The following is a 53,890-nucleotide window of genomic DNA, read 5'->3' as shown; positions in this document are numbered from 1 at the left end:
GCCGCGGCTGCGCAGGACGGGCCGGGTCCCCGTGAGGTGCCCGGACGGCAGGCGGCTGATCCAGGTGTGCCGGGGGTGCCGGGGGATGTTCTCGCACCGGAGCCGGGTGGGTCGGCTGGCGTGCCCGGGGAGGGGTGGAGGGGGCTGGAGGTGGCGCCGCGGGGGGCGGTACGCGCGGCCGATTGCGTGCGCAGGGTCCGGCTGGCCGACGTTCCGGGTGGGGAGTGGGCGGCGGTGGTGGCCGAGCAGGCCGAGCGGTCCCGGGCCGAGCTTGATCCGGCGGCCGGGGTGATGGTGCGGGTGGTGTGGGTGGATGCCGGTGCGGGGGCATCGGGGCGGCTGGTGGTGACGGTGCACCATCTGGCGGTCGACGCGGTGTCGTGGCGGATCGTGTTGCCGGATCTGTTTGCCGCATGGGACGCGCTGGCGCGAGGGGTCGTGCCGGAGCTCGGCCGGGTTGGTACGTCGTTTCGCACCTGGGCGCGTCGTCTCCGGGAGGAGGCGGGAGAGCGGGCCGGGGAACTGGAGGTTTGGGCCGGGATCCTGGACGGGCCCGATCCGTGTATCGGCCGCAGGCCCCTCGACCCGACCGTCGACACCTTCGGCACTCAGGGGCATCTCACCCTCGAACTGCCCTCGGAGATCACAGAACCGCTGCTCACCCGGCTCCCGGCGGCGTTCCACGGCCGGGTCAACGACGTGCTGCTCGCCGGGCTCGCCCTGGCAATGGCCCGGTGGAGCGGTCAGGACTCGGTTCTGATCGACCTGGAGGGGCACGGCAGGGAAGAGATCTTCCCCGGGGTGGACCTGTCCAGGACCGTGGGCTGGTTCACGACCATGTATCCGGTCCGGCTGAACCCCGGCCAGGCGGACTGGGCCGACCTCCAGGGCCCCACGGCGGCACGGGCGATCAAGCGGGTCAAGGAACAACTTCGTGCGATCCCTGACAACGGCATCGGCTACGGCCTGCTCCGCTACCTCAACCCGGACACCGCGGCAGAGCTGAGCCGTTACCCGGTGCCTGAGCTGGCCTTCAACTACCTTGGCCGGATCGAGGCGGCCACGGGGGCCGACTGGTCCCCGGCGCCCGAATTCGAGGCGGTGGGTGGTGGTCACTCGGCTGATCTCGCGCTCCCGCACGCGCTGGAGGTCAACGCCGTCACCCGTGATCTGCCCAGTGGGCCGCGACTGCGCGCCACCTGGTCGTGGGCGCGAGACCTGTTGTCCGAAGATCGGGTCAGGGAGCTGGCCGAGCTGTGGTTCGCCGCCCTCACCGGCCTGTCTCGGCACACCGGCGGCGGCCTTACCCCCTCGGACCTGCTGGTTCCCATCAGCCAGGAAGAGATCGACGCGTTCGCGGCGGAACTCGACGCGGAGTGGAGCGCCCGATGAGTCAGCTTGAGGACATTCTGCCGCTGTCGCCGCTGCAGCACGGGCTGTTCTTCCACGCCCTCTTCGACGAGGCTGCGCCCGATGTCTATACGGCTCAGCTGGTGTTGGATCTGGCCGGTCCGTTGGATGTGGCCCGGTTGAGGGTGGCCGCGGGGCGGTTGCTGGGCCGTCATGCGAATTTGCGGGTGTCGTTTCGGCAGCGGGCCGATGGTGAGCCGGTGCAGCTGGTGCATCGCCGGGTGGAGGTTTCCTGGCGGGAGGTCGCCTCGGCCGATCCGGACGAGGTGGCGGCCGAGGAGCGGGCGCGCCGGTTCGATCTGGCGGTGCCGCCGTTGATGCGGTTCGTTGTCGTACGGCTGGCGCCGGATTGGCATCGGTTGATCCTCACCAACCATCACATCCTGCTCGACGGCTGGTCCACCCCTCTCCTCGTCACCGAACTGTTCGCGCTCTACCTGGGAGCGGAGGTACCGCCCGCCCCGCCGTACAAGGGGTATTTGGCGTGGTTGGCGGGTCAGGATCGGGTTGGGGCCGGTCGGGTGTGGGGGCGGGCGCTGGAGGGGGTGGCCGGGCCCACGCTGGTCGCTCCTGATCTGGCGGGCCGCCCGCCGGTCGACCCCGGCCGCGTCCGTGCCCACCTCAGCGAGGACCTCACCGGCCGCCTCACCGCCGTCCTGCGCGCCCGGTCGCTCACCCTCAACACGGTGATCCAGGGATCGTGGGCCCTGCTGCTCGGCCTGCTCACCGGCCGGGACGACGTCGTCTTCGGCGGTACCGTCTCGGGCCGCCCGCCGGAGCTTCCCGGTGTCGAGCGCATGATCGGCCTGTTCATCAACACCCTTCCGGTCCGGGTGCGGCTCGACCCGGCCGAGACCCTGGCAGGCTTGCTGGAACGCCTCCAGTCCGAGCAGTCGGACCTGCTCGCCTACCATCACCTCGGTCTCGCCGAGATCCAGCGCCTGGCGGGCCTGGGCCGGTTGTTCGACACCATGACCGTCCTGGAGAACTACCCCCTCGACAGCACCGCCCTGAACGACTCCGCCCTCGGGGCCGGTGCGCCGGAGAGCCTGCGGCTCGCCGGCGCCACGGGCACCGACGCCACCCACTACCCGCTCGCCCTGGCCGTCGTCCCCGGCAAGCGGCTCTCCCTGCGACTGGACCACCGTCCCGACATCATCCCCCGCGCCGACGCCATCGGGCTTCTCAACCGGCTGACGCGCCTGCTCAAGGCCGTCGCCGCCGATCCCGGCCGGCCGCTCGCCCGGCTCGATCTCCTCTCCGACGACGAGCGCGGACGGATTCTCCATGACTGGAACGACTCGGCGGAAGTCTCCCCGGCCGCGGCGATCTCCTCCGCCTCCGCCGCCTTCTCCACCGCGACGATCGCCACCGCCTTCGCCGAGCAGGTGGAACGGACCCCGGACGCCGAGGCCGTCGTCAGCGGTGCGACCCGCCTCACTTACGCGGAGCTGAACGGGCGGGCCAACCGGCTGGCGCACCGGCTGATCGAACTGGGCGTCCGGCCCGAGACGCCCGTCGCCGTCCTGCTCGAACGATCGCCCGATGTGGTCGTGGCGACCCTGGCGATAGCCAAGGCCGGGGGCGCCTACGTCCCGGTTCACCACAGCTACCCGGCCGGCCGGATGAGCTGGGTGCTGGCCGACACCGGCGCACCCGTCCTGATCACCGACCGCGCTCCCGGATTCGAGCACGACGCCGCGGTGGTCCGGGTGGATGAAGACGGGCAGGTTCCGGTGCCTGCGCACGAGGTGGGATTCGTGCCGCAGTACGACCCGCGCGTGACGGCCCACACCGACCAGCTCGCCTACGTGATCTACACCTCGGGTTCCACGGGCAGGCCCAAGGGCGTCGCCGTACGTCACCGTGACGTCCTGGCCCTGGCCGCGGACCGCCGATGGGCCGAGGGCCACCGGCGCGTGCTGATGCACTCGCCGCACGCCTTCGACGCCTCCACCTACGAGATCTGGGTACCGCTGCTGAACGGCGGCACGGTCGTCGTCGCGCCGCCCGGCGACCTCGACCCCGGCACGATCGGCGATCTCGTCGCCGAGCACCGCCTGACCGCGATGTTCATCACGACCGCCCTGTTCAACGTGGTCGCGGAGGACGCTCCGGGCACGTTCGCTGGCCTTGACGAGGTTCTCACCGGTGGTGAGGCGGCCTCGCCCGAGGCCATGCGCCGGGTCCGGGAAGCCTGCCCGGACACGTCGCTCGGTCATGTCTACGGGCCCACCGAGACCACGACCTACGCCACCTACCACCGGGTCTCCCATGCCGGCTCGGGCGCGCCCCCCATCGGCCGGGCGATGGACGGCATGCGGGCGTACGTGCTGGACGGCTTCCTGCGGCCGGTTCCCCCCGGGGTCCCGGGGGAGCTGTATCTCGCGGGCGCCGGCCTGGCCCGCGGCTACCTGGGCCGCCCCGGGCTGACCGCGGAACGGTTCGTCGCCTGCCCGTACGGCGGGCGGATGTATCGGACCGGCGACCTGGTCAGATGGTCGGCCGAGGGAGAGCTGGAGTATCTGGGCCGGGTCGACCTCCAGGTCAAGATCCGCGGGTTCCGGATCGAGCTGGGCGAGATCGAGGCGACGCTGTCCCGCCATCCCGGAGTCGCCCAGGCGTCGGTGGTCGCCCGCGACCACCGGCTGGTCGCCTACGTGGTCGGTACGGCCACGCCGGAGGAACTGAGAGAGCTGGCGGCCGAGACCATGCCCGAGTACATGGTGCCGTCCGTGGTGGTGCCGCTGGAGGCGTTGCCGCTCACCCCGAACGGAAAGGTGGACCGCGCGGCCCTCCCGGAGCCGGACGTCGTGGTGTCCGGCCGTGACCCCCGCACCCCCGCCGAAGAGCTCCTCTGCCGCCTGTTCGCCCAGGTGCTCGGTCTGGAACGGGTCGGCGCCGACGACGGCTTCTTCGACCTGGGCGGGGACAGCATCAGCGTGATCCGCCTGGTCTCCCTGGCCAGGCAGGAGGGACTGACGATCACCCCGCGTGAGGTGTTCGCGCGCCAGACGGCCGAGGCGCTGGCCGGAGGCGTGGACGCGCGGTCGCGGCCGGACTCGGAAACCGGGGGCGATTCGGAAGCCGGAGGCCTGGAGGTGCTGCTCCCGCTGCGCGCCACGGGTTCCCGACTGCCGCTGTTCTGCGTGCACCCCGGGGCCGGGCTCGGCTGGTCCTACCACGGCCTGCTCCGCCACCTCGGCTCCGACCAGCCGATCTACGCCCTCCAGGCCCGGGTTCTCTCCGAGCCGGACTACACGGCCCCGTCGATCGAGGCCATGGCCCTGGACTACCTCGACCGCCTGCGAGAGGTCCAGCCGAGCGGGCCGTACCGGCTGGCGGGCTGGTCCATGGGAGGCCTGATCGCTCACGCGATGGCCGTCGAGCTGCGCGAGCGGGGTGAGGAGGTCGGGCTGCTGGCGCTGCTCGACGCCTACCCGGGCCAGCAGATCAACCCGGACGAGCGTGACGTGCTGATGGAGCTGCTGTCCGCCATCGACTACGAGGGACCGGGAGAGGTCGGGGACGTGGTGGAGTTCCTCCGCCGTCAGGGAGGCCCGTACGCGGCACTCGACGAACAGACATTGCTCGCGGTCTACCGTAACTACCGCAACGGCGTGAAGATCTCCGAGGAGTACGCGCCCCGGCGGTTCGACGGGGACGCGCTCTTCGTCACCGCCGTCCACGGCAGGGAGGAGGGCAGTCCCACCGTCGCCGACTGGAAGCCGTACATCGGTGGAACCATCGACACCCATGAGGTCGCCTGCGATCACGCTAGCCTGTTGAACGCGGGGCCGATCACCGAGATCGCCGCACTGCTCCGAAAGGAACTGTCTTGACCAATCCGTTCGAGAATCCCGACGGCACCTACCTGGCGTTGGTCAACGATGAGGGCCAGTACTCCCTGTGGCCTTCCTGGTCTGAGATCCCGGCGGGCTGGACCGTCGCGTTCGGTGAGGACACCCGGCAGGCCTGCCTGGACCACATCGAGGCGAACTGGACCGACATGCGCCCGAACAGCCTGATCAGGGCCATGGGCCAATGATCTAGACGCTCGGAGGGCCGGAGACCGCTCAGAGGATGAGCGCGAAGCAGTCCGGCTTGTAGTCCCCGGGCAGCGGCCCGGGGACCTGGAGCGCCTTGTTGACGTAGGAGAGCATCACCGGGTCCAGCGTCTCCAGGTTGTGCCCGATCCCTCCCTCGATGAGTCCTTTGAGTGGGCAGTCGTCCTGGAGCATCCGGTTGGCGACCTGGTCGGGCGGTCCCTCGATGAAGGTCGAGGCCGCCTGCTGCTCGGCCTTCAGGCCGAGGGCGGTGTAGCTGACCCCGGGTTCGACCATGGAGGAGTCGTTGAGCTTCCTCATCAGCGGCGAGTCCGACCGGAGCTCGTCGCAGACCGTCTCCCACCCGCAGCTCTTGCGCAGCTCCCCGGTCAGTTTGTGGTGCGGGGAGCCCAGCGTGATCAGCTCCGACACCTTGTCCGCCCCGCCCTGGAGCCGCATGTACGCCCGCGGGACGATCCCGCCCAGGCTGTGCCCGACGATCGCCGCCTTCTCCGCCCCGGTCGCCTGCAGGACCCCCTCGACGAAGATCCCCAGCGTCTGGGCCGAATCCTCGACCGAGTTGCTCCATCCGTAGTCGAGCGCGAAGACGCAGTATCCCTGCTTGCTCAGATACGGCGCGGCCACCGCCCAGGTCACCGCCCCGTTGCTCTTGGCGCCGTGAACCAGGATCACCGGGTACGGCGAGCTTTCGCGGGGCCGGCAGCCGAAGTCGTTGGCGTCCGGCAGCCCTTCGGAGGCCATCCGCTTGGCCTGGGCGACCAGGTCCACCTTCGGCGCCTCGGGTGTCACGGTCCTGTTCACCAGCGTGTCGGCGGCGAACGTGAGAACCGCGAACCCGGCCACGGCACACAGGACGATCACGACGATGTGGCCAAGGCGGAGCTGACCCACTCGATCTCTCCTCCGAAAAGGACGCGGAAGCTCTCCTCCGGAAAGGATCCGGAGGTTAGAGCCTTTCCCGCCGTCGCGTCCCGGAGCTATGGCCTGCCCGCGCCGGTTGCCCCATCGAAGTTGGCACCCGTGCAACAACTTCTCTCCGGGCTCCGGCGACTCTTCGTCCACCGGTGCGGAAGTTCGGTGCCCGGGTCGGTGAGTTCTGTCGAAGAACGGCTTCGCCTTGGGCAAGGAGTGCCCATGAGCTGGGGCGGAGGGACGGTTAGCGTCACCCTGTGGGTGAACGAGTACTGATCGCGCTCGGCGGCAACGCGATGACGGCCGCCGACGGGAGCGCGTCGCCGGATGACCAGCGTCGCGCGGTCGAAGGTGCCATGCGCCATGTCACCGCACTGATCACGGCCGGCCACCAGGTGACCCTCACCCACGGCAACGGCCCCCAGGTCGGCAACCTGCTGCTGAAGAACCAGATCGCCGCCGACGTCGTGCCCCCGGTGCCGCTTGACTGGTGTGGCGCGCAGACCCAGGCCACGATCGGCGCGCTGGTTCTCAACGCGCTCGAGGGCCGCGCCGCGGTCGTGGTGACCCGGACGCTCGTCGACCCGGGCGATCCGGCCTTTCAGGACCCGGTCAAGCCGATCGGCCGCTATTTCACCGAGGAACAGGCCGGGCACTTCGAGAAGCTCGGCCAGACGTGGCGCCGGTTCGACCGGGGCTGGCGGCGGGTGGTGGCATCCCCCGAGCCGCTGGAGATCCTCGACGCGCCCGCGGTGGAGGCCCTGGTGGCCGCCGGGTTCACCGTCGTGGCCGCGGGCGGAGGGGGAGTGCCCGTGGCCCGGGACGACGCCGGGCGGCTGGTGGGCGTCGAGGCCGTGATCGACAAGGACCTGGCCGCCGCGATGCTGGCGCGCGCCGTGAACGCCACGGTTCTGGTGATCGCCACCGATGTCCCCCAGGCTGTCGTGGGATTCGGTACGGCCGACGCCCGGCCGATCGGTTCGATCACCGCGGCCGAACTGCGCGTGTTGCAGGCGGCCGGGCACTTCGCCGGAGGCAGCATGGGTCCGAAGGTCGAAGCCGTGCTGCGCTTCGTCGAGCAGGGCGGTGACCGGGCGGTGATCACCTCTCTTGAGGACATCGGAGCGGCGGTCAACGGAGCGGCCGGCACCGTGGTGCACAGGTGAACATGACCCGATTGGGACTATTGAAAGGTGACAGGAATGCCGGAACCGATTGAAGTGCGCAAAGTGGCCATCGAGAGCGTGACGGACGCCTCCGGGCTGACCAAGCTCATCGATGACGGGGTGATCGAGGCGCACCGGGTGCTCGCGGTGATCGGCAAGACCGAGGGCAACGGCGGGGTGAACGACTACACCCGCATCCTGGCCGACCGGGCCTTCCGCGAGGTGCTCGCCGCCAAGGGGCACCCGTCCCCCGAAAGCGTCCCGCTGGTGTGGTCCGGTGGCACCGACGGCGTGCTCAGCCCGCACGCCACGATCTTTGCCACCACCGCGAACGCCGAGCCGAGCGCCGAGCCGCGCCTCAGCGTCGGCGTCGCGATGAGCGACGTCATCCTTCCCGAGGACATCGGCCGTCCCGCCATGGTCGAGAAGGTCGCCGCCGGCGTGCGCGAGGCCATGAAGATCGCCGGGATCGACGACCCCGCCGACGTCCATTACGTCCAGACCAAGACGCCCCTGCTGACCCTGGCCACCATCAACGACGCCAAATCCCGCGGCAAGGACGTGATCACCGAGGACACCGGCCCGTCCATGGACATCTCCAACTCCACCACCGCGCTCGGCATCGCGGTCGCGCTGGGTGAGATCGAGATGCCCACGGCCGAGCAGATCCACCGGGACCTGTCGCTCTACTCCTCCGTCGCCTCCTGCTCCTCGGGCGTCGAGCTGGACCGCGCCCAGATCGTGGTCGTCGGCAACGTCCGCGGCATCGGCGGCCGTTACCGGATCGGCCACTCGGTCATGAAGGACGCGCTGGACGCCGACGGCATCTGGGAGGCGATCCGCTCCAGCGGCATCGACCTGCCCGAGCGTCCCCACCCCTCCGACCTGGGTGACAGGCTGGTCAACGTCTTCATGAAGTGCGAAGCCGACCCGTCGGGCATGGTCCGGGGCCGCAGGAACATCATGCTCGACGACTCCGACGTGCACTGGCACCGCCAGATCAAGGCCACCGTCGGCGGCGTCGCGGCCAGCGTCACCGGCGACCCCGCCGTCTTCGTCTCGGTCGCCGCGGTCCACCAGGGGCCGAGCGGCGGCGGCCCGGTGGCCGCCATCGCCGACCTCGGCTGATCCGCCCCTCGCGGTACGGCCGGTCCTGCCCGGCCGTACCGCCTCGGGGTGTACGGGCGGCCCGGGTGGTCTGCCTGCTTCGGGCCCTCCCTTCCCGGCGGTCTCCGGCTCCCGCCGGTTTCCCGGGGTTTCCGGCCCTGGCCGTTCCCGGCCTTCGCCGGTCGCGGGTAGGCTCCCAATTCGTGCCGAGCATTCCCCAGCCCCTGGTTCCCGACGACGACGGCAGCACCGACGTCTCCGTGTCGTCCGCTCTCGCGGCCTTTGCGGCCGGTACGGCTGACGCGGGCGCGGTGATGACCGCGCTGGGCGGTGCCCGGCTGCTCGTCCCGGTGGTGGCTCTGCTGACGGAGTCCGAGGTCGGAGAGCACGGGCTGCGGCAGGAGAAGGAGAGCGAGATGGCTCTCCCGAAGCTCGTCGGTAAGGACGGGCGCGAGGCGGTGCTCGCCTTCACCGGGGTCGAGTCGCTGAAACTCTGGCGCCCCGACGCCCGGCCCATCCAGGCCACGACTCCCCAGGTCTGTCAGGCGGCGGTGCACGAGAACGCCGCCGCGGTGGTGGTCGACGTGGCGGGCCCGGTGTCTTTCGTCATCGAGGGAAGCATCCTGCAGGCGTTCGCCGCGGTCGAGTCGGGCACCATCGACCAGCTGGGGCCCCAGGTCACCGTGGCGCGGATGGAAGAAGCCGCCCCGGAACCCAGGCGCCGCCGGTTCGGCTGGCCGCTGCGCCGGCGCGGCTGACCGCCCGGCCCGGCCGGGCACGCGCGGCGGCTGATCAAAAATCTGGGCGGAGGCTCCCGGTTCCACCACGGGGAGGAAACCGATGAGGTAGGACCGTAGGCGACCGAGGGCTCGCCGCCTGCCACCCCCATGCCCCGGAGGCCACATGCAGGACCGTTCGGCGTTTCACCCCCGCCCCGGCGCACGGGGCGTCCACGCCGTAGGCGTCCGGTGAGCCACCTGCCGGTCATCGTGGCTCTCGGCGGCCTGGTGGCCGGGCTCTGGATGCGGGTCCTGGTGGTCCGCCACTCGGTGGCCGAAGGAGAGCCCCTCCGGTGTGACTGCGCGAGATGCGGCGCCCCGCTGCCCTCCGGCAGGCGCCTCGCGCGGGTGCGCCCGGCCACCGCGAAGCCCAGGGAGCCCGAGGTACGGATCGGCCTGTCGCCTGCCGCGAAGTCCAGGGAGCTCGCAAAGCGGATCGGCCCTTCGCCTGCCGCGAAGCGCCGGGAACCCGAGGTGTGGATCGGCCCGTTGTCCCCGGCAGGGCGCCGGGAACCCTGGACCTGGATCCGCGCCCTGCCCGCCGCGCGCTGCCCGGGGTGTCATGGGCGGGTCGGACCGCCGCCGCTGGCTGTGGAGATCGTTACCGCCCTGGCGCTGGCCGCGCTCGTCCTGTGTGCCGTGCCGTCCACCTGGCCGGGTGCCGTCACGGCGGGGCGGTGGGCGGGGCGGGCCGTGGAGGCCGGGCCGACGGGCGAGCTGGCCGCCTACGGGTGGCTGGCGGTGGTCGCCGCCGCGCTGGTCTTCGTCGACGCCGCCGTTCACCGCCTGCCCGACGAGCTGACCCTCGCCGCCTACCTCGGGACCGCCGTCCTGCTCACGGCGGCGGCCCTGCTCGAAGGCCGGTTCGACGACCTGGTCAGGGCCGGGCTGGGCGGGCTTGCCCTGGCGTTCTTCTACCTGGTGCTGTTTCTGATCAATCCGGCGGGCATGGGACTCGGCGACGTCAAACTCGCGGCGAGCCTCGGCACCGCCCTCGGATGGCTGGGCTGGGATGTGCTGGTCGCCGGGGCTTTCCTCGGCTTTCTCGCGGGCGGTCTCTACGGGGTCGTGTTGATGGTCCTGCGCCGTGCGGGCCGCAAGAGCGAGATCCCCTTCGGTCCCTTCATGGTCGCCGGAGCCTTCGCGGCCATCCTCACCGGTCTCTGACCGCCCGTGAAGAGCGCTCGGCGGTTCCCCGCTCGCCGTTCGGCTCGCTGTTCGAGAAGTTCGTCCAGGATCTGGGAAGGCTCTATGAGGGCTGCACTGACGAGCAGCTCAAGGTCATCCTCGACCTTCTGTGCAAATCAGCCGAGATGAAGCGCGACGCCACCGCCGAACTCACCGGCTGGCGTCTCACCTGGTGAGCTGGGGCCATTCCAGTGGGCGGCACGTGGAAGACTTGTCACCATGTTGCGCTGGTTGACCGCTGGAGAGTCCCACGGCCCTGAGCTCGTTGCGATCTTGGAAGGCCTGCCCGCCGGAGTGGAGGTGACCACGGCGGAGCTGGACGAGGCCCTGCGCCGTCGTCGTCTCGGCTACGGCCGTGGCGCCCGGATGAAGTTCGAGCAGGACGTGGTAAACGTCGTTGGCGGCGTGCGGCACGGACGCACGCTCGGCAGCCCCGTCGCCATTCGCGTGGGCAACACCGAGTGGCCCAAGTGGGAGACCATCATGGCGGCCGACCCGGTGGACCCGGCGCTGCTGGAGGGCCAGGCGCGCAACGCGCCGCGCTCGCGCCCGCGCCCCGGCCACGCCGACCTCGCCGGCATGCAGAAGTACGGCTTCGACGACGCCCGCCCGGTGCTCGACCGGGCCAGCGCCCGCGAGACCGCCGCCCGCGTCGCCCTCGGCCAGGTCGCCAAGAACTTCCTCAAGCAGGCTCTCGGCGTCGACATCGTCAGCCACGTCGTCTCGATCGGCGAGGCGCAGGCCACGCCGGGCGTCATGCCCGGCCCCGGCGACATGGAGGCGGTCGACGCCGACCCGGTGCGCTGCGCGGACCCGGTGGGCAGCGCCGCGATGGTCGCCGAGATCGACAAGGCCCACAAGGACGGCGACACCCTCGGCGGCGTCGTCGAGGTGATCGCCTACGGCCTGCCGCCGGGCCTGGGCAGCTACACCCACTGGGACCGCCGCCTCGACTCCCGCCTCGCCGGAGCGCTGATGGGCATCCAGGCGATCAAGGGCGTCGCCGTCGGCGACGGCTTCGAGACCGCACGCCGTCCCGGCTCCCGGGCCCACGACGAGATCGAGAACACCCCTGACGGAGTCCGCCGCATCACCAACCGGGCGGGCGGCGTCGAGGGCGGCATGACCAACGGCGAGCCGCTGCGCGTCAGCGCGGCGATGAAGCCGATCTCCACGGTTCCCCGGGCGCTGGCCACCATCGACGTGCTGACCGGTGAGGCCGCCAAGGCCCACCACGAGCGCTCCGACGTGTGCGCGGTCCCGGCCGCCGCGATCGTCGCCGAGGCGATGGTCGCGCTGGTCCTCGCCGACGCCGCGATCGAGAAGTTCGGCGGCGACTCCGTCGAGGAGGTCGTCCGCAACCTGTCCGGCTACCTTTCGTCGATGGTGATCAAGTGAGCGAGCAAGCCACCGGAGGAGGCGCGGCGAATCCCCGCGCGGTTCTGATCGGACCTCCCGGATCGGGCAAGTCGACCGTCGGCCGGTTGCTGGCCGACCGGCTGGAGGTCGCCTTCCGCGACACCGACGCCGATGTGGAGGCCGTGGCCGGCAAGCCGGTGAGCGACATCTTCATCGAGGACGGCGAGGAGCGCTTCCGCGAGCTGGAGGCGGAGGCCGTACGGCGGGCGCTGGCCGAGCACGACGGCGTGCTGTCCCTCGGCGGTGGCGCGATCCTGGCCGAGAGCACGCGGGAGCTGCTGGCCGGTCACCCGGTGGTCTACCTGGAGGTCGGCCTGTCGCAGGCCGTGCAGCGCGTGGGCCTGGCCTCGGCCCGGCCGTTGCTCGTGCTGAACCCCCGCAGCCAGCTGAAGAAGCTGATGGAGGCCCGCCGCCCGATCTATGAGGCACTCGCCACCGTCGTCGTGGCGACCGACGAGCGTCGGCCCGGCGAGGTCGTCGACGAGATCGTGAAGGGGCTGCAGCGGTGACGGTCTCCAGGATCAAGGTCGGCGGGGAGGCACCGTACGACGTGGTGGTGGGCGCCGGCGTGCTCGGCGAGCTTCCCGGGCTGCTCGGGCCCAAGGTCCGCACCGTCGCCGTGGTCCACCCGGCGAGCCTGCCGGAGATCGCCAGGCCCGTCTGCCGCGCGATCGAGAGCGCCGGATACGAGGTCGTCGCGTTGCCGGTGCCCGACGCCGAGCGGGCCAAGACGGTCGAGGTGGCCGCCGAGCTCTGGTCGGCCTTCGGCCGCTACGGCATCACCCGCTCCGACGCCGTGGTCGGTGTCGGCGGGGGAGCCACCACGGACCTGGCCGGGTTCGTCGCCGCGACGTGGCTGCGCGGTGTCAAGGTCGTGCAGGTGCCGACCACCCTGCTCGGCATGGTCGACGCCGCGGTCGGGGGCAAGACGGGGATCAACACTCCCGAGGGCAAGAACCTGGTCGGCTCCTTCCACCCCCCTGCCGGGGTCCTGTGCGACCTGACCACGCTGGTCTCGGTGCCCCGTGACGACTACGTCGGCGGCCTCGCGGAGATCATCAAGGGCGGTTTCATCGCCGACCCGACGATCCTGACGCTCATCGAAGACGACCCCGAGGGCGCCCGGCACCCCGAAGGGCGGCACACCCGCGCGCTGATCGAGCGGAAGATCCAGATCAAGGCCGACGTCGTCGGCGCGGACCTGCGCGAGGGCGGCCTGCGGGAGATCCTCAACTACGGTCACACCCTGGCCCACGCCATCGAGCGGGTCGAGGACTATCGGATGCGCCACGGCGAGGCCGTCGCCATCGGCATGGTCTACGCCGCCGAGCTGTCCCGCCTGGACGGCCGGATCGGCTCCGACATCGTTGACCGGACCCGGTCCATCCTGACCTCGGTCGGACTGCCCACCTCCTACCGCCGCGACGCCTGGCCCGAGCTCCGTGACCATATGCGCCTGGACAAGAAGAACCGAGGCGCCAAGCTGCGCTTCGTCGTCCTGGACGGCCTGGCGAAGGTGTCCCCGCTTGAGGACCCGCCGGAGGAGCTGCTCGAAGCCGCCTACCGCGAGGTGGCCCGATGAGATCGGCGGTGATCCGGTACGGCGAGCCGCCGGTCACACCGCAGGCGCACCCCTTTGGACAGAGCCCAGCAGCCGATGAAGAGCGGTGAATGACCAGATGAGATCCGTCTACGTGCTCAACGGCCCGAACCTGTCGCGGCTCGGCACCCGGGAGCCGGACGTCTACGGCGCGGAGACCTTCGCCGACCTGGCCGCCCTGTGCCGGGAGACCGGCCGCGAGCTGGGCCTTTCGGTGGAGGTCCGGCAGACCGACGACGAGGCCGAGATGGTGGGCTGGCTGCACGAGGCGGCCGACGGCCGGGTTCCGGTGGTCCTGAACCCGGCGGCGTTCACCCACTACTCCTACGCGCTGCGCGATGCCATCGCCCAGCGCACCGCGCCCCTGATCGAGGTGCACATCTCCAACCCGGCCGCCCGCGAGGAGTTCCGGCACACCTCGGTGGTCGCCGCCGTGGCCACCGGCACCATCGCCGGCTTCGGCCTGAAGTCCTACGTGCTCGCGCTGCACGCCATCGCCGAGAGCGCCCAGTGAGCTACCGTTCCTTCGTCGCCCTCGGCGACAGCTTCACCGAGGGCCTGAACGACCCCGGCACGGACGCCCGCGGTGCGGACCCGGCGAAGATCGGCCGCTACCGGGGCTGGGCCGACCGGGTCGCCGAGCGGCTGGCCGCGCTCGAACCGGAGTTCCGCTACGCCAACCTCGCCGTGCGCGGCAAGCTCATCGACCAGATCGTCGAGGAGCAGGTCCCGCGCGCGGTCGAGATGCGGCCCGACCTGGTCAGCCTGTGCGCCGGTGGCAACGACCTGCTCCGCCCGGGCAGCGACCCCGACCGGATGGCCAAGAAGCTGGCGGGAGCCGTACGCGATCTCCGGGCCACCGGCGCCGAGGTGTTGCTGTTCACCGGCGTGGACCCGCGCGACACCCCGATCATGCGCCGCGCCCGCGGCACGTTCGCGATCTTCTACATGCACGTCAGGTCCATCTCCGAGCTGTACGGCTGCCACCTGGTGGACCAGTGGTCGATGCAGGGCCTGCGCGACTGGCGCGCCTGGAGCGACGACCGCCTGCACATGAACGAGGAGGGCCACCGGCTGGTGGCCGCCAAGGTGTGCCAGGTCCTCGGGATCGACTGCGACGACGACTGGCGCAAGACCTGGCCGCCCCGCGACCAGGTGGACCCCGGGCTCAAGCGCCGCGAAGACGTCAAATGGGTCCGCGCGCACCTCGGCCCGTGGGTCGTGCGCCGCCTGCGCGGACGCTCCTCGGGCGACGGCCTCGACCCCAAGCGCCCGGAGCTGAACACCTTCCCCTGATCGGGTGAAGGGCTGTCCGCGGAGCCCGCGCGATCCGCATGACGCGATCGCGGCCGGTCAGCCACGCGGACGGCATCCGTCGAACACGATGGCCAGCGTCCGTGTCCGCAGTTCCCGGTCCCACTGGTTGCGCTCGGCCGCCATGCAGGTGGCGGCCAGCAGGGCCAGCAGTTCCGGCATATGGAGATCATCACGTACCGCACCGGCCCGCTGGGCGCGTGTGAGCAGTGTCTCGATGGCGTCTCGCATGTTCCGGCTGATTTCGGACATGCCGGCCTTGGCGTCGATTCCGGCGTCGGCGAGGACGTCGGCCAGCGTCTTCTTCCGGGTCGCGTTTTCGACGATGTCCGTGAAGAAATCGAAGAACGCGGCGCCGGGGTCGTCGGCGTGGTGAAGGGACTGGGCGCGGTCGACGAGCCGTTGCGTGCGGTCGATGATGATCGCCTGGTAGAGGGCTTCCTGGGTGGGGAAGTGGCGATAGATCGTGCCGAGGCCCACACCGGCGTGCCGGGCGATCGCCCGCATCGACGCGCCGAGGCCATCGCGGGCCAGGATCGCCTCGGCCGCCTCCAGTACAAGCGCCCGGTTGCGCCGGGCATCCGCGCGTAGCGGTCTGGCGTCGTCGTCCATCGTCTGTCTCTCCCGATCCGTTGACAACCGGAACGCACGTTCCATATGTTCCATCCGGAACGCATGTTCCGATTGTAGTGGGACGCTTCGGCGTGCCGTACCGGCAAGAAAGCCGTCCCGGTAAGAAAGCAGGACATAGCGCATGGAATACACGTCACTGGGCCACTCGGGTCTGAAGGTCTCCCGGGTGTCCCTCGGGACCATGAACTTCGGCACTTCGGGAGGTGTCGGCAGCTGTGACGAGGCAGAGGCCAGACGCATCGTCGACGTGTTCACCGACGCGGGCGGTAACGTCATCGACACCGCCGACACATACACCGGAGGCCAGTCCGAGGAGATCGTCGGCCGGGCGATCAAAAACAGGCGCGACACGGTCGTTCTCGCCACCAAGGCGTTTCTCCCGCAAGGGCCGGGACCGAACGACACCGGACTGTCGCGGGCGCACCTGACCAGAGCGCTTGAGGCCAGCCTGCGCCGTCTCGGCACCGATCACATCGACCTCTACCAGTGCCATCAGTGGGACCGGGGCACGCCCATCGAGGAGACCATGGCCACTCTGGATGGTTTCGTCCGCTCAGGAAAGGTCCGCTACATCGGCTGCTCGAACTTCACCGCCAGCCAGATCGTGGAGGCCCAGTGGGCCGCCGCGCGCGCCGGCGGCACCCCCTTCATCAGCCTGCAACCCCAATATTCGCTCCTCGCCCGGGACATCGAGGCGGAAGTCCTTCCGGTCTGCGAACGGCACGGGCTCGGCACGCTGGTCTGGTCACCGCTGGGCGGAGGCGTTCTGGCCGGGCGGTACACGCGTGGCGTCGTCCCGGAGGAGCGATCACGGATGGGTCGGCTGATGGCCTCCCCCTCGCCCAAGGCTCGCGCCTGGGCCGGCGCCTTTCTCACGGAACGCAACCTGGGCATCGCCGACGAGGTCATCCGAATCGCGACCGCGCTGGGCGGCACGCCCACGGCCGTGGCGCTGGCCTGGGTCCGGCGGCGGCCGGGCGTCACCTCGGTGATCATCGGTCCGCGCACGGCCGCCCAGCTCACCGGAAGCCTCGCGGGATTCACCCTGGACCTGCCGCCAGAGGAGACCGCACGACTCGACGAGATCTCCGGTTCCGCCGGTCGTGTCCCGGTCGCCGGATGATGGAACCCGCCTGGGACACCGGGACCGGCGATGAGGAGAGCCCTGTGGAACAGGACTCGGTGGCCCGGTCTCAGGAGGACGTGAGGCGCTTGAGGGCGTCGCGGACCTTCGCCGGGTCGTTGGTGGGCCAGAAGGGCGGCAGGGAGTCACGCAGGAAACCCGCGTAGCGAGCCGTGGCCAGGCGGGGGTCGAGCACCGCGACCACGCCCTTGTCGTGCTGGCTGCGGAGCAGGCGGCCGGCGCCCTGGGCGAGCAGCAGCGCCGCGTGGGTGGCGGCGACCGTCATGAAGCCGTTGCCGCCTTTGGCCGCGACGTGGCGCTGGCGGGCGGAGGTCAGCGGGTCGTCCGGGCGGGGGAACGGGATGCGGTCGATGATGACCAGCCGCAGGGAGGGCCCGGGAACGTCCACCCCCTGCCAGAGGGACAGGGTGCCGAACAGGCAGGTCGGCTCGTCTTCGGTGAACTGCTTGACCAGCAGCATCGTGGAGTCGTCACCCTGGCACAGCAGCGGCACGCTCAGCCGCTCCCGCAGGGCCTCCGTGGCGGCCTTGGCGGCGCGCATCGAGGAGAACAGGCCGAGGGTCCGGCCCCCGGCGGCCTCGATCAGCTCGGTGATCTCCTCCAGGTAGGCCTCGGGCAGGCCGTCGCGGCCCGGCTGAGGCAGATGCTTGGCGATGTAGAGGATGCCGCTGCGCGGGTGGTCGAACGGCGAGCCGACGTCCAGACCGGTCCAGCCGGCCCCCTCCTTGGCCCCGAGACCCCACTGGCGGGCCAGGCCGTCGAAGGCTCCGCCCAGCGCGAGCGTGGCGGAGGTCAGGATCACCGTGCGGTCGCCGAAGAGCTTGTCGCGGAGCATGCCCGCCACGGTCAGCGGGGCGACCCGCAGCAGGGGCGGGCGCCGCTCGGTGGCCGCCTCCAGCCAGACCACCTCGGCCCGGTCCACCTCCTCCGCGTGGCCGAACGCGTCCAGCATCCGCTGCGCGGTGTCGTGGATCTCGTCCAGGGCGGTGAAGGCCGCCTTGCGCAGCCCCGCGCTCTCGGGGTCGTCCTTGTCGCCGCTCGCCCGGGGCCCCATCGCGGTGATGCACGCCCACGCCGAGTCGCGGATCAGGGCGAGCGTCAGCCCGAGCACCGAGGGAAGCTCGTCGACGCGCCCGGCGGGCGCGACGGCGAGCAGGGACTTCAGGTCTTCCCCGGCCTCCATGAGCCGGTCGGCGAGGTTCTGGTCGATCAGCTTGCCGGCCCGGCGCACGGTCAGCGCGACCATGGTCTCCGACAGCTCGCCGGTCACCACCGAGGTGACCCGGTCGACCAGCTCGTGGGCCTCGTCCACCACGACCACGTCGTGCTCGGGCAGGAGGGGGAAGTCCTCCATCGCGTCGATCGCGAGCAGCGCGTGGTTGGTGACGACGATGTCGGACTCGCCGGCGCGGGCGCGGGCCAGCTCGGCGAAGCACTCCGTCCCGTTCGGGCAGCGCGGGGCGCCCAGGCATTCTCTGGCGCTCACCGAGAACTGCCGCCAGGCCTGCTCGTTGACACCGGGGACGAGCTCGTCGCGGTCACCGGTCTCGGTCTCCTGGGCCCACTCCTGGATGCGCTGGATCATTCGTCCGGTCGCGCTCACCTCGCCTGGGTCGAAGAGCTGGTCCTGCTCCTCGTCCGGCCATCCCGCGCTCGCCTTGTAACGGCACAGGTAGTTGCGGCGCCCTTTGAGGATCGCGAACGTGGGCTGGTGCGGCAGGTGCGGGGCGAGGGCCTCGGAGAGCCGGGGCAGGTCGCGGTCGACGAGCTGGCGCTGGAGGGCGATGGTGGCGGTGGAGACGACCACGGCGCCCTCGGCGGTCATCGCGTGCCGGATCGAGGGGATCAGGTAGGCGAGGGATTTGCCGGTGCCGGTGCCGGCCTGGACGGCCAGGTGCTCACCCGACTGGATCGAATGCTGCACCGCCTGCACCATCTTGATCTGACCGGGGCGCTCGACCCCGCCCACCGCCTCGACGGCGTTGCTCAGCAACTCTTCAACCGGGGGCAGGTCCGCCTTCGTCGAGGCGTCTTCGGCAGGGGTGATGGAGTCGGTCGGCACGACAGCCAACCGTACCCTTTCCCTCTGACAATCGCGGCTCGCTCCGGGGAGTCGCCGGGTGGACGTATCCCGGCATTCGGGAACCCGACGCTCGCGTCACATGGCAAACTGGCTGAGTCACCCGGCTCGCGAACCCTTCGGAAGCCGAGAAAGATCATCTATCGTGGTGTCATCGGGGCGGAAGACAAGGACGGGAAAACCGGTTCGGTAGAGTCTCCCGAGGTCGAGTGGACGAATAAAGGCTGGTTAAAGCACTATGTCCTCCATGTCGGAAGTTGTTCCGTTGCCGTCCTTCGGCGAGGTGTTCTTTGACGAGCGTGGCCAGGAGCGGGTGCTCCGGGTCACTTGGCACGAAGGCACGCTGGTGCTGAGCCTGTGGCGCGGTGAGATGTGCACCGCGAGTTTCCGCATGCCCATGAACGACGTGGGACGCCTGGTGGACACCCTCGACGAGGGCTTCGTCGAGGCCGGGGGCCAGTATCCCGACGAGATCGACGAGCACGCCCAGGCAGCCGGCCACCCCGAGCACGGGGAGTTCCCCGGCACCGGGCAGTACGCCCGGCCGCGCCCGGAAGACTACACCCAGCAGCAGTACGCCGACCCGGCCACCCAGGTGACCCCGGCGGCGGAGGAGCCGCGCCAGGTCCCCGCCCTCAGCCCCACCGACGTGCTCGTCGCCCGGGGCACGGTGCCGCCTTTGGACCGGTCCCAGGAGCGCGCGAACCCCGGATACGACGCGGTGCCGCGCGAGAACATGATCGTGGGCGACTCGCTGCCCTACGGACAGGCGCCGTCCGCCGAACCGCCGGGCACCGGCGAGCCCGCGTACCAGCTGCCCGGCGACCCCTACACGGCCCAGCAGCCGGACCCGTACGGCATGCCGCAGCGGGCTCAGCAGCCCGACCCCTACGGCGTGCCGTCCCAGCAGCCGGGCCCGTACGCCACGCCCTCCCAGCAGCCCGACCCGTACGGCGCGCCGCAGCGGGCTCAGCAGCCCGACCCCTACGGCGTGCCGTCCCAGCCCGTGGACGTGTTCGCCCCCCCGGTCACCCGGCAGCAGCAGCCGGTGGACCCCTTCGCCCCGCACGTCGAGCAGTTCCCGGCCCCCGCCCAGCACCCGGGCGACCCCTACGCCCCGCAGGGACAGCAGCACTCCACCGACCCCTTCGGCTTCGCGGCCCAGAAGCAGCAGTCCGCCTACGGGACCTCGCAGGCCGATCCGTACGGCTACCCCGCCCCCGCCCAGCCCGACCCCTACGCGTTCGGCGGCCAGCCCGCCCCGCAACAGCCCCACCTGGCCGGTCATCCGGCGGATCTGCGTGACCTGTACGGATCGCCGTCCGCCTACCAGCAGGACGTCGACCCCGCGGACCCGCTGGGCCTGGGCGGCCAGCCCGACCAGCGGCTGTCGCGTCCCTACGTCCAGGACTCGCCGCACTCCACCGGCGAGCGGCTCCGCCCCGAGCAGCACTACGACGACCGGCGCCACGACGAGCGGGACGACCGCCGCGACTGGTGACCGGCGGCGGGAAGGCCGGTCGGGGGACCGGCCTTCCCGGACGATCGGCCGGCACACCCCCACCCGCCGCGCGGGCCGGCCAACGCGGTGAACATGCTGGGAACGGGGTTCCCGTACGCTGATCGTCCGTAGCGGGTGAGGGTGAGATGAATCAAGCGTCGGCGCTGCAAATGCTGGTTGTGCCGGTCATCGCGATCGCGGTGGCCGCCCTGGCCAGGCGTAGGGGGTGGTCCGCACCGCTGCTGCTGGTGCTGGCGGGTCTCGTGTTGTCACCGCTGGTGCCGGAATACGAGCTGAATCCCGACCTGATCCTGCTGGTGTTCCTGCCGCCGCTGCTCTACGCCGCCGCGATCGAGAGCTCCTACCTGAGTCTCAAGGCCGTGCGCAGGCCGGTCGCGCTGCTCTCGATCGGGCTGGTGCTGTTCACCACCCTGGTCGTCGGCTGGGTCACCCACCTGCTCCTGCCCTCCCTGCCGATGGCCGCCGCCTTCGCGCTGGGCGCCATCGTGGCGCCGCCCGACGCGGTCGCCGCGGTCGCGGTGGCCCGCAGGCTCGGGCTTCCCCGCAAGGTGGTCACCATCCTGGTGGGGGAGAGCCTGTTCAACGACGCCACCGCGCTCACCGCCTACCGGGTGGCCATCGCCGCCGCGATGGGGCAGGGGATCACCTGGCTGGAGGCGGCCGGCAGGTTCGTCTACTCGGCGGTGGGCGGCGTGGTGATCGGTGTCGCGCTGGCGTGGGCCCTGACCCGGGTGCTGCTGTACCTGCGGGACGCGGTCGTCGAGAACACCATCATGTTGCTCATCCCATTCGCGGTTTACCTGGCGGCCGAGAGCGTGCACGTCTCCGGCGTGATCTCCGTGGTGATCGTCGGCCTCTCCGTCGGCCATCGGATGCCCGCCGCCGGCTTCGGCACCCGGCTGCTGTCCGACGCCGTCTGGCGGGTCGTGAGCTTCCTCCTGGAGACGATCGTGTTCATGCTGATCGGCCTGCAGCTGTGGCCGATCGTGAGCGGGCTGGAGGGGGCGGACCCGTGGAAGCTCACCGTGATGTCGCTGGCCGTCTTCGCGGCCACGGTGCTCGCCAGGATCGTCTGGGTCGTGCCCAGCCTCGCCCTGCCCAGGCTCCTGTCCCGGAAGGTCCGCGAGCGTGAGCCGACGCCTCCGTCCTGGCAGAAGATGGCCACCGTGAGCTGGGCGGGCATGCGGGGAGTGGTGTCGCTCGCCGCGGCCTTCGCCATCCCGCCGGAATTCCCCGGCCGGAACACGCTGCTGTTCCTCACCTTCGTGGTGGTGATCGGCACCCTGCTGGTCCAGGGGATGTCGTTCCCGGCGCTCATCCGGCGGCTGAGGGTCTCCAACGAGCAGGAGATCTACACCGACAACCTCGCCGAGGCGGGGGCACAGGAGGCGGCCGCGGCAGCCGCGCTCGCCCGGCTGGACGAGCTGGTGAGCGAGGGCTACGCCGACATCCACGAGCACGTGGTGGAGCAGCTCAGGTCACGGACCGAGCACCGGACGCTCACCGCGTGGGAGCGTCTCGGCGGCGGCACCGGTCCGCAGGGTGAGGAGACGCCGAGCACCATCTACCGGCGGCTGCGCAGGGAGATGCTGGCGGCCGAGCGGGAAGTGCTCGTGCGTCTTCGTGACGAGGGGCGCATCGACGACGAGGTGCTCCGGAGGGTCATCCAGGAGCTCGACTTCGAAGAGGCCACACTGGTCAGGGACTAGGGGCGTCCTCCGGGCCGTTGCCGGGACGCCGGCCGGGCGACCGCGGCGGACTGGAAGATCCGAAAGGACGCCTCCTGGTCGTGCACCTAGCCAAGGGTGCTGTCGACGTAGCACCACCGCCATTCCTCGCCCGGTTCGAACGAGGCCACGACCGGGTGATCCGTTCCCTTGTAGTGGGCGGTGGCGTGCTTGCCGGGCGAGGAGTCGCAGCAGCCGATGTGTCCGCATGTAAGGCATCTGCGCAGATGAACCCAGCGTCCTCCGGCGCGGAGACACTCCTCGCACCCCTCGGGGGTGAGAGGGGCCGGGTCCTGGGTCTGGGCAAGATGTTCGCAGGTAGACATATTTCCCCTTAAGTGGTTCTCGTGAAGATCGTACGGCCAGAGCCGTGTTCCGGTTCGCCACCTCTCCCGACTTATTCGATCAAGAGTTCCCAGCGGCTCAATCGAAGTGGATCAGGGGCTTGATGATTCCGTCCTCTTTGGAGGCCATCATCCAGAACGCCCGCTCGATCTCGTCGAAGCCGAATCGGTGCGTGGTCATCGGCGTGGGGTCGACCTTGCCGGTCTCCATCAACCGGAAAATCCGGCGGAGCCGCTCTCGGCCTCCCTGGTTCAGCCCGGCATAGATCTGCTTGTCGGACATACCATATCCGAACGGCTCCAGCGGGATTTGGAGCGGCTCGGGGACCTCACCGTGGTAGCCGACGTTGGAGATGCGCCCGCCGGGCTTGGTGACTCTGAACGCCGCTTCCCAGGTCCGAGGTGAACCCAGCGCCTCGATGGCGGCGTCCACGCCGGCAGAGCCGGTCAGTTCCAGGATCTGCTCGACCGGATCGCCCTTCGTGTGGTCGACGATGACGTCGGCACCGAAGTGACCCCAGGGCGTGGACGACGCCGACCGCTTCGTGCCCCAGCGTGACGCCGGGCTCGACCAGGATCGTTCCTTCATGTTGTGCACGTCGGTAGTGCAGATCGTGACTCCTCCGCTCCCCGAAGAGAGCGGCTTCTCGCCTCCCTCGGCAGAGGTAGGCGACGGCCAAGCCCTGACCGTTTCAACAAAGGAACCGTAACAGGGAAGCGATTCCCCTGCCGGGTAAACCCGGCAGTCCCCTCACTAGACCTGGTGAGGATCTTCGTGTTCCCCGTCGGCCGTGATGATCTGTTTTCATATCGAATCCTCTGGTCGATGACAGGCGGCTGGAACTTCGGCTCGACCGTCGGGAAACCGGCCCGTCCTGTTCGCCAGCTCTTTCCTCAGGTGATCCAGAACTGCATTTTCCCTGATGGGAGCGGGTGCAATCCGTCGGCCGAACGTGAAGGAGGGCAGTATTCCGCCGGACTCCGGCCCGGTGGCGGGCCGCACGCGGAGGCACTCGCCGTACCGGCCCGTTGGGTAGGGTCTGGGCATGCGACCTCTTTCGCGACGAACTCCCGCCCTCGCCGCCTCCATACTGGCCGCTGTGCTCATCACCACCGGATGTTCCGAGCTCCAGCAGGTGAGCGACAGCGTCGACAAGGCCCAGCAGTGCCTGCAGGCCGCGGCCATCGTCACCGACACCGTGCAGAAGATCACCGGTCTGGCCGACGATCCCGCGGCGATGGAGAAGGCACTCAACGACGGGGCCGCCAAGCTCGGCGACCTGGCGGACAAGGCGGCCAACACCACGCTCAAGGAAGCCGCCGACGGAGTCGCCAAAGACCTGGAGCGCCTGAACGTCACCGACGCCAACAGCGCCATCGACGCGCTGCAGAAGGCAGGCACCGACTCGGTGAAGTGGGCCGAAAAGCTGACCAGCGCCTGCGGCTGAGGGCCGGTTCGATCCCCCGGGTTCTCGATGGGAAATGTCGCTGAAATAGCGTCGATTCCATGGACGCCCACGGAAACGAACCGGACCCCCGGTTCACGCTCGCGAACGAGCGCACCTTCCTGACCTGGCTGAGCACATCGCTCGCGCTGAGCGCGGGCGGTGTCGCCATGGCCGCGGTCTCCACCGACGTCTTCGTGCCCTGGATGCGGACCGTGCTCGCGGTCACCCTGGTGTCTCTGTCGGCCCTGTCCGCCGCGATGGCCTATCCCCGCTGGCGCCGCGTCCAGCGCGCCCTGCGCAGCGCCACCCCGCTCCCGCCCCCCGCCCTCGCCCCCATCCTGGGGTACGGCGTGGCGCTCGTGGCCGTGCTGGCCCTGATCCTCATCCTCCTGGGCCGTTGACTCCCGGGCCGATGAAGCCTCTGTGGGATGAGGGCCTGCAGAGTGAGCGGACCAGGCTCGCCTGGGCCCGCACCGCGGCTTTGCTGGCCGTCGGCGGCCTGGGTGCGGGAGGCGCCGTCCTGCGCACCGGCATGTCCCCGATCATCGGCGTTCCCTTCGCGCTGGCCGCCCTGTGCGGGGCGCTCCTGCTGGCCCGCACAGGCGTCCGGTACCAGCACGTGCAGCACGCCCTGCACGAGGGGCGCCCTCTCGACGACCAGACCGACGCCGTCATCGCCTGGCTGGGCACCCTTGCCATCGCGGCCGGGGCCGTCACCTTCGTGCTCACCCGTTGAGGTCATCCGGGCGATCGCGCTCTCCGGCGGGCGGAGTTCCCTTTACTTGATTCCTGACTGGCTGGAAATACGGCATCATGTCGCATCATGTCGCGCTTCGATGATCTGTCCGGCTACGCGGCGTCGATGGCTCCTCTGATCGACGCCGTTCACCTCGGCGTCCATGTCGCGAGCCGGCCGCTCGGCCGGGAGCTCGTCGAGCGGTTGGGCCTGCAGGCGGAGCTGCTGATCGATCTCCGTTTCGTGCTTCCGGCCCGGCCGCTCACCGCCGAGGGGCTGACCGCTCTCTACCGTTACAACCCCGTTGACGACGCCGAGATCGAGCTCCAGATCACCCAGGGCACGCTCGTCGCCGCCGACGGCGTGCTGCACGGGACCGAGCGGGCGCTCGCCTTCATCGAGGAGGTGTACGACGTGCACGCGAGAGTGACCGGCGAGCTGTGGGCGGCCCACGCCGACCGGCTGCCCGAGCTCGCGGACCTCACGGGGCGGCTTCTCGCGGCCGGCGCGGACAGCGGCGGTACGGCCTTCGCCCAGGCCTGCCCGCCTTACGAGCCGGAGGGGGCTCCGGCGGGCGTGCTCCTGTTCAACCGGCTGGCCGTGCTGCGTTACCACCGCGCCGACGCCCACGCCGCCGCCTGGCGGGAGGCCGATCTCACCACCGACCAGGTCATCGCCCTGCCGTCGGGGCCCGCCCGCGACCGCATCGAGGCCGAGACGAACCGGCGCGCGGCCGTGCCGTACGGGACCCTGACCACGCAGGAGCGGCAGGCGCTGCTGCTGGGGCTGAGCGTCCTCGACCCGCCGCCACCTCGTCCCGGCGTCACCGTGGCATGACGCCGGGACGATCCGGAGACGGCCCTCAGGATTCGGCGCCGAGGGTCACGATCTCGGCGACCTCGGCGTGCCGCTCGGCCTCCTCGGCGGCGAAGCGCTCGGCGTCGAGCTTGTCGGCGATCTCCTCGTCCTGTCTCATCAGCACGTCCAGGCTCTGACCGGCCATGTCCAGGACGCCCATGTCGGCATAGGCCTGCTGCAGGCGGGGACTCCACAGGCCGATGTCCTTGACGCAGGGGACGATGCGGCTGAACAGCAGGGAGCGGAACAGCCTGAGATACTCCGACTGGTCGACGGCCTCCATGGCCTCGGCGACCTCGGACTTGCTCAGGCCGAGGTTCTCCCACGTCTCCCGGCCGCGCAGGCGGTCGCGCATCAGGTAGCAGCCCTCGATGACGAAGTCCTCGCGCTCGCGCAGTTCGGTCTCACCGAGCTGCCCGTAGTAGTCGCGCAGTGCCATCCGGCCGAAGGCCACGTGCCGGGCCTCGTCCTGCATCACGTAGGCGAGGATCTGCTTGGGCAGCGGCTTGGTGGTGATGTCGCGCATCACCCCGAAGGCGGCCAGGGCCAGGCCTTCGATGAGCACCTGCATGCCGAGGTAGGGCATGTCCCAGCGGGAGTCGCTCAGCGTGCTGTCCAGCAGGGCCTTGAGGTGCTCGTTGATGGGATAGGCGAGGCCGACCTTCTCCTGCAGGAAGCGGGCGTAGGTCTCGGCGTGCCGGGCCTCGTCCATGGTCTGGGTGGCGGCGTAGAACTTGGAGTCGAGGTCGGGGACCGACTCCACGATCCGGGCCGAGCAGATCATCGCGCCCTGCTCGCCGTGGAGGAACTGGGAGAACTGCCAGGCCGCGCCGTGCAGGCGGACGTCCTGACGCTGCTTTTCGTCCATCCGGTCCCACAGCGGGGTGCCGTAGATCGCGATGGTGGTGTCGGGGATGCCGAGCACGTTGTACGGATCGACCTCGAGATCCCAGTCGATGCGCTTCACGGAGTCCCACTGCTTGTCCTTGCCCTTCTGGTAGAGGGCGAGCATGCGGTCCCTGCCGTCGTCGTACTCCCACGTGAAGCGGGCGGCCCCGGCCGCCTCGACGTCCCAGGTGGAGAGTTCGGCGGGGATGGCGTAGAGATCGTGAGTCGACATGCGGCCTCCAGGGGGACGTACACCGTACGTATACAGCGAGAGTCCCACGTACGGTGTACGTGCGTCAAGGTGGGGAGACAATAGCGATATGCCTGCCGAGCCACTCTCCCGTCCGCGAATCGTCGCCGCGGCCATTGATCTGATCGAGCGCGAGGGTGCCGACGCGGTGTCCATGCGCAGGATCGCGGCCGATCTGGGCGTGGGCGTGATGTCGCTCTACAACCACGTGCCCAACAAGTCCGCGCTGCTGGACGGGGTGGCCGAGACCGTCCTCTCGCAGATCGAGTTCGTCGACGATCCGGACGCCGACTGGACCGACCGGGTGCGGATGCAGGCGCTGGCGTTCCGGCAGATCGCCCATCACTATCCCCGGTGCACGATGGTGGTGGTCAGCCGCCAGCTGCGGTCGACCGCGGGCATGCTTCCGGTGGAGCGGGCGCTCGCCACGCTGCGCAGCGCCGGATTCGACGGCGGTGAAGCGGTGCGCATCCTGCGGGTGTTCATCGCCTACATCGTGGGCTCACTGCTGAGGGAGGTCGGGGTCACCCCGACGTTCGCCCCGGTCCACCGCTCCGACGTGGCGGTCGACGCCATCGACCCGCTCCTGTTTCCCCAGGTGAGCGAGCTGGCGCCGCTGCTGGCCGACTGCGACCACGAGGCGGAGTTCGAGTTCGGGCTGGAACTGCTCATCCAGGCGATAGCCGTACAGCTGAAGCGGTGACGCCCGGGGCCTGCGCGGCCCCGGGCGCCCGAGGAGTGCTCCCTTCCCCTGGGTACTCCTCCGGTCAATACCAGTTGCTGGACTGGAAATGACCCCACGCGCCGCACGGTGATCCGTAGCGACTCTTGATGTAGCGCAGACCCCAGTGGATCTGCGTGACCGGGTTCGACCGCCAGTCCCCGCCGCTGCCGCTCATCTTCGAGCCGGGCAGGGCCTGGGGAATGCCGTACGCACCCGATGACTGGTTGTGCGCCTGGTGGTTCCAGTTGCTCTCCCTGGTCCAGAGACTGTCCAGGCAGCGGAACTGGTTGTAGGACCACGCTCGGCGGGAGAGGAGGCGAAACGCGATCGCCCTGTTCCTGCTCTGAGACGTCCTCGCGGTCAATCTGACCTTCGGCTTGGCCTGGGTGAACCAGGTTCCCTGGTAGACCGTCTTCGCCAGCCCTCTCCTGGCCGACTCCACGATCTCCTCGGCCCGCCCGATCGCCGCCGACCCGACCACGGTGGAAGCGGCGAACATGGTCACGACTGTGTTGCGCAGGACGCGGTTGCTGTTCATGCTCATCCTTATCCGCTGGCCGCGTGCGGGAGGCGCCCGAGAAGACGATCGTCTCCTCGCGCGCTTGGCCATTCGGCGTCCGTGGCTCGGACGGGAATGCCCGCATGGTCTCGCCGGCCCGTTTCCGGCATGGGACACCGCGGCGGTATCTCTAGGGCGCTTTCTAATACGCCGACACGGCGCCAGGTGCCGGTTGGGACACGCGGAAGAAAGATGTTTGCTTGATCTTCTCGGTCTGCGGGTGGTTCGGCGGGGGCCGGCTTACCACAGGCGATTCGCCTATGTGACGGAAGGAGGCGAAAATCACCCCGGCATGGGGTTTAGATCAATACCGGCTGGGTGACGGGAAGCGCGCTCACACCGGACACGGCGAGCCGTGGCGCTTTCCGGCGGAGGCCGGGCCCCGTCCGGCCTGTGTCTGGATCCGTGCCCGGTGATTCCTTGGCGGGCTGGTCGACAGCGCTTGTCGATACTTTTGTCAAAGATCGGTTAGAAACGGATCAGATGCCTGGTGAGGGGTTTGTCATCTCACATATGGCTTACATCGCATTTCACTCTTTGGACGCCATAACTCTTAAATGCGACAAGACGATTAGGCTGCAAACCATGAGCATTCGTGATATCCCCATCCGCACCCTCGCCGACGTGCCCACCACGCTGGCCGAGCTGGTCGGAGACAAGACCGCCCTCATCGTGAACGTGGCCTCCAGATGCGGGCTCACCCCCCAGTACGCGGGCCTGGTCGAGCTCCAGCGAACCTACGGCGAGGCGGGTTTCACCGTCGTCGGCGTCCCGTGCAACCAGTTCATGGGTCAGGAGCCGGGCAGCGCGGAGGAGATCCAGGAGTTCTGCTCCACCACCTACGGAGTTGACTTCCCGCTGCTCGCCAAGACCGATGTGAACGGAGAGGAACGCCATCCGCTCTACGCCTCCCTCACCCAGACCCCCGACGCCGAGGGGGAGGCCGGGGACGTCCAGTGGAACTTCGAGAAGTTCCTGATCTCGCGAGAGGGCGAGGTGCTGGCGCGGTTCCGCCCGCGCACCGAGCCCGGGGATCCCGCGGTCACCGCGGCGATCGAGAAGTGCCTCTAGGGGCGCAGCTACCCCTGACGATTAGCTCGGTGGGCAGGAGCACGCTGCGCGGGCGCCGGACGCCCCCGCGCAGCACCAGCTCGGCCGCGCGGTAGCCGATGTCCTGCGCCGGCTGGGCGATCACGGTCAGCGGAGGGGAACACAGCTCCGCCCACGGCACGTCGTCGAACATGATCAATGACAGGTCTCTGGGCACCCGGAGGTCCAGTTCCCTGGCGGCGAGCACCGCCGCCTCGCCCAGCAGGTTGTTCCCCGCCAGGACGGCGGTCAGGTCGGGCCGGTGCTGGAAGAGCCCGGCGGCGGCGGCGTAGGCGGAGTCGCGGCTGCCGCGGGCGGAGACGATGAGCTCTTCGTCCACCAGGGCGCCCAGTGCCTGGCGGAAGACACGCAGGCGTGCCTCCTGGCCGGGGCCGCCCAGGTAGGCGATGCGGCGATGGCCCAGCCCCGTCAGGTAGTCCACCGCCGTCCGCACGCCCGCGCGGTCGTCGGCCAGGACCGCGGGCACGTCGTCGCGCCCGGACGCGATCCGGTGGGCGAACACCGTGGTCAGCCCGGCCCGCAGGGTCGGCGCCCAGGTCTCCCCGTCTCCGGAGGGAACCGCGATCGCCCGGTCCACGCCCTGTTCCAGCAACATGCCGATCAGCTCGGCCTCACGCTCGGCGTCGTCGCCGGTCGCGCCCAGGATCACCGGCTCGCCCGCGGAGCGCGCGCAGGCGAGCACGCCGTCGGTCAGGCGGCCGTAGAAGGTGTCGGTGATGTCGGGCACCAGCAGCCCGATCCCGCCCGAGCGCTGCTGGCGCAGGTTGCGGCCGAGCGCGCTGGGCCGGTAGTCGAGCTGGGCCGCCACGGTCAGCACCCGCTCCCTGGTCTCGGGGCTCGCCGAGCCGCCGGACAGAACCCGCGACACCGTGGCCACCCCGACCCCCGCGGCCTCGGCGACGTCCTTGATGGTCGTACGACGCATGTTCATGGAAACGATTCCATCATGATTTCCGTGACCGATCCAGCGCGAAGAGATAACGCCGCCGCCACTGACGAGCGAGAACCAGACGAACTCTTGACACGGATGTTCGCTTCCGGTGAGATGCATGAAAACGTATCCAACATCGGGTGAACGCGGGGTTGGCCCGAGGCGCTAAGGACTCTCCATGGCATCCATCGTTCTCAGCAACGTCGACAAGATTTACGCGGGCGGTGTAAAAGCCGTGAACGGCCTCAACCTTGAGATCAAGGACGGCGAGTTCATGGTGCTGGTCGGTCCCTCCGGCTGCGGCAAGTCCACCGCTCTGCGCATGATCGCCGGCCTCGAGGACATCAGCGGCGGCGAGATCGCCATCGGCGACCGGGTGGTCAACCACCTGCCGCCGAAGGACCGCGACATCGCCATGGTCTTCCAGAACTACGCGCTCTACCCGCACATGACCGTCGAGGAGAACCTCGCCTTCGGCCTCAAGCTTCGCAAGATGCCCAAGGCGGAGATCACCAAGCGGGTCAACGAGGCCGCCAAGATGCTCGGCCTTGAGCAGTACCTCAAGCGCAAGCCCGCCGCCCTGTCCGGTGGTCAGCGCCAGCGTGTCGCGATGGGCCGCGCCATCGTGCGTGAGCCGCAGGCCTTCCTGATGGACGAGCCGCTGTCCAACCTGGACGCCAAGCTCCGCGTCTCCATGCGAGCCTCCCTCAACACCCTGCACGAGCGTCTCGGCGTGACCACCGTCTACGTCACGCACGACCAGGTCGAGGCCATGACCCTCGGCGACCGCGTCTGCGTCCTGCGCGACGGGCTGCTCCAGCAGGTCGACACCCCGCAGAACCTCTTCGACAAGCCGGTCAACCTGTTCGTCGCGGGCTTCATGGGCTCGCCGTCGATGAACTTCGTCAACGCCGAGCTGGTGCGCGGCGACGGCGGCGCGGCCGTCGCCTTCGCCGGCTTCAAGCTGCCGGTGCCGGAGTCCACCTTCACCGAGAAGCCCGGCCTCGACGACTACATCGGCAAGAAGATCATCCTCGGCATCCGTCCCTCCGACTTCGAGGACTCCGTCGCCGCCAACGGCGCCGCCGGTGGCTGGAGCCGCCTGCAGGTCCGCGCCGAGGTCACCGAGGAACTGGGCTCCGAGATCAACGTCCTGTTCCTGATCGACGCCCCGCCGGTCCAGCACCAGGACACCGTCGCCGCCGCCGACGCCGGGGACGACGAGGAGTCGGCGCTTCCGCTGGTCGGCGACAAGTCGCTGTGGACCGCCCGGGTGAACTCCCGCAGCCACGTCCGCCCCGGCCAGAACATCGAGCTGGTCGTGGACACCCACAACCTGCACTTCTTCGACTCGGTCTCCGGCCTGGCGATCGGTCACGAGGCCAACGCCCGCATCTGACCAACCCCGCAGGGCGAAAGGACCCGCGCCGCGATCCCCTCCCTCGGCGCGGGTCCTTTCGTGCCCGTTCGGCGGACCCCGCCGGCTCAGGGGCGCCTGACGGCCGGCGGGAACGGCGCGGGCAGGCGCGGCTCCACGTTCATCCACAGAAGAACGACGATCAGGACGAGGGCCGTTCCCCCCGCCACCACGATCGCGGTGTGCGGGTCGACGGCACCGGTCGACACGGCGAGGTTCAGCGCGCAGGTCACCCCTGCCAGGCTCGCCGGCAGAGCGGCGACGGCCCACGGCTCCAGGCCGACCCCGCGAAGCCGGTGGGAGACGTGGGCGGCACCGGGGTGGAGGAACCGCCGGCCGCGGGCCAGCACCACCACCGCGGTGTCCACGGTCGCGACCAGGGTCGGCAGCAGCAGCCCCGCCAGCGTGTGCTCGGCCGGTCGCCCGGCCACGAGGAGCAGGGCGCAGGCGGCGATGAGGAATCCGATGAACAGCGACCCGGCGTTCCCCATGAGCACCCTGGCCGGTGCCCAGTTGTGCCACAGGAATCCCAGCCCCGCCGAGGCCACGGCGATGAGCAGGACACCCGTGACGGGCTGGTCGGCGAGGAACGCCGCCATCGCCAGCCCGGTCGCGCTGACCGTGCCCAGCAACCCCAGCGCGCCGTCGGCGTTGTCGAGCGCGTTGAAGGAGTTGGTGATCGCTACCAGCCAGGCTGCCGTGATCACGATGTCGAGCCATCCACCCGTCACGGTGACGTGGACCCCGTTGAGCGCGACCGCGACGGCGGTGACCGCCTCGACCCCCAGGCGGACCGCGGGGGACAGGGGACTGACATCCTCCATCAACCCGAGCACGGCCAGAGTCAACGCTCCGGCGAGAACGGCGGTGACCGGCGGCACGGGCAGGACCCACGGGGCGGCCACCGCCGTGCCGAAGACGACGGCGATCCCTCCGGAGCACGGCGTGGGCCAGGCATGAGCCCCGGGTGAGCCGGGACGGCCGGCCGGTCGCCGGTGAGGTGCCAGCCTCCCCAGCAACCCGGTGAGAACGAGCGTCACCGAACAGGCGACGGGGGCGACGGCGAACAGCCAGATCACGCCCCCTCACCGGGCCCCGGCAATGGCGCCGGCCGGAGGGAGGCCGAGGAGGTCCGCATCGCCAGTCGTCAGATGGTTGGTAGTGGCCATGTGGTTCATGCCGTGTTCCCGATCGTCCAGGCGGCCGTGCCGGCGTCGTGTTCATGGTGTGGTCGATCGCCTGCGCCACGTTATAGATCAATGCATGTGAGGTTTCCTGGTAACACGCGATGAATGGGCGCTCTTTGCGGTGAAGGACGCGCTCATTGCGTTACCGGCCCGCCGTTCGCCGGAGTCAGGGCCCTCACGCGAACCGGGACCGGTGGTGGTCGGTGACCGTTGGCCGCGCCGGCAGATGCGTCCGGTGCCACAGTTCGAACTGCATGAGAGTCCAGATGCGGTCGGAGTGGTCATGACCCTCCGCGTGCTCGGTGAGCAGGCGGTCGACGACCTCGGGGTCGAACAGCCCCCTGCCCCGTGCGGTGGCGTCGGTGAGCAGGTCGTGAGCCAGGGGGCGCAGCTCGGCACGGAGCCATGACGCCAGCGGTATCCCGAACCCCACCTTGGGGCGCTCCAGCAGGTGCGCGGGCAGCCAGTCGACCAGGGCCCGTTTGAGGAGGTATTTGGTGGTTCCGCCGCGCACCTTCAGATCGCCGGGCAGTCCCGCGGCCCACTCCATGAACACGTGGTCAAGGAAGGGCGAGCGGGCCTCAAGCGAGCAGGCCATCGTGCTGATGTCGGTCCTCACCAGCAGGTCACCGGGCAGGTAGGTGTTGACGTCGACGTCCATCATCCGGGTGACGTCGCACTCGGCCAGGGACTCCTCGAAGGCGTGCTCGATGATGACCCCGCTTGAGACGTCCCCGAGCAGAGCCCACTGCTCGGGCGTGTAAAGCTCGTCTTTTTGCTCCTCGGTGAAGGAGGACATCATGTGGGTGTATCTTCCGGCGGCCGGCAGTCCCGCCAGTTCCATGCCCCACCCGGTTCTGTGGATCAGTGAGCCGGGCCGGGAACGGGTCCGCAGGGCTCTGCCCGCGCTGTTCAGCAGGGGCTGCGCCGCCGCCGACAACGGCAGGCGTGCGGCTCGCCGCAGTGACGCGTAACGGCGGTGGCCTCCGAACGACTCGTCGCCACCGTCTCCGTTGAGCGCCACCGTCACCTCCCGGCGGCTCATCTCGGCGGCGAGGAAGCCGGGGATGGCCGAGGGGTCGGCGAACGGCTCGTCGAAATGCCAGGCGAGGGTGGGCAGCACGTCCAGGGCCGACGCTGTGACGACCGTTTCCCGATGATCGGTTCCGTAGAGCCGGGCGACCTCCCTGGCGTGTTCCCGCTCGTCGAAGGCGGCGTCCTCGAAGCCGACGCAGAAGGTGCGGATCGGCTGGGAAGACTGCAGTGCCATCGCCGCGACGACCGCCGAGGAGCCGACTCCTCCGGACAGGAAGGCGCCGATCGGGCGCTCCCCGATCATCCGCAACCGGGTGGACTCCGCCAGCAGCTCCCGCAGGCGCGCGGTCTCCTCGTAGATCGAGGCGACCGGCCGGGGAGCGGCGTTCAGCCGCCAGTAACGGGCGGTTCGCACGGTGCCGTTCTCCCACACCAGGGTGGATCCGGGAGGGAGTTTGCGGATGCCCTCGAAGATCGACCACGGGGCCGGGACGTACCGGTAGGTCAGATAGTGGTGGAGGGCGACCGGGTCGACCCCGCCTCTCCACTCCGGATCGCAGACCAGCGCCTTGACCTCGGAGGCGAAGCGCAGCGACCCGGACCTGACCCCCCAGTACAGGGGTTTCTCACCGACCCGGTCGCGCGCCAGAAGCAGCCTGCGCCTGCGGCCGTCCCAGATCGCGAGGGCGAAGACGCCACGCAGGAGGTGCACGAACGCGTCCCCGAACTCCTCGTACAGGTGGACCAGGCACTCGGAGCCGCCGTTCGAGACCGGCCGGTGACCACGGGAGAGCAGTTCCGCACGGAGGCCGGCGAAGTTGTAGATCTCGCCGTCGAGGACCGTGACGACTCTCCCGTCCTCGCTGCAGACCGGCTGCTCACCCCCGGCCACGTCGACGACGGCCAGGCGGCGCGTCCCGAGTACGGCCGCCGCCCCGGCGTGGAGGCCGCTCCCGTCCGGGCCGCGATGCGCGATCGTCCGGCACATGCGGCGGACCACCTCGGGGTCCACTCCGTCTGGTGTGACCGCGCCCGCTATCGCGCCCATCGCTTCTCCCGGAGGCTTCGGCGGAGGCCCGGAGACGGCCCGGTCATGGAGCCGGCGTCGAGGTTCTTCATCGCCCAGGTTCGGATACTCTCCACTTTTATGATCTTACGCAGAGTAATCACTGGGTACGGCTGGAGAAATATCCGCGCCGGGATGTGTCGTGGAAAAGGTGACCGGCGCATCCGCGTCACGGGTCTCACCTCATGACGAATGCCGCAGATCCTGCGCTGAAGGGCGTGCTTCCGGGCCGTGGCAGAGCCCGTGCGTTCAGACCGTGACGCTCCCGCCGGGATCCGCTTCGGGCGCTCGCCCTACCGGCGACCCAGACGGCGGGAGACCTTCCCGCTCAGGCGGCGGGGGATCAGCCTGCCGAGCCCCACGATGACCTTGTAGCGGATGTCGGGAATGCTCACCCACACACCACGGGCCAGGTCACGCATGGCCTCCGCGACCACGTCGTCGGCCGACAGCCAGAGGAATCCGGGAATGCCTGAGACATCCATGGAGGCACGGTCGTGGAACTCGGTCCGCACGAACCCCGGGCACAGGGCCATCACCCGCACGCGGGAGCCGGCCAGCTCGGTGGCGGTGGACTCGCTGAAGTTGACCACCCACGCCTTGGACGCGCTGTAGGTGCCGCGGGTGAAGAACGCCGCCACCGACGCCACGTTGATCACCGCGCCCCGGTCGCGCTCCTTCATCCCGGGCAGCGCGGCCAGCGTCAGGCGCAGCACCGCCTCGCAGTGCACCTTCAGCATCCGCAGCTCCTCCTCCGTCGCGACGTCGAGGAAGGCGCCGGGGTGGCCGAAACCCGCGTTGTTGACCAGGAGGTCGACCCCCTGGTGCAGCCGCTTCTCCACCTCTCGCAGGCCCTCGTCGGTGGCCAGGTCGGCGGAGAGCACCTCGACCTTCACGCCATAGCGCAGGCGCAGCCTCTCGGCTGAGGAGGCCAGACGCTCCTCGTCGCGGGCGACCAGGACGAGTGAGAATCCGTCGGCGGCCAGACGGCGGGCGAACGCGGCGCCGATACCGGCGGTCGCGCCCGTGATCAGGGCGGTGGGCATACACGAAGTCTAGAGAGATCATCGCCGGGTCTCGCAACCGCACCCGCTACGACCCCATGACGCGGTCGATCAGCTCCTCGACCTGGGTGTTGAGCCTGGCGCCGCGCGGCCACCCGGCATAGTGGGTAAGGAAGATGACGATCTCGCGGAGCTCGTCGGGAGTGAGCTCCCCGGTCCGCAGGGCCGCGTCCAGCTGGAGTCTGACCTCGTCGCTCATGTCCTGGCCGACGAGGAGGCCGAGCAGGAGCAGCCGGCGGTCCCGCACGCTCAGGCCGTCTCTGGACCACACCTCGGCGAACAGATGTTCCACGGTCATGCCGAAGAAGTCGCCGGGACCGTCATGGACGTGGTCGTGGCCGTAGACCCTCTTCATGATCTCCAATCCGCAGGCCCGGCGGACAGGGGCGCTGTCGTCCGCGTGGTCGTTCATGAGGTATTCCGAGTCCGTCGGTCGGCCGGTTCCTTCGTTCGAAACGGTCAGGGCTTGGCCGTCGTCGCCTTCCTCGGCGGAGGGAGGCGAGAAGCCGCTCTCTTCGGGGAGCGGAGAAGTCACGAGCGGATCCTTCTCACTGGTAGGCCTGACATGTATCAATATGTCGTGCCAGGGATCATGGGGCGTTACAGGTTCGGCCGGCTTCCGCGACTCACATGATCGGCTTCGTGTCTGATTCCACGCTCTGTAACAAGTGAAGCCAACATAACGCCAAGATTTGGTCAAGACTTCTGAGTCGTGAGAGGAGGGGGACGTTCGAAAAACGGGCACAACTACCTCGTTGGTCCGCAAAGCGGAGGTATAGCCCTGATGAAAAGATCAAGGGCCAGGCTCGCCGCGGTCTTGGCAGGGGTTGTACCCGCCGTGCTCGGTGGGCTGACCGGATGCGCGGGTCCGGAGTTCACCTACGTTCCGGGTCGCCAGGCTCCTTCCCGCGGAGCGCGACGCGGTCTCCTTGAACGGCATACGCAACTCCGTCCTCCCCGTCACCGAGTCGCTTCGCATGGAGTACGCGCAGCTCCCCGGCCCTATGCTGAGCGGCTTCGAACTGCTCGCCGACGAGGTTCTCCAGCTGGGGGACGGCCTGCGCGGGGTGCACGTGCGCTTCAATTACGTGGTCCGGGGCGCCGGTGTGCAGAGCTCACCGAGCTGTCAGGTCTGAAGAAGCCGCGAGGCATCATCAATCGTCATGTCCGAAGACTGCTCGGCATGCGGCCCAAGCCGCCGCCCAAATATCGGATCCTCGTCATGGTGACTCCTCCGCTCCCTAAGGGAGCGGCTTCTCGCTAAGCCGCTTGCGCAGCCCGGCGAAGGGCAAGCCCTGCCCGGAGAATATTGCGGGCCGCGTTCACGTCGGCAGGCGCGGCATGCCCACACGCCGTACACCGGAACACCGCCTGGCTGACGCGGTTCCCGGCAGCGCAGTGCCCGCATTGGGCACACGTGCGGGAGGTGTTGGCGGGGTTGACTGCGATCAGCTCGCGACCGGCGCTTTCAGCCTTGTGCGCGAGGACCCGCAGGAACACCCCCCAACCCGCATCCAGGATCGACCGGTTCAAACCGGACTTGGCCGCGACGTTCGTGCCGGGCGCCTGGATCGTGCCGGACGCGCTGCGGGTCATGTTGGCGATCCGCAGGTCCTCGTGCACGATCACGTCATAGGCGCCGACCAGCGCGAGTGCGGCCTTGTGCGCGTCGTCGAGGCGTTGACGACGCACCGTGGCGTGCAGCGCGGCGAGGCGGGCCACGGCCTTCCGCCGCCGGGTGGACCCGCGTTCTTTGCGGGCGAGCGCGCGTTGTGCCGCCGCAAGACGGTCAGCGGACGCGGCCAGGTGACGCGGGTTGTCGACGGGGTCGCCATCTGAGGTGGTGACCAGGGAGGCCACCCCCATGTCGATCCCGACCGCCGCGCCCGTGGCGGGCAGCGGCTCGGCGGGCACCTCGTCGCACGACAGCACCACATACCAGCGGGAGCCTTCGCGGGTGACGCTGATCGTCTTCACCCGGCCCTTGACCCGGCGGTGCCGGTGCACCCGCACCTGCCCGATGCCCTGCAACCGCACGAACGTGGCGGCCGGGTGGTGCGGCTGGGCGTCCCACCGGCAGCCGTCGCCGTCCCTGGGCCAGGTCACCGTGTCGAACCGGCCGCGCCCCTTGAACCGCGGAAACCCCGGCGTGCGGCCGGAGCGGACCCGGGCGAAGAAGGCCGCGAACGCCTTATCGAGCCGTCGCAGGGTGGCCTGCTGGGAGGAGAACGACCACCGGCCCTGCCCGCCGGGGTCATCGGCACGGATGTGCTTGAGCTCGCCGGACTGATCGCCGTACCGGACGGTCACCCCGGCCCTGCGGTAGGCGGTGCGCCGGTGCTCCAGCGCCGCGTTGTACAGGACCCGGTGGTCCTCCAGGCAGGCGGCCAGCGCGATCTGCTGGTGACGGGTGGGACGCAGCAGAAATTTATAGGATCTACGCACGGCCGCTCACCGTGACGCCGATCAACTCCTCAGGGTTGGCCCGGAGCATTTCCTCAAGGCGTACCGTGACGCGCTCCCCCGGGACGGGGCGGCGGCACCGGGGGTAGCACGCGCCGCAGCATTCGAGGTCAGACGCCTTGCCGGAAAAGGTACGCACCCGAGGAGCCACCCGGTCAATGTAACGGCATCGCCCGCCCCAGGTCCGGGGAAAGACCGGAAAGACATCCCGGTGGGGACGGTATTCCCCCGTCGCCTGAAGGCGACGGTCCCCTGCCGAGGCTTTGATGGCGACGAACATGCCCGACGCGCTGGACGAGGCGCTGCTGCGGCCGGGCCGTATCGACCGCATCTACAAGGTGGGTTATCCGTCCAAAGCGGGTCGCGTCCGCACCTACCGAGGTTACTTCGACAAGGTCGACCACGAGCTGACCGAGGAGCAGCTGGACAAGCTGGCCACGATCACGCCCTACGCCACCGGCGCCACGATCAAGGATCTGGTGAACGAGTCGCTGATCACGGCGATCCGCGACGGCCGGGAGACCATCACGTGGTCGGATGTGACCAGGGCGAAACGGCTCAAGCAACTCGGGCCGCCGGAAGACGTGGAGTACATCGAGCGCGAGCGGCACGCGGTGGCCGTGCACGAAGCGTGTCATGCCGTGGCCGCCTACCGCACCCGCTACCACCTGGAGATCGACATCGCGACGATCGAGAAAGGCGCCGACTACCTCGGCATGGTCGCGAGCATCAAGCCCGAGGACCAGTTCACCCGGTGGAAGTCCGAGCACGAGGCCGACATCATGGTCTCGCTCGCCTCGCTGGCGGGGGAGCGGATGTTCTTCGACGAGGACAACTCCTCCGGCGTCTCCGGCGACCTGTTCTCGGCCACCTATCTCACCGCGTTGATGGAGGCGCACTGGGGCATGGGACGAGGGGTGACCTCGGTGCCCGCGCTGCAGGAGCTGGACATCGTGGGCGGCAAGTCGATGCCCAAACCCGGTGGCACCGGCGGCGTCGGCTTCACCAGGACGCCGGGTGGCGGGCAGGCGCTGGCCCCCGACGTGCTGGGCGAGCGCATCGAGTACAACCTGGTGCGCCTGCTGGAGGCGACCGAGACCCTGCTGGGGGAGCATCGGCGAGAGGTGCTCTGCCTGGCCCACGCGCTGGAGACCCACAAGACGCTCAACGGCGACGACGTGGTCGCGGTCCTGGAGCACCGGCCGGGACCGCTGGTGGACGGCTCCGCCTACGCCTCGGACGAGTTCTACGCGGAGATCGAGGAATATCACCTGGAGGCCGCGAGGGCGCACCGCGAGCACAGCCGGGTGGAGCGAGAGCTACCCGCCCCGGTCGTCCCGCCCCGGCTCGAACCCGCCGCGGCGCTCGTCCAGGGCGTGGTCGTGACGGGCAACGGTCACGGCTCCGCACTGCCCGCCGCGGTGGGGCCGGTGGCCGCCGCCGAACCGGACTTCGTGCCGTGGGGTGACGACGGCCAGGCGCTCCGCCCGCCGTCGTCACCGGAGGCTCCGTCGCCCGGACCCTCGCCGGCCGGGCCCTTACCAGCCGGACCCTCACCGGCCGGACCCTCACCGTCCGGGCTTTCGCCGTCCGGTGTTCCGGCACGGAAGAGGGGGCCGCGGCTCCGGACGGTGGCGGTGGTCGCGGCCAGTCTGGCCGCGCTGGCCGTGTTCACGGGGCTCGGCGCCTACGCGCTGAGCGGAGAGGCGAACGTGGTGGTCGCGGAGAACGGGACGCTGCAAACCGGGGCACTTCAGCCCGGGGCGCTCGTGGTGGTGCTCGGTGCGGTGGTGACGGTCGTCCTGGTGGCGGGCATCGCCTTCGCGGTGATCCGGGGAAACCAGGCCACCCGGGCCAGCGCCGAGGCCCAGCGGGACCGTGCCGTGGAGCGGGCCCAGCTCCTGGCCGCCGCGATGGACCCCAAGGTCGCGATGCGGATTCTCGGCTACAACGGCGCCGACGACCCCACCTCCCGCTGAGGACTCCGGGGGAACCGGTGACCGGTTCCCCCGGAGACGTCTTCAGTCGAACTCGCCGTTCTTCACGCCGCCGACGAAGGCGTCCCACTCGCGCTGAGTGAACGCCAGGGCCGGGCCGTCCGGGTCCTTGGAGTCGCGGACGAGGTAGAGCTCCTCGGCGTCGGCCTTGTGCCCGGCGATGGCCGGGTCACCGGGCACGACCGCCACTTCCACGCAGTCGCCTCCGTTGGTGCTGCGACTGCTTTTGCGCCACGCGACGCTGGACAGATCCATCGTGGACCCCCGTACTCTCTCTTCCTATTGGTGGGTGAAACAACTCTTCGCCATCTGGGCGATGAAGGCGGCCGACGCCTCCGTGCCGAGAGCCAGTGCCGAAAGGCTCCCGAACATGAGCGTGTAACGGCGCACCTCCTCCGGGTCCTCCGGCACGAGCCCGCTCGCGGCCTGTTCCAGATAGACGAGATCGGGATCTCCGGGCTCGGGGAAGCTGAGCAGGCAGAACTTGCCGTCCATCGCGGCGTGCGCCCCGGAGGAGAACGGGATTACCCGGATCTCCACGTTGGGCAGCCTGCTGAGGTCGACCAGTCGTTCCAACTGCTCGCGCATCACCTCGGGCCCGCCGACCTGACGCCGGAGTACTGCCTCGTCGAGCACCGCGACAAGTTGGATCGGGTCACCGGGACCGTACAGCAACTGCTGACGCGAGATGCGAACGGAGACCTTCTCATCGACCTCGGAGGGGGCCTGGGTCATGGCGGTCGCCTCGATGACGGCACGCGCGTACGCTTCGGTCTGCATCAGGCCGGGGACGACGAGTGGCTCGTAGGAGCGCACCACCGACGCCTCCGCCTCCAGCCCGATGTAGGAGTCGAAACCAGGCTTGAGCGCCTGGCGGTGCCGGTGCCACCAGCCTCGCTGGCGGGCTTCCCTGGCCATCTGGATCAGGGAGGCCCTGGCTTCTCCGGTCACGCCGTACACATCGGTGAGGGCCGACACGTCGGAGGGTTTGGGACGGGTCAAACCCGTCTCGTATCTCCAGACGGTGGTGTCGGTGGAGCCGATCCGTTCAGCCACCTCCACCCGTGACAGCCCGCTGTTCTCCCGCAGGCGACTCAGTTCCGCCATCAGACGGCGATGCCGGGCCGTGGGACTGCGCCGGGAAGCCATGCACGTACCTCCGTCCGGGGGCAAGGAAACTGTGGAATCTCAATATGAGCTATTGAAGTCCCTGGTAGAAAAGTTCACCGTGAGTGAGTGTGCCATCTCGGAGTGCGACGTGCATGGGAATATGTATGTCGGGGAGTGAGGCCAATCATGACGACGGGGCAGCAAACCGTTCCGCCTCGATCGACGGTCACTCTGCGGGGGATTCCGGAGTCGGTGTCGGCGGCCAGGCGGCGGATCAGAGAGCTCCTCGGAGAGGGCCATCCCGCCTCCGACGACGTCATCCTGCTGGTCAGCGAGGTGGTGACGAACTCGGTTGTCCACTCCGGGTCGGGCGGCGGAGGCCGGGTGGCGATGACCGTGGCGGTGAGTTCCAGGACCGTCCTGGTGGAGGTCTCCGACGCCGGATCGGGATTGTCGGTGCCGCACGTGCGCAACGATCCGGACGCGGAGAACGGGCGCGGCATGTTTCTCGTCGACCTCCTCGCATCCAGGTGGGGAGTCCGGGATGATGACCCCGGCGGGTTCAGGACCCTCTGGTTTGAAGTCGCCTTCTGACCAGGGGGCGAAGTCCATGTAAGTCCTGAAATTTGGGCCTTTGCGAATCGACATCCTTGCCTGACTCTCGGTGCAGGCACGTGACAACCCCCCTAGATCACGTGTCTGAGGAGGACGCAGGTGAGACGTCGTCTGATCGTGATACTCACGATCCTGGCGCTGTCGTGCCTCGGCATGACCGGAGTGGGCGCCTCGACCGAGCCGCCGCCGAACAGCCAGTACAAGGTGCAGGGCCCGAGCAACTCCCAGCAGCGAAGCGCGGTCGCGGCCACCGGCGCGGCGATCGACCAGGTGGACCCCGGCTCCGTCGTGGTCACCGCCACGGAGGCCGAGGTGGCCGCCATCAGGAAACTGGGCTACACCGTGACGGAGATCCCCAAGGCCTTATCCCCGACCGCCCGGGCCTTCGACTTCCCGCCGGCGGACTCCGGCTACCACAACTACGCCGAGATGACGGCCGAGATCAACCAGATCGTCGCCGACCATCCCGCCATCGCCCGCAAGTTCAGCTACGGCACCTCCTATGAGGGCCGTGACCTGATGGTCATCAAGATCAGCGACAACGTCGGCACGGACGAGAACGAGCCCGAGGTGCTGTTCACCCACCACCAGCACGCACGGGAACACCTGACCGTCGAGATGGCGATGTATCTGCTCAACCTGTTCACCGACAGCTACGGCACCGACAGCAGGATCACCAACCTGGTGAACTCGCGCGAGATCTGGATCATGCCGGACCTCAACCCCGACGGCGGAGAGTACGACATCGCCTCCGGCTCCTACCGCTCCTGGCGGAAGAACCGGCAGCCCAACTCCGGCTCGTCGTCCGTGGGCACCGACATGAACCGTAACTGGGCCTACAACTGGGGCTGCTGCGGCGGCTCCTCCGGTTCCACCTCCAGTGAGACCTACCGCGGCACGGCGGCAGAGTCGGCGCCTGAGGTCAGGGCGGTCGCCAACTGGGTGCGCGGCCGGGTGGTCGGCGGTGTGCAGCAGATCAAGACGAACATCGACTGGCACACCTACAGCGAGCTGATCCTGTGGCCGTACGGCTACACCTTCGACGACACCGCTCCGGGCCTGACGCAGGACGACCACGACGCCTTCGCCGCCCTGGGCCAGAACATGGCCTCCACCAACGGCTACACCCCCCAGCAGGCCAGCGACCTCTACATCACCGACGGCTCGATCGACGACTGGATGTGGGGCACCCAGAAGATCTTCAGCTACACCTTCGAGATGTATCCGACCGGGGCGTCCCCGGGCTTCTACCCGCCCGACGAGCAGATCGTCCCCCAGACGACCCGCAACCGGGAGGCCGTGCTCCGCTTCCTGGAATACTCGGACTGCGTCTACCGGATCATCGGCAAGGAGGCGCAGTACTGCAACAGCGGTCCTCCGCCCACGACGGTCTACTCCGACACCTTCGAGACGGCGACCGGCTGGACCGCCAACCCCGGCGGCACCGACACCGCCACCACCGGCCAGTGGGAACGCGGTGACCCCGAGGCCACCACCTCCAGCGGCGCCAAGCAGCTCGGCACCACGGTCAGCGGCACCAACGACCTGGTCACCGGACGACTGGCCGGCGCCTCCGCCGGAGACCACGACATCGACGGCGGCACCACCAGCATCCAGTCCCCGGCCGTCACCCTGCCCTCCGGCGGCACGCTGAGACTGGGCTTCTCCTGGTATCTCGCCCACGGCTCCAACGCCTCCAGCGCCGACTTCCTGCGGGTCCGGGTCGTCGGCTCGACCAGCTCCCAGGTGTTCCAGCAGCTCGGCGCGGCCACCAACCGCAACGGCGCCTGGGCCACGGCCAGCGTCGACATCTCCGCCTTCGCCGGGCAGACCGTCCGGATCCTGATCGAGGCCGCCGACGCCTCCGGCGCCTCCCTGGTCGAGGCCGGAATCGACGACGTCAAGATCACTCAGCAGTCCTGATCTCCTCCGGGGCGCCCCGTTCTCACGGGGCGCCTCCGCCGGACTGCCATGGCGGGGCGCAGGCGAGGGTGGGACGGCCGCCTGGCCGCCGGGTCAGGCGCGGCAGATCAGCTCGCCGTGGAGCAGGGACAGCCAGCCGTCCGGCTCGGCGGCCCACCTCCGCCAGCCTTCGGAGATGCGGCGCAGGTCGTCATCGGTGGCGGCGCCCGAGGCCAGGGCCTGGCGGGCCATGTCGGACTTCACGATCCGTTCCGCCCACATGCCGCCCCACCAGGCGCGATCCTCCGGGGTCGCGAAGCACCAGGTCGAGGTGCTCGCGGAGATGCCGGCGAAGCCGGCCGCGCGGGCCCACGACAGCAGCCGCCGTCCCGCGTCCGGCTCGCCGCCGTTGGCCCTGGCGACCCGCTGGTAGAGGGTCATCCACTCGTCCAGCTCGGGCGGCTCGGGGAACCAGGCGAACGCGGCGTAGTCGCTGTCGCGGATCGCGACGATCCCGCCGGGTCTGCAGACCCGGCGCATCTCCCGTAGTGCCTGGACCGGATCGCCGACGTGCTGCAGCACCTGATGGGCGTGGACGACGTCGAAGGTGTCGTCGGGAAACTCCAGCGCGTGCACGTCGGCGACGCGGAACTCGATGCCGGGCTGCCCGCGCCGCTCCGCCTCCGCCCGCGCCAGGGCGAGCGCCTCGGCGGTGACCTCGACCGCGGTGACCACCCCGGGGGCGACCAGCGCCGCCAGGTCGGCGGTGATGGTGCCGGGCCCGCAGCCGACGTGCAGCAGCGACATCCCCGGCGTCAGGTGCGGCAGCAGGTAGGCCGCGGAGTTCTCCGCGGTGCGCCATCGGTGGGACCGCAGCACCGACTCATGGTGTCCGTGGGTGTACACGACGTTCTTCGCTGACATGGAAGACCACTCCTTCGGCCGGGTTGTCCGACCATAACAGGAGTCTCATATTTTAAGAGGAATCATCTCAATATATGGCTGGATAAATTCACGCGTGCCCGGCGCTTGCCGCCACGCGAAACCGCGCTCACACTCGGGTCGGGTACCGGTGTCACGATGGGGGTGGTCCCCGTGCACGAGGAGTTCAGCACTCGCGAGACCTGGCCGATGGAGTGCCTGCACTGCGGGCGCCTCTGGCAGGAGGAATATCTCGTCCGCCGCCTGACCGACGAGCACGGCCACGACGTCGTGCTCTGGCTGCGGTCCGGTGTGCTGGTACAGCCGCCCTGGTCGGGAGTGAGCTGCCCCGGCTGTGGCGACGCCAGCGTGAAGGCGTTCCCCACGGGCAACCGCCCGCACCGTGCCGTCCGCGGGGGCAGGCCCGCGCCGGCCGCGAAGCCCGGCCCCGTGCCGGCCCCGGCGGTGAAACCGGACTCCGCGCCCGCGCGGGTCCCGGCCGCGAAGTCCGGTCCGGCGCCCTCCCGGGGGTCGAGGCCTGGGCGCCGCAGGCCGCCCGTCCTGCTCTACGCGCTTCTCGGGATCGCCTTCCTGCTCCTCACGAGCTTCGAGGCGGTCCAGTACGTCGCCGCGCACCACTGAACGCGTGAATCCGTGAGGGACCGCGCCGCAGCACGCGGTCCCTCACGGGTCCCGGCCGGTCTGGTGACCTTCCAGGCGGACGGCGACCCCGCGGGCCGTACGGGTGCCCCTGCCGTACGGGCGCCCCTCAGGAACGGCACGCGGGTCGGCGGTGAAGAGGTGAGACAGGTGCCGGGGACCCCGGAGCCGATCCGCCCGTGAGGATCACATCGGCCGCCGCGGCACCTCCCTCACCTACGGACATGCCGCGATCACGGTGGGGGCAATCCCTCGGCACGGCAAAGTCAGAGCCGGAAGTCCAGATCGGGGACGATCTCGGCGACGTCCATCTGGGCCTTCTGCAGCCTGCCCGAGTAGTCCCAGTTCATCGCCTGCCAGCGGGTGAACTGGTCGAGCACCCACATGCCCGACTGGCGGCTGCCGTTGCCGGACTTGCCGTTCCCGCCGAAGGGCAGGTGCGCCTCCGCGCCGGAGGTGGAGTTGTTGACGCTGACCATGCCCGCGCCGATGCCGGCGCGGAAGCGGAAGGCGGACTTGGGGTCGGTGGTGTAGATGGAGGAGGACAGCCCGTAGCCGGGCCGGTTGGCCAGCTCGACGGCCTCGTCCAGCGTCGAGAAGGTGGTCACGCCCACGATCGGGCCGAAGGTCTCCTCCATGAACAGCCGGTCGTCGGCGCGCACGCCGTCCACGATCACCGGGTGGTAGTAGAGCCCTCCGTCCCCGGAGAAATCTCCGCGCGGGTTGTCGCCGGTGATCCGGCCGGCCGGGCCGGAGACGACCGTGTGGTGCGGCTGGATCCAGCCCAGGAACTCCTCGTATCGGGAGGCGAACTTGTGGTCGAGGAGCGGCCCGCACAGCACGTCACCGGCCGGGTCGCCGATCGTCGCGGCCGCCACGGCCCGCGTGTAGCGGTCGAGGAACTCGTCATGGACGCTTTCGTGCACGATGACCGTGCCGAGCGAGGTGCAGCGCTGCCCCGCCGTGCCGAACCCGGCGAACAGCGCGCCCTCCACCGCCAGGTCCAGGTCGGCGTCGGGCATGACCACCATCGGGTTCTTGCCGCCGAGCTCCAGACAGGGCGACTGGAGGTGCCGCCCGCACAGCTCACCGATCCTCCTGCCGACCTCGGTGGAGCCGGTGAAGCCGACCTTGTGCACCGTGCCCTCGGCCAGCGCCGACTCCAGGCCCTCGAACGTCGCGGGGCCGTCGGCGAGCACGAGGTTCAGCACTCCCTCGGGCAGCCCGGCGGCCGCGAACAGCCGGTAGAGCGCGTGCGCGGAGGCCGCGGCGTACTCCGCGGGCTTCCACACCACCGCGTTGCCGGACAGCAGCGCCGGAACGAGGTACCAGGACGGCACCGCGACCGGGAAGTTGCCCGCCGTGATGACCGCGGCCACCCCGACCGGAACCCGGAAGGTGAACAGGTTCTTGTCGGGCATCTCCGAGGGCACCGTCTGCCCGTAGAGCCGCCGCCCCTCGCCGAGGAAGAAGTCGCACGTGTCGACGATCTCGCGGACCTCGCCGAGGGCCTCGGCGTGCGGCTTGCCGATCTCCCGGGTGACCAGGCGGGCCAGGGACTCGGCGTTGGCCTCCACCAGCCGCCCGATCGAGGCGATCACCCTGCCCCGGACGGGCGCGGGCACCTGCGCCCACTCCTTCTGCGCTTCGGCAGCCGTACGGCATGCGGAGGAGAATGTCTCCGCGTCGGCCAGCTGGACTCGTGCGACCACCTCGTCCACGCGGGCCGGGTTGATCGAGTCGTAGGCCGTGCCGTTGGGGGCCTGCTTTCCGCCGATGACGGAGACGATCTCGCGGGTCACCGTTGACCTCCTCATATGGGGTTTGTGACCGCATTCTTCCCGCAGACGGGCGAGTCGTCACACCATGCGGAAGTCGGCGAAGTCGAATCCGGGGGAGACGACACAGCTCACGAGCACCCCCTCGTGCCCTGCCGGGCGGGCGGCCTGCCAGGTTCCGGCGGGAACCAGGGCCTGCGGAACCTGCCCCTCCTCCACCGCGGGACCGAGGGTCACCGTGCTGACCGGTTGTCCCTCATGGCCGCCGAGGGTCAAGGTCAGCGGGCCGCCCCGATGCCAGAGCCACACCTCGTCGGAGCGGACCACGTGCGGGCGCGACTCCTCGCCCGGCTCCAGCAGGAAATAGATCCCGGTGGCGGTGGCCCGTGCCCCGCCGTACCCCGGCGGGGTGAGTTCGACGGAGGTCTTCCAGGTCTCCCGGTACCAGCCGCCCTCGGGGTGCGGCAGCAGGTCGAGGGCTTCGGCGAGCGAGGGACGGGCAGGTGTAGTCATTGCACAGATCCTAGAGAAAGGATCACCCCTTGGGCGTTCCGCCGGGCGAGTCGCCGGGCTTGCGGTGAGGTCCGCCGAAGGTTCTGCCGCGGGGCGTCATTGCGAGAGAGGCCGCTTGGTCACGGCCGCGATCCGGGTGGCGGCCTTGTCGAGTGCGGTCTTGGGGTCGTCGCCGTCCAGCAGCGTGCCGGAGACGGCCTTCTTCAGTATCTCCTGAGCCTGGGCGTCGTCCCCGGTCAGCTCGATCGGCGGGATGTTCCGCACCTCGTCGGCGAACAGGCGGTTGACCTGCTGCCCTCCGAAGTACGGCTGCGGCTGGTCGAAGAGCGGATCGGTCAGCGCGGGCAGGTAGGCGGGGAACAGGGCCTCGGTCCTCATCATGGAGACCTGGTTGTCCTTGCGGGTGAGCAGCCATTCGATGAATGCCCAGGCGGCGTCATGGTTCTTCGTCTGCGAGGTGATGGCCAGTGCCGAGCCCCCGTTGGAGGAGGTACGGATGCCGTTGGGGTTGAAGGCGGGCAGCGGGACGACCCCGAACCTGCCCGACAGTTCGGGCATCTCCCCGGTCAGTGTCCCGCTCCACCAGACGGCGGTCGGCTGGGTGGCGACCCTGCCCTCCTTGGTCGCGGTGACCAGGCCGTTCCAGCCCTTCTCGTTCTGCAGCAGGTCCTTGTCCCTGAGGGTCTTGAGCAGGGTCAGCGCCCTGACCGCTGCGGGGCTGTTCACCGCGACCTTGCCGTCCTTGAAGTAGCCCTGGCCGAGCTGCTGGAGCAGGATGGTGAACGTGCCGGCGGTCGTGAAGTCGGAGACGAACAGCCGCTTCCCGGTGGCCCGCTTGATCTTCTCGCCCGCCCTGACCGCGTCGTCCCAGGTGACGATGGACCCGGGGTCGACTCCCGCCTGCTGGAAGTAGTCGCGGCGGTAATACAGCGCCACCGGGGCGGAGTCCCACGGCAGCGCGAACAGAGCCTTGCCCGAGGAGGCGGCGGCCCATTTGGCCCGGTCGAAGTCGGCCTTGTATTTGCCCGCGACGCCGCTCAGGTCCACCAGGCCGTTGGGGAAGTTCTCGGCGTACCCGGGGATGTGGTCGTCCTCCAGGGTGATCACATCGGGCAGCCCGGAGCCGGACTCAAGGCCCATCGTGATCTTTTTGTAGGCGTTGTCATAACCGATGTCCACCACCTGGACCTTCACCTCGGGGTGGACTTTCTCGAACTGGGGGGCCAGGCGCCGTATCGCCTCCGCCGCGACGTCCCACGACCAGATCGTGATCTCCCCGGATAACCTGGTGCCCGGATTCTGCGTGGGTTCCGGCGTGTCCTTCGTGGGGGCGCCCCCGGTGGCGCAGCCGCTCATCGTGAGCACGCCGGCGGTCATGATCCCGGCGATGACGTGGATTCTCTTCACATGCTGCTCCTCGACGAACGGTGCTGCATTACGCTGTGAATACTGAATTTTGAATACAGTAGACGTAATACCGGATTTGTACCGGACCGTTCCTTCACGGATTTTTGTCGGCGGGGTTGGCTAGCGTTCGGACCGTGATCGAACGGTGGAACCGGGATCAGGTGCTCGCGCTCGCGCCCGACGCCTCATCCCAGAAAGCGGCCCAAGGAGTGTCCTCACCGGGCAAGTGGTCGGGGACCGGAGTCACGGATGATGCGGTGTGGGGCGACTGCCGGGGCAGCGGGTCCAAGCCCTACCGGGCATGTGTGGACCTGTCCGAGCCCGCCTACCGATGCAGTTGTCCGAGCCGGAAGTTTCCGTGCAAGCACGCCCTCGGCCTGCTGCTGCTGTGGTCGGCCGACGGTGTTCCGGCCGCCGACGAGCCTGCGGACTGGGTGGCCGAGTGGCTCGACCAGCGGCGCGATCGCGCCGCCAAGGCCGCGGCCCGTCCGGCCGCTCAGGCGGATTCGGGCTCTGCCATCGACACTAGCCGGGCCGCGCAGCGCGAGCAACGCGTGGCCACCGGCCTGTCGGAGCTGGAGCGCTGGCTCGCCGACCAGATCAGGCAGGGCATCGCCGGATCCCGGAGTCACGATCACTGGGACGGCCTCGCCAAACGCCTGATCGACGCCCAGGCCCCGGGCGTCGCGGGCACCGTCTCCCGGCTGAGCGCCGTCCTGGCCACCGAAGACTGGCCCGCCCGTCTCCTGAGCGAATACGCCCTGCTGCACCTGCTGTCGGTGGCCCACCGCCGCCTGTCCGCGCCCTCCGCCCCGGCGGAACAGGAGCCCGCGGACGGCCCGGACCGCCAGGCGGGATCGGAGACGCCACATCCGTCCGGCGCCGAGCTCCTGCGGAGGGTCCGCGAGAGGGTCGGCTTCCCGGTCACGAAAGAGGAGGTCCTCGCGGGGAAGACGGTCCGCGACATGTGGGACGTGCTCGGACGCCGTGACGAGGAGCACGACCGGCTGGTCGCGCGCCGGGTCTGGCTCCGCGGCAGGAAAACGGGCCGGGCGGCGCTCGTGCTTTCCTTCGCCCCCGTCGGCCAGGCTCTCGACGCCTCGCTCGTCACCGGCACGACCCTGGACGCCGACCTGGCGTTCTATCCCGGCTCATCCCCGTTCCGCGCCCTGGTCGCCACCCGCCACGACAGCGTTCCCGCAGGCCCCGCGCCCGGATCCACCGTGGAGGAGGCTCTGGATGAGGTGGCCGGGGCCCTGGCGGGCGATCCCTGGCTGGACTCCTGGCCCGTCGTGCTCGACTCGGTGACTCCCGCCAAGAACGGCTCCTGGCTGCTGGCCGGCCTCGGCGGGGGACTCACGCTGCACCCGTCCGCCGGCACCCCCTGGCGGCTGATCGCGACCTCCGGCGGCCACCCGCTGACCGTCGCCGCCGAATGGACCCCGAGAGGCCTGCGGCCCCTCACGACCTGGGACGAGGAAGGCCGGGTGATCGTGCTGTGAACACCTCGACCGAATGGGAGGACCTGGTCTCCGCCGCGCTCGTCGGTACCGACCGCCGCCCTCTTTCCGGCGACTCCGCCGCCGAGATCGAGCTTCTCGAGCGCGCCGCCGTCCACACGATCCGGATGCGAGCCGGCGGGAAGCCCGCCGGGGGCGAGCCGCTGGGCGCCGCCCCGCCCGAAGACCAGCCCGAGGTCTCGCGCGCCGCGGGCGACCGGCTCGCCCGGATCCTCGGCGGCGAGCGGCCGAGGCTGCTCGCCGAATGGCTGGAGACCGCGGCCGGGCGCGGCTACCGGATCTCGCCGCACCTGCTGCCCGAGCTTCTCGACCAGGCGGCCAGGGACCGGTCGATCCGGCCGCACCTCGGCGTCCTCGCCGGGAACCGGGGTCGCTGGCTCGCCGGGCTCAATCCGGACTGGAGCTTCCTCCTGGAGGAGATCACCGCGGTCGCCGTGAACGGATCCGACGACGCCCCGGAGGTCTGGGAGCTCGGGACCTCCGGAGACCGCCGCGCCTACCTGGGCGCGCTGCGGGCGGCCGACCCGGCGGAGGCCAGGAAACTGCTCGCGACGACCTGGGAGAAAGAGGCCCCCGACGACCGGGTGGCGTTCCTGGAGGTTCTCGCCGACCGGCTCTCGCCGGACGACGAGCCGTTCCTGGAGGCCGCGCTCGACGACCGGCGCCGGGAGGTCCGCCACCAGGCCGCCGACCTGCTCACCCGGCTGCCGGACTCGCGCCTGGCCCTGCGGATGGCCGAGCGGGTGGCCGGCCGTTTCACCGTCGAGGGCGGGAAGATCCAGGTCACCCCGCCCGTCGCCTGCGACGCCGCGATGGAACGCGACGGCATCCGGGCCAAGCCTCCCCGGGGAACCGGTGAGAAAAGCTGGTGGCTCCAGCAGATCGTGGCACGCACTCCGCTCGGTGTCTGGACCCGGTTGCTCGGCCGTTCGCCCCGCGAGCTCGTCCGCATGAAAGTCGTCGACTGGGGGCGGGAGGTCATGGCGGGGTGGATCAGGGCGACCGTGCTCCAGGGCGATCCGGAGTGGGCCCGGGAGCTGTTCGCCTGGGACCCGCTCGCCGATCTGCTGGCCTCGCTGCCCCGCGCCGAGCAGGAGAGCGTCGCGGCCGACTTCGTCCGGCGCCACGGCCTGGACGGCCAGCTGATCATGGTTCTCGGCGGCGCCTCGGCGCCCTGGGGGCCCGGCCTGGCCCAGGCCGTGCTGGAGAAGATCCTCGCCGTTTCGGGCACCCAGCCCTGGAACCTCGGCGAGCTGACCAAGCTCGCCGGTGAGCGCATCGACCCCGCCCTGTACGGCGTGGCCGAGCGGCTCTCGCTCGAACCGCCCATCCAGGAGGTCGCCGCCCTCCTGCGTTTCCGTAACGACATGTTGAAGGAGCTTTCGTGACAACGGTTCTGCGGGCCCATGCCGAAGACCAGTACGCCGAGGAGCTGGCGATCCTTGCGAAGGACGACGACCGGGTCCGGCCGCCCGGCTGGAAGCTGTCCCCCTGGGCGGTGACCACCTACATCCTGGGAGACGGTGACCGGGTCACCCCGAAATACATCGGGCCCCGGCGCATCGTGGAAGTGGCCGTGGCGACCCTCGCCACCGACCGCGCCCTGCTGCTGCTCGGTGTGCCCGGAACCGCCAAGACCTGGTTGTCGGAGCACCTGGCCGCCGCGATCAGCGGCGACTCCACCCTGCTCGTGCAGGGTACGGCGGGCACCGCCGAGGAGGCCATCCGCTACGGCTGGAACTACGCCCGCCTGCTGGCCGAGGGCCCGTCCAGGGAGGCGCTCACCCCCAGCCCGGTGATGCGCGCGATGGCCGAGGGACGGATCGCCCGGGTGGAGGAGCTGACCCGCATGCCCTCCGATGTCCAGGACGCGCTGATCACGGTGCTGTCGGAGAAGACGCTGCCGATCCCCGAGCTCAACGAGGAGGTCCAGGCTTCGCGCGGTTTCAACGTCATCGCCACCGCCAACGACCGCGACCGGGGCGTCAACGACCTGTCCAGCGCGCTGCGCCGCAGGTTCAACACGGTCGTGCTGCCGGTTCCCGCCACCGCCGAGGAGGAGGTGGACATCGTCTCCCGCCGCGTCGACCAGCTCGGCCGCTCCCTGGAGCTGCCCGAGACCATGACCGGGCTGGAGGAGATCCGCCGTGTCGTCACGGTCTTCCGTGAGCTGCGCACCGGTGTCACCGAAGACGGCCGCACCAAGGTCAAGTCTCCCAGCGGCACCCTCAGCACCGCCGAGGCCATCTCCGTCATCACCAACGGCATCGCGCTGGCCGCCCACTTCGGTGACGGCGTGCTCCGCCCCTCCGACGTGGCCGCCGGGATCGCCGGCGCCGTGGTTCAGGACCCGGTCTCCGACCGGGTCGTCTGGCGGGAATATCTGGAGACCGTCGTCCGCGAGCGCCAGGACTGGCGCGACTTCTACCGGGCCTGCCGTGACGCGGGCTGAGGCGCGGGCCGCCGAGATGAGGCCGTTCCGTCCGGCGGCACCGGGTGCCGCCCGGCGTGACCCGTTCCCAGCCGCGCGGATGGGCGCCCCGGTGGCCGGAGGGTGCCCATGAGTGTCTCCGTGCTGGGGATCCGGCACCACGGGCCAGGGTCGGCGCGTTCCCTGAGAGACGAGCTGGAACGGCTCAAGCCGGACATCGTGCTCATCGAGGGTCCGCCCGAGGCCGACAGCCTGGTCGAGCTGGCCGAGGAGCCCGATCTCGAACCGCCGGTGGCGCTGCTGGCCCATGTGCCGGGAGAGCCGTCCAAGGCCGCCTTCTGGCCGTTCGCGGTGTTCTCCCCCGAGTGGCAGGCGATCCGCTACGCCGTGGAGGTGGGCGTCCCGGTCCGTTTCTGCGATCTGCCCGCGGTCCACAGCCTCGCCGCCGGGCGCGACGAGCCGGAGGAGGCCGGGGTGCCCGCCGTACGATCCGATCCGATCGGGACGCTCGCTCACGCCGCCGGATACGACGATCCGGAGCGCTGGTGGGAGGACGTGGTCGAGCACCGGGGGGACACGCCGTTCCAGGTGATCGCCGAGGCGATGGCGGCGGTCCGTGAGGGACATGTCGCCGACGAGTATGAATCCCGGCGTGAGGCGTTCATGCGGCGCACGATCCGCAGGGCGGTCAAGGACGGGTTCGAACGGGTCGCCGTCGTCTGCGGCGCCTGGCACGTGCCCGCGCTGGCCGGGCCGTCCCGGGAGGGCGAGGCCTGGGGTGCCGGGCTGCCCACGGTGAAGGCCGACGACGCGCTGCTCAAGGGGCTGCCCAAGGTCAAGGTCGAGATGACCTGGGTGCCGTGGACGTACGGGCGGCTGGCCGCCTGG

General features: G+C 70.0%; 50 protein-coding genes (1 of these 50 running past the window's edge). 31 read left to right on the top strand and 19 right to left on the bottom strand.

All coding sequences use genetic code 11. From position 1 onward, the window contains the following. The 3 genes from ACFY2X_RS15980 to ACFY2X_RS15970 form a co-directional block, all read left to right on the top strand. Positions 1–1,392, top strand: a 1,392-nt coding sequence (locus ACFY2X_RS15980; RefSeq protein WP_389938529.1) for a condensation domain-containing protein, incomplete at its 5' end; no start/stop codon positions are given. After that, complete coding sequence (locus ACFY2X_RS15975; protein ID WP_389938526.1) at positions 1,389–5,252, top strand: amino acid adenylation domain-containing protein; 3,864 nt, start codon at positions 1,389–1,391, stop codon at positions 5,250–5,252. The genes ACFY2X_RS15980 and ACFY2X_RS15975, both read left to right, overlap by 4 nt. Continuing rightward, positions 5,249–5,458, top strand: coding sequence for an MbtH family protein (locus tag ACFY2X_RS15970; protein ID WP_389938524.1), 210 nt, complete (start codon positions 5,249–5,251; stop codon positions 5,456–5,458). The genes ACFY2X_RS15975 and ACFY2X_RS15970 overlap by 4 nt, the downstream gene beginning before the upstream one ends. A 28-nt stretch (positions 5,459–5,486) precedes the next feature. Here ACFY2X_RS15970 and ACFY2X_RS15965 read toward each other — a convergent pair whose 3' ends face one another. Next, on the bottom strand, positions 5,487–6,368 hold the full coding sequence (locus ACFY2X_RS15965) for an esterase/lipase family protein (protein WP_389938521.1): 882 nt from the start codon (positions 6,366–6,368) through the stop codon (positions 5,487–5,489). Between the two features lie 278 nt (positions 6,369–6,646). On the opposite strand from ACFY2X_RS15965, the gene ACFY2X_RS15960 reads away from it, so the two are divergent. From ACFY2X_RS15960 to ACFY2X_RS15920, 9 genes are all read left to right on the top strand, one after another. Then, on the top strand, positions 6,647–7,555 hold the full coding sequence (locus tag ACFY2X_RS15960) for a carbamate kinase (RefSeq protein ID WP_389938518.1): 909 nt from the start codon (positions 6,647–6,649) through the stop codon (positions 7,553–7,555). A gap of 36 nt (positions 7,556–7,591) precedes the next feature. Continuing rightward, the gene (locus tag ACFY2X_RS15955; protein ID WP_389938516.1) at positions 7,592–8,683 is read left to right on the top strand and encodes a ring-opening amidohydrolase; all 1,092 of its coding nucleotides are present in this window, start codon (positions 7,592–7,594) and stop codon (positions 8,681–8,683) included. A 182-nt stretch (positions 8,684–8,865) separates the two neighbouring features. Next, a complete protein-coding gene (locus tag ACFY2X_RS15950; protein ID WP_389938513.1) occupies positions 8,866–9,420 on the top strand; it encodes an SseB family protein in 555 nt (184 codons plus the stop codon). Positions 9,421–9,630: 210 nt separating this feature from the next. Continuing rightward, positions 9,631–10,608 (top strand): prepilin peptidase, encoded by a 978-nt coding sequence (locus tag ACFY2X_RS15945; protein ID WP_389938510.1) that lies wholly within the window; start codon positions 9,631–9,633, stop codon positions 10,606–10,608. A 240-nt stretch (positions 10,609–10,848) separates the two neighbouring features. Further along, positions 10,849–12,027 carry a chorismate synthase gene (gene aroC, locus ACFY2X_RS15940; protein ID WP_389938508.1) on the top strand — a complete coding sequence of 393 codons (1,179 nt, stop codon included), beginning with the start codon at positions 10,849–10,851 and terminating at the stop codon, positions 12,025–12,027. Further along, on the top strand, positions 12,024–12,557 hold the full coding sequence (locus tag ACFY2X_RS15935; RefSeq protein WP_389938505.1) for a shikimate kinase: 534 nt from the start codon (positions 12,024–12,026) through the stop codon (positions 12,555–12,557). Before aroC ends, ACFY2X_RS15935 begins: the two co-directional genes overlap by 4 nt. Continuing rightward, complete coding sequence (gene aroB / locus ACFY2X_RS15930; protein WP_389938502.1) at positions 12,554–13,630, top strand: 3-dehydroquinate synthase; 1,077 nt, start codon at positions 12,554–12,556, stop codon at positions 13,628–13,630. Before ACFY2X_RS15935 ends, aroB begins: the two co-directional genes overlap by 4 nt. A 97-nt stretch (positions 13,631–13,727) precedes the next feature. Beyond that, on the top strand, positions 13,728–14,162 hold the full coding sequence (aroQ, locus tag ACFY2X_RS15925; RefSeq protein WP_389938500.1) for a type II 3-dehydroquinate dehydratase: 435 nt from the start codon (positions 13,728–13,730) through the stop codon (positions 14,160–14,162). Then, on the top strand, positions 14,159–14,944 hold the full coding sequence (locus tag ACFY2X_RS15920; protein WP_389938498.1) for an SGNH/GDSL hydrolase family protein: 786 nt from the start codon (positions 14,159–14,161) through the stop codon (positions 14,942–14,944). The genes aroQ and ACFY2X_RS15920 overlap by 4 nt, the downstream gene beginning before the upstream one ends. Before the next feature lie 57 nt (positions 14,945–15,001). Here ACFY2X_RS15920 and ACFY2X_RS15915 read toward each other — a convergent pair whose 3' ends face one another. After that, a complete protein-coding gene (locus tag ACFY2X_RS15915; RefSeq protein WP_389938495.1) occupies positions 15,002–15,574 on the bottom strand; it encodes a TetR/AcrR family transcriptional regulator in 573 nt (190 codons plus the stop codon). A 142-nt stretch (positions 15,575–15,716) separates the two neighbouring features. Between ACFY2X_RS15915 and ACFY2X_RS15910 the strand changes: the two genes are divergently transcribed. Further along, positions 15,717–16,718 (top strand): aldo/keto reductase, encoded by a 1,002-nt coding sequence (locus ACFY2X_RS15910; protein WP_389938492.1) that lies wholly within the window; start codon positions 15,717–15,719, stop codon positions 16,716–16,718. Positions 16,719–16,788: 70 nt separating this feature from the next. On the opposite strand, the gene ACFY2X_RS15905 is transcribed toward ACFY2X_RS15910, so the two are convergent. Continuing rightward, on the bottom strand, positions 16,789–18,801 hold the full coding sequence (locus ACFY2X_RS15905) for an ATP-dependent DNA helicase (RefSeq protein ID WP_389938490.1): 2,013 nt from the start codon (positions 18,799–18,801) through the stop codon (positions 16,789–16,791). Positions 18,802–19,066: 265 nt separating this feature from the next. Here ACFY2X_RS15905 and ACFY2X_RS15900 point away from each other — a divergent pair, with 265 nt between their 5' ends. Together ACFY2X_RS15900 and ACFY2X_RS15895 are read left to right on the top strand one after the other, a co-directional pair. Beyond that, entirely contained in the window at positions 19,067–20,320 is a 1,254-nt protein-coding gene (locus ACFY2X_RS15900; RefSeq protein ID WP_389938488.1) for a hypothetical protein, read from the top strand. A gap of 146 nt (positions 20,321–20,466) precedes the next feature. Then, positions 20,467–22,050 carry a Na+/H+ antiporter gene (locus ACFY2X_RS15895; protein WP_389938485.1) on the top strand — a complete coding sequence of 528 codons (1,584 nt, stop codon included), beginning with the start codon at positions 20,467–20,469 and terminating at the stop codon, positions 22,048–22,050. Between the two features lie 86 nt (positions 22,051–22,136). Here ACFY2X_RS15895 and ACFY2X_RS15890 read toward each other — a convergent pair whose 3' ends face one another. Both ACFY2X_RS15890 and ACFY2X_RS15885 read right to left on the bottom strand, forming a co-directional pair. Then, positions 22,137–22,394 (bottom strand): ubiquitin carboxyl-terminal hydrolase 14, encoded by a 258-nt coding sequence (locus ACFY2X_RS15890; RefSeq protein ID WP_389938483.1) that lies wholly within the window; start codon positions 22,392–22,394, stop codon positions 22,137–22,139. Between the two features lie 97 nt (positions 22,395–22,491). Then, positions 22,492–23,001, bottom strand: coding sequence for a zinc-binding dehydrogenase (locus ACFY2X_RS15885; RefSeq protein WP_389938481.1), 510 nt, complete (start codon positions 22,999–23,001; stop codon positions 22,492–22,494). 457 nt (positions 23,002–23,458) lie between these two features. Between ACFY2X_RS15885 and ACFY2X_RS15880 the strand changes: the two genes are divergently transcribed. The 4 genes from ACFY2X_RS15880 to ACFY2X_RS15865 all read left to right on the top strand — a co-directional run bounded on the left by ACFY2X_RS15880 (position 23,459) and on the right by ACFY2X_RS15865 (position 25,433). Further along, complete coding sequence (locus ACFY2X_RS15880; protein WP_389938478.1) at positions 23,459–23,860, top strand: hypothetical protein; 402 nt, start codon at positions 23,459–23,461, stop codon at positions 23,858–23,860. A 59-nt stretch (positions 23,861–23,919) separates the two neighbouring features. Continuing rightward, positions 23,920–24,261, top strand: a complete 342-nt coding sequence (locus ACFY2X_RS15875; protein ID WP_389938475.1) for a YidH family protein — start codon at positions 23,920–23,922, stop codon at positions 24,259–24,261. A gap of 11 nt (positions 24,262–24,272) precedes the next feature. After that, complete coding sequence (locus ACFY2X_RS15870) at positions 24,273–24,596, top strand: DUF202 domain-containing protein (RefSeq protein ID WP_389938472.1); 324 nt, start codon at positions 24,273–24,275, stop codon at positions 24,594–24,596. 87 nt (positions 24,597–24,683) lie between these two features. After that, positions 24,684–25,433, top strand: a complete 750-nt coding sequence (locus tag ACFY2X_RS15865; RefSeq protein WP_389938470.1) for a hypothetical protein — start codon at positions 24,684–24,686, stop codon at positions 25,431–25,433. A gap of 25 nt (positions 25,434–25,458) precedes the next feature. On the opposite strand, the gene ACFY2X_RS15860 is transcribed toward ACFY2X_RS15865, so the two are convergent. Then, positions 25,459–26,574: a ferritin-like domain-containing protein gene (locus ACFY2X_RS15860; RefSeq protein WP_389938467.1), complete on the bottom strand. Its 1,116-nt coding sequence runs from the start codon at positions 26,572–26,574 to the stop codon at positions 25,459–25,461. A gap of 88 nt (positions 26,575–26,662) precedes the next feature. Here ACFY2X_RS15860 and ACFY2X_RS15855 point away from each other — a divergent pair, with 88 nt between their 5' ends. After that, positions 26,663–27,295, top strand: a complete 633-nt coding sequence (locus ACFY2X_RS15855) for a TetR/AcrR family transcriptional regulator C-terminal domain-containing protein (RefSeq protein ID WP_389938464.1) — start codon at positions 26,663–26,665, stop codon at positions 27,293–27,295. 64 nt (positions 27,296–27,359) lie between these two features. Here the strand turns inward: ACFY2X_RS15855 and ACFY2X_RS15850 are convergent, their stop codons facing one another. Then, positions 27,360–27,854: a lytic transglycosylase domain-containing protein gene (locus tag ACFY2X_RS15850; protein WP_389938461.1), complete on the bottom strand. Its 495-nt coding sequence runs from the start codon at positions 27,852–27,854 to the stop codon at positions 27,360–27,362. A gap of 606 nt (positions 27,855–28,460) precedes the next feature. Between ACFY2X_RS15850 and ACFY2X_RS15845 the strand changes: the two genes are divergently transcribed. After that, a complete protein-coding gene (locus ACFY2X_RS15845; RefSeq protein ID WP_389938458.1) occupies positions 28,461–28,946 on the top strand; it encodes a glutathione peroxidase in 486 nt (161 codons plus the stop codon). On the opposite strand, the gene ACFY2X_RS15840 is transcribed toward ACFY2X_RS15845, so the two are convergent. Then, positions 28,918–29,916 (bottom strand): LacI family DNA-binding transcriptional regulator, encoded by a 999-nt coding sequence (locus tag ACFY2X_RS15840; protein WP_389938456.1) that lies wholly within the window; start codon positions 29,914–29,916, stop codon positions 28,918–28,920. The genes ACFY2X_RS15845 and ACFY2X_RS15840 overlap by 29 nt on opposite strands. A 178-nt stretch (positions 29,917–30,094) precedes the next feature. Here ACFY2X_RS15840 and ACFY2X_RS15835 point away from each other — a divergent pair, with 178 nt between their 5' ends. Further along, positions 30,095–31,315 carry an ABC transporter ATP-binding protein gene (locus tag ACFY2X_RS15835; protein WP_389938454.1) on the top strand — a complete coding sequence of 407 codons (1,221 nt, stop codon included), beginning with the start codon at positions 30,095–30,097 and terminating at the stop codon, positions 31,313–31,315. A gap of 86 nt (positions 31,316–31,401) precedes the next feature. On the opposite strand, the gene ACFY2X_RS15830 is transcribed toward ACFY2X_RS15835, so the two are convergent. The 4 genes from ACFY2X_RS15830 to ACFY2X_RS15815 all read right to left on the bottom strand — a co-directional run bounded on the left by ACFY2X_RS15830 (position 31,402) and on the right by ACFY2X_RS15815 (position 36,220). Continuing rightward, positions 31,402–32,412, bottom strand: a complete 1,011-nt coding sequence (locus ACFY2X_RS15830) for a glycosyltransferase family 4 protein (protein ID WP_389938451.1) — start codon at positions 32,410–32,412, stop codon at positions 31,402–31,404. 283 nt (positions 32,413–32,695) lie between these two features. Then, positions 32,696–34,603, bottom strand: a complete 1,908-nt coding sequence (asnB, locus tag ACFY2X_RS15825) for an asparagine synthase (glutamine-hydrolyzing) (protein ID WP_389938449.1) — start codon at positions 34,601–34,603, stop codon at positions 32,696–32,698. Positions 34,604–34,914: 311 nt separating this feature from the next. Continuing rightward, positions 34,915–35,667, bottom strand: a complete 753-nt coding sequence (locus ACFY2X_RS15820) for an SDR family NAD(P)-dependent oxidoreductase (protein WP_389938446.1) — start codon at positions 35,665–35,667, stop codon at positions 34,915–34,917. Positions 35,668–35,713: 46 nt separating this feature from the next. Further along, on the bottom strand, positions 35,714–36,220 hold the full coding sequence (locus ACFY2X_RS15815) for a carboxymuconolactone decarboxylase family protein (RefSeq protein ID WP_389938443.1): 507 nt from the start codon (positions 36,218–36,220) through the stop codon (positions 35,714–35,716). A gap of 394 nt (positions 36,221–36,614) precedes the next feature. On the opposite strand from ACFY2X_RS15815, the gene ACFY2X_RS15810 reads away from it, so the two are divergent. After that, positions 36,615–36,821, top strand: coding sequence for a hypothetical protein (locus ACFY2X_RS15810; RefSeq protein WP_389938440.1), 207 nt, complete (start codon positions 36,615–36,617; stop codon positions 36,819–36,821). A gap of 124 nt (positions 36,822–36,945) precedes the next feature. On the opposite strand, the gene ACFY2X_RS15805 is transcribed toward ACFY2X_RS15810, so the two are convergent. Then, positions 36,946–38,130, bottom strand: a complete 1,185-nt coding sequence (locus tag ACFY2X_RS15805; RefSeq protein ID WP_389938437.1) for an RNA-guided endonuclease InsQ/TnpB family protein — start codon at positions 38,128–38,130, stop codon at positions 36,946–36,948. Positions 38,131–38,414: 284 nt separating this feature from the next. Here ACFY2X_RS15805 and ACFY2X_RS15800 point away from each other — a divergent pair, with 284 nt between their 5' ends. Beyond that, a complete protein-coding gene (locus ACFY2X_RS15800; protein ID WP_389938434.1) occupies positions 38,415–40,127 on the top strand; it encodes a hypothetical protein in 1,713 nt (570 codons plus the stop codon). 42 nt (positions 40,128–40,169) lie between these two features. Here the strand turns inward: ACFY2X_RS15800 and ACFY2X_RS15795 are convergent, their stop codons facing one another. Next, the gene (locus ACFY2X_RS15795) at positions 40,170–40,400 is read right to left on the bottom strand and encodes a DUF397 domain-containing protein (RefSeq protein WP_389938431.1); all 231 of its coding nucleotides are present in this window, start codon (positions 40,398–40,400) and stop codon (positions 40,170–40,172) included. Between the two features lie 24 nt (positions 40,401–40,424). Then, entirely contained in the window at positions 40,425–41,252 is an 828-nt protein-coding gene (locus tag ACFY2X_RS15790; RefSeq protein WP_389938429.1) for a helix-turn-helix domain-containing protein, read from the bottom strand. 189 nt (positions 41,253–41,441) lie between these two features. On the opposite strand from ACFY2X_RS15790, the gene ACFY2X_RS15785 reads away from it, so the two are divergent. Together ACFY2X_RS15785 and ACFY2X_RS15780 are read left to right on the top strand one after the other, a co-directional pair. Next, complete coding sequence (locus ACFY2X_RS15785; RefSeq protein ID WP_389938426.1) at positions 41,442–41,849, top strand: ATP-binding protein; 408 nt, start codon at positions 41,442–41,444, stop codon at positions 41,847–41,849. A 120-nt stretch (positions 41,850–41,969) separates the two neighbouring features. After that, complete coding sequence (locus tag ACFY2X_RS15780) at positions 41,970–43,793, top strand: M14 family zinc carboxypeptidase (RefSeq protein ID WP_389938424.1); 1,824 nt, start codon at positions 41,970–41,972, stop codon at positions 43,791–43,793. A gap of 93 nt (positions 43,794–43,886) precedes the next feature. On the opposite strand, the gene ACFY2X_RS15775 is transcribed toward ACFY2X_RS15780, so the two are convergent. Beyond that, positions 43,887–44,696 (bottom strand): class I SAM-dependent methyltransferase, encoded by an 810-nt coding sequence (locus tag ACFY2X_RS15775; RefSeq protein WP_389938421.1) that lies wholly within the window; start codon positions 44,694–44,696, stop codon positions 43,887–43,889. Positions 44,697–44,852: 156 nt separating this feature from the next. Between ACFY2X_RS15775 and ACFY2X_RS15770 the strand changes: the two genes are divergently transcribed. Beyond that, positions 44,853–45,335: a hypothetical protein gene (locus ACFY2X_RS15770; RefSeq protein WP_389938419.1), complete on the top strand. Its 483-nt coding sequence runs from the start codon at positions 44,853–44,855 to the stop codon at positions 45,333–45,335. Between the two features lie 284 nt (positions 45,336–45,619). Here the strand turns inward: ACFY2X_RS15770 and ACFY2X_RS15765 are convergent, their stop codons facing one another. From ACFY2X_RS15765 to ACFY2X_RS15755, 3 genes are all read right to left on the bottom strand, one after another. Beyond that, a complete protein-coding gene (locus ACFY2X_RS15765) occupies positions 45,620–47,155 on the bottom strand; it encodes an aldehyde dehydrogenase family protein (RefSeq protein ID WP_389938417.1) in 1,536 nt (511 codons plus the stop codon). Between the two features lie 57 nt (positions 47,156–47,212). Beyond that, positions 47,213–47,644 carry a cupin domain-containing protein gene (locus tag ACFY2X_RS15760; RefSeq protein WP_389938414.1) on the bottom strand — a complete coding sequence of 144 codons (432 nt, stop codon included), beginning with the start codon at positions 47,642–47,644 and terminating at the stop codon, positions 47,213–47,215. A 96-nt stretch (positions 47,645–47,740) separates the two neighbouring features. Then, entirely contained in the window at positions 47,741–49,051 is a 1,311-nt protein-coding gene (locus tag ACFY2X_RS15755; RefSeq protein WP_389938411.1) for an ABC transporter substrate-binding protein, read from the bottom strand. 134 nt (positions 49,052–49,185) lie between these two features. Here ACFY2X_RS15755 and ACFY2X_RS15750 point away from each other — a divergent pair, with 134 nt between their 5' ends. The 4 genes from ACFY2X_RS15750 to ACFY2X_RS15735 all read left to right on the top strand — a co-directional run. Further along, a complete protein-coding gene (locus ACFY2X_RS15750; RefSeq protein ID WP_389938408.1) occupies positions 49,186–50,553 on the top strand; it encodes an SWIM zinc finger domain-containing protein in 1,368 nt (455 codons plus the stop codon). After that, complete coding sequence (locus ACFY2X_RS15745) at positions 50,550–51,959, top strand: DUF5691 domain-containing protein (protein ID WP_389938405.1); 1,410 nt, start codon at positions 50,550–50,552, stop codon at positions 51,957–51,959. Before ACFY2X_RS15750 ends, ACFY2X_RS15745 begins: the two co-directional genes overlap by 4 nt. Beyond that, on the top strand, positions 51,956–53,023 hold the full coding sequence (locus tag ACFY2X_RS15740) for an AAA family ATPase (RefSeq protein ID WP_389938402.1): 1,068 nt from the start codon (positions 51,956–51,958) through the stop codon (positions 53,021–53,023). Before ACFY2X_RS15745 ends, ACFY2X_RS15740 begins: the two co-directional genes overlap by 4 nt. Positions 53,024–53,131: 108 nt before the next feature. Further along, positions 53,132–53,890: the 5' end (the start) of a DUF5682 family protein gene (locus tag ACFY2X_RS15735; RefSeq protein WP_389938399.1), read on the top strand. 1,578 nt of this gene lie beyond the right edge of the window; the window shows 759 of its 2,337 coding nt (coding positions 1–759); it begins with the start codon at positions 53,132–53,134; its stop codon lies beyond the right edge, outside the window.

Origin of the sequence: Streptosporangium sp. NPDC000396, assembly GCF_042898655.1 — a bacterium.
Classification (GTDB): Bacteria; Actinomycetota; Actinomycetes; order Streptosporangiales; family Streptosporangiaceae; genus Streptosporangium.
This window is presented reverse-complemented; position numbering and strand designations above follow the sequence as displayed.

What these genes read in the sequence shown, in the direction of transcription:
- ACFY2X_RS15860 (WP_389938467.1), bottom strand. Translation starts at nt 26,574, where the DNA reads ATGTCGACTCACGATCTCTACGCCATCCCCGCCGAACTCTCCACCTGG.
- ACFY2X_RS15895 (WP_389938485.1), top strand. Translation starts at nt 20,467, where the DNA reads ATGAATCAAGCGTCGGCGCTGCAAATGCTGGTTGTGCCGGTCATCGCG.
- ACFY2X_RS15915 (WP_389938495.1), bottom strand. Translation starts at nt 15,574, where the DNA reads ATGGACGACGACGCCAGACCGCTACGCGCGGATGCCCGGCGCAACCGG.
- ACFY2X_RS15835 (WP_389938454.1), top strand. Translation starts at nt 30,095, where the DNA reads ATGGCATCCATCGTTCTCAGCAACGTCGACAAGATTTACGCGGGCGGT.
- ACFY2X_RS15885 (WP_389938481.1), bottom strand. Translation starts at nt 23,001, where the DNA reads ATGAAGGAACGATCCTGGTCGAGCCCGGCGTCACGCTGGGGCACGAAG.
- ACFY2X_RS15850 (WP_389938461.1), bottom strand. Translation starts at nt 27,854, where the DNA reads ATGAACAGCAACCGCGTCCTGCGCAACACAGTCGTGACCATGTTCGCC.
- ACFY2X_RS15900 (WP_389938488.1), top strand. Translation starts at nt 19,067, where the DNA reads ATGTCGGAAGTTGTTCCGTTGCCGTCCTTCGGCGAGGTGTTCTTTGAC.
- aroQ (WP_389938500.1), top strand. Translation starts at nt 13,728, where the DNA reads ATGAGATCCGTCTACGTGCTCAACGGCCCGAACCTGTCGCGGCTCGGC.
- ACFY2X_RS15785 (WP_389938426.1), top strand. Translation starts at nt 41,442, where the DNA reads ATGACGACGGGGCAGCAAACCGTTCCGCCTCGATCGACGGTCACTCTG.
- ACFY2X_RS15795 (WP_389938431.1), bottom strand. Translation starts at nt 40,400, where the DNA reads ATGGATCTGTCCAGCGTCGCGTGGCGCAAAAGCAGTCGCAGCACCAAC.
- ACFY2X_RS15840 (WP_389938456.1), bottom strand. Translation starts at nt 29,916, where the DNA reads ATGAACATGCGTCGTACGACCATCAAGGACGTCGCCGAGGCCGCGGGG.
- ACFY2X_RS15955 (WP_389938516.1), top strand. Translation starts at nt 7,592, where the DNA reads ATGCCGGAACCGATTGAAGTGCGCAAAGTGGCCATCGAGAGCGTGACG.
- ACFY2X_RS15770 (WP_389938419.1), top strand. Translation starts at nt 44,853, where the DNA reads ATGGGGGTGGTCCCCGTGCACGAGGAGTTCAGCACTCGCGAGACCTGG.
- asnB (WP_389938449.1), bottom strand. Translation starts at nt 34,603, where the DNA reads ATGGGCGCGATAGCGGGCGCGGTCACACCAGACGGAGTGGACCCCGAG.
- ACFY2X_RS15855 (WP_389938464.1), top strand. Translation starts at nt 26,663, where the DNA reads ATGCCTGCCGAGCCACTCTCCCGTCCGCGAATCGTCGCCGCGGCCATT.
- ACFY2X_RS15910 (WP_389938492.1), top strand. Translation starts at nt 15,717, where the DNA reads ATGGAATACACGTCACTGGGCCACTCGGGTCTGAAGGTCTCCCGGGTG.
- ACFY2X_RS15800 (WP_389938434.1), top strand. Translation starts at nt 38,415, where the DNA reads ATGGCGACGAACATGCCCGACGCGCTGGACGAGGCGCTGCTGCGGCCG.
- ACFY2X_RS15790 (WP_389938429.1), bottom strand. Translation starts at nt 41,252, where the DNA reads ATGGCGGAACTGAGTCGCCTGCGGGAGAACAGCGGGCTGTCACGGGTG.
- aroC (WP_389938508.1), top strand. Translation starts at nt 10,849, where the DNA reads ATGTTGCGCTGGTTGACCGCTGGAGAGTCCCACGGCCCTGAGCTCGTT.
- ACFY2X_RS15760 (WP_389938414.1), bottom strand. Translation starts at nt 47,644, where the DNA reads ATGACTACACCTGCCCGTCCCTCGCTCGCCGAAGCCCTCGACCTGCTG.
- ACFY2X_RS15820 (WP_389938446.1), bottom strand. Translation starts at nt 35,667, where the DNA reads ATGCCCACCGCCCTGATCACGGGCGCGACCGCCGGTATCGGCGCCGCG.
- ACFY2X_RS15845 (WP_389938458.1), top strand. Translation starts at nt 28,461, where the DNA reads ATGAGCATTCGTGATATCCCCATCCGCACCCTCGCCGACGTGCCCACC.
- ACFY2X_RS15880 (WP_389938478.1), top strand. Translation starts at nt 23,459, where the DNA reads ATGCGACCTCTTTCGCGACGAACTCCCGCCCTCGCCGCCTCCATACTG.
- ACFY2X_RS15775 (WP_389938421.1), bottom strand. Translation starts at nt 44,696, where the DNA reads ATGTCAGCGAAGAACGTCGTGTACACCCACGGACACCATGAGTCGGTG.
- ACFY2X_RS15890 (WP_389938483.1), bottom strand. Translation starts at nt 22,394, where the DNA reads ATGTCTACCTGCGAACATCTTGCCCAGACCCAGGACCCGGCCCCTCTC.
- ACFY2X_RS15870 (WP_389938472.1), top strand. Translation starts at nt 24,273, where the DNA reads ATGAAGCCTCTGTGGGATGAGGGCCTGCAGAGTGAGCGGACCAGGCTC.
- ACFY2X_RS15975 (WP_389938526.1), top strand. Translation starts at nt 1,389, where the DNA reads ATGAGTCAGCTTGAGGACATTCTGCCGCTGTCGCCGCTGCAGCACGGG.
- ACFY2X_RS15865 (WP_389938470.1), top strand. Translation starts at nt 24,684, where the DNA reads ATGTCGCGCTTCGATGATCTGTCCGGCTACGCGGCGTCGATGGCTCCT.
- ACFY2X_RS15875 (WP_389938475.1), top strand. Translation starts at nt 23,920, where the DNA reads ATGGACGCCCACGGAAACGAACCGGACCCCCGGTTCACGCTCGCGAAC.